The 56,187-nt window shown below is 66.4% G+C and carries 55 protein-coding genes and 1 pseudogene (2 of these 56 only partly in view); 33 read left to right on the top strand and 23 right to left on the bottom strand.

Annotated features, from left to right (window positions below; genetic code table 11):
* Together purL and CFB50_RS10640 are read left to right on the top strand one after the other, a co-directional pair.
* On the top strand, window positions 1–3,712 hold the 3' portion of the coding sequence (gene purL, locus CFB50_RS10645; protein WP_089445811.1) for a phosphoribosylformylglycinamidine synthase. It extends 353 nt beyond the left edge of the window; the window shows 3,712 of its 4,065 coding nt (coding positions 354–4,065); its start codon lies beyond the left edge, outside the window; it ends in the stop codon at window positions 3,710–3,712.
* 5 nt (window positions 3,713–3,717) lie between these two features.
* Complete coding sequence (locus CFB50_RS10640) at window positions 3,718–4,263, top strand: GNAT family N-acetyltransferase (protein ID WP_089446086.1); 546 nt, start codon at window positions 3,718–3,720, stop codon at window positions 4,261–4,263.
* 176 nt (window positions 4,264–4,439) lie between these two features.
* Here CFB50_RS10640 and CFB50_RS10635 read toward each other — a convergent pair whose 3' ends face one another.
* The 5 genes from CFB50_RS10635 to CFB50_RS10615 form a co-directional block, all read right to left on the bottom strand.
* Window positions 4,440–5,222 carry a peptidylprolyl isomerase gene (locus tag CFB50_RS10635; RefSeq protein WP_069248208.1) on the bottom strand — a complete coding sequence of 261 codons (783 nt, stop codon included), beginning with the start codon at window positions 5,220–5,222 and terminating at the stop codon, window positions 4,440–4,442.
* An 18-nt stretch (window positions 5,223–5,240) separates the two neighbouring features.
* On the bottom strand, window positions 5,241–5,549 hold the full coding sequence (locus CFB50_RS10630; protein ID WP_021163397.1) for a BolA family protein: 309 nt from the start codon (window positions 5,547–5,549) through the stop codon (window positions 5,241–5,243).
* 1 nt (window position 5,550) lies between these two features.
* Window positions 5,551–6,081 carry a septation protein A gene (locus CFB50_RS10625; RefSeq protein ID WP_069248207.1) on the bottom strand — a complete coding sequence of 177 codons (531 nt, stop codon included), beginning with the start codon at window positions 6,079–6,081 and terminating at the stop codon, window positions 5,551–5,553.
* Window positions 6,082–6,206: 125 nt separating this feature from the next.
* Window positions 6,207–6,638 (bottom strand): peptide-methionine (R)-S-oxide reductase MsrB, encoded by a 432-nt coding sequence (gene msrB, locus CFB50_RS10620; RefSeq protein WP_046545914.1) that lies wholly within the window; start codon window positions 6,636–6,638, stop codon window positions 6,207–6,209.
* A gap of 44 nt (window positions 6,639–6,682) precedes the next feature.
* Window positions 6,683–8,251 carry a protein adenylyltransferase SelO gene (locus CFB50_RS10615; protein ID WP_089445810.1) on the bottom strand — a complete coding sequence of 523 codons (1,569 nt, stop codon included), beginning with the start codon at window positions 8,249–8,251 and terminating at the stop codon, window positions 6,683–6,685.
* Between the two features lie 145 nt (window positions 8,252–8,396).
* On the opposite strand from CFB50_RS10615, the gene CFB50_RS10610 reads away from it, so the two are divergent.
* The 5 genes from CFB50_RS10610 to CFB50_RS10590 all read left to right on the top strand — a co-directional run bounded on the left by CFB50_RS10610 (window position 8,397) and on the right by CFB50_RS10590 (window position 15,876).
* Window positions 8,397–10,040: a 3-(methylthio)propionyl-CoA ligase gene (locus CFB50_RS10610; protein ID WP_069248205.1), complete on the top strand. Its 1,644-nt coding sequence runs from the start codon at window positions 8,397–8,399 to the stop codon at window positions 10,038–10,040.
* A 187-nt stretch (window positions 10,041–10,227) separates the two neighbouring features.
* Window positions 10,228–12,312 (top strand): 3-hydroxyacyl-CoA dehydrogenase NAD-binding domain-containing protein, encoded by a 2,085-nt coding sequence (locus CFB50_RS10605; protein WP_089445809.1) that lies wholly within the window; start codon window positions 10,228–10,230, stop codon window positions 12,310–12,312.
* A gap of 40 nt (window positions 12,313–12,352) precedes the next feature.
* Entirely contained in the window at window positions 12,353–12,985 is a 633-nt protein-coding gene (gene pncA / locus CFB50_RS10600; protein ID WP_089445808.1) for a bifunctional nicotinamidase/pyrazinamidase, read from the top strand.
* Window positions 12,986–13,035: 50 nt separating this feature from the next.
* Window positions 13,036–14,214, top strand: coding sequence for an acetyl-CoA C-acyltransferase (locus CFB50_RS10595; RefSeq protein WP_069248202.1), 1,179 nt, complete (start codon window positions 13,036–13,038; stop codon window positions 14,212–14,214).
* Window positions 14,215–14,475: 261 nt separating this feature from the next.
* Window positions 14,476–15,876: a sensor domain-containing diguanylate cyclase gene (locus tag CFB50_RS10590; RefSeq protein WP_069248201.1), complete on the top strand. Its 1,401-nt coding sequence runs from the start codon at window positions 14,476–14,478 to the stop codon at window positions 15,874–15,876.
* Window positions 15,877–16,039: 163 nt separating this feature from the next.
* Here CFB50_RS10590 and CFB50_RS10585 read toward each other — a convergent pair whose 3' ends face one another.
* Window positions 16,040–18,184 (bottom strand): hypothetical protein, encoded by a 2,145-nt coding sequence (locus CFB50_RS10585; RefSeq protein WP_089445807.1) that lies wholly within the window; start codon window positions 18,182–18,184, stop codon window positions 16,040–16,042.
* A gap of 821 nt (window positions 18,185–19,005) precedes the next feature.
* Here CFB50_RS10585 and CFB50_RS10580 point away from each other — a divergent pair.
* Window positions 19,006–19,536, top strand: coding sequence for an isochorismatase family protein (locus CFB50_RS10580; RefSeq protein ID WP_069248199.1), 531 nt, complete (start codon window positions 19,006–19,008; stop codon window positions 19,534–19,536).
* A gap of 183 nt (window positions 19,537–19,719) precedes the next feature.
* On the opposite strand, the gene CFB50_RS10575 is transcribed toward CFB50_RS10580, so the two are convergent.
* The 3 genes from CFB50_RS10575 to CFB50_RS10565 form a co-directional block, all read right to left on the bottom strand.
* Window positions 19,720–20,643: a recombination-associated protein RdgC gene (locus CFB50_RS10575; protein ID WP_089445806.1), complete on the bottom strand. Its 924-nt coding sequence runs from the start codon at window positions 20,641–20,643 to the stop codon at window positions 19,720–19,722.
* A 25-nt stretch (window positions 20,644–20,668) separates the two neighbouring features.
* Window positions 20,669–21,064, bottom strand: a complete 396-nt coding sequence (locus tag CFB50_RS39480) for an Arm DNA-binding domain-containing protein (protein ID WP_179254167.1) — start codon at window positions 21,062–21,064, stop codon at window positions 20,669–20,671.
* Between the two features lie 98 nt (window positions 21,065–21,162).
* Window positions 21,163–21,630: an avidin/streptavidin family protein gene (locus CFB50_RS10565; RefSeq protein WP_089445805.1), complete on the bottom strand. Its 468-nt coding sequence runs from the start codon at window positions 21,628–21,630 to the stop codon at window positions 21,163–21,165.
* Window positions 21,631–22,837: 1,207 nt separating this feature from the next.
* On the opposite strand from CFB50_RS10565, the gene CFB50_RS10555 reads away from it, so the two are divergent.
* From CFB50_RS10555 to CFB50_RS10540, 4 genes are all read left to right on the top strand, one after another.
* On the top strand, window positions 22,838–23,152 hold the full coding sequence (locus CFB50_RS10555; protein WP_027787175.1) for a Dabb family protein: 315 nt from the start codon (window positions 22,838–22,840) through the stop codon (window positions 23,150–23,152).
* Window positions 23,149–23,628, top strand: a complete 480-nt coding sequence (locus CFB50_RS10550; protein ID WP_046545900.1) for a PaaI family thioesterase — start codon at window positions 23,149–23,151, stop codon at window positions 23,626–23,628. Before CFB50_RS10555 ends, CFB50_RS10550 begins: the two co-directional genes overlap by 4 nt.
* Window positions 23,629–23,802: 174 nt before the next feature.
* Window positions 23,803–24,762, top strand: coding sequence for an alpha/beta hydrolase (locus CFB50_RS10545; RefSeq protein ID WP_089445803.1), 960 nt, complete (start codon window positions 23,803–23,805; stop codon window positions 24,760–24,762).
* Window positions 24,763–24,816: 54 nt separating this feature from the next.
* A complete protein-coding gene (locus CFB50_RS10540; RefSeq protein ID WP_069248160.1) occupies window positions 24,817–25,257 on the top strand; it encodes a GNAT family N-acetyltransferase in 441 nt (146 codons plus the stop codon).
* A gap of 20 nt (window positions 25,258–25,277) precedes the next feature.
* Here the strand turns inward: CFB50_RS10540 and CFB50_RS10535 are convergent, their stop codons facing one another.
* Both CFB50_RS10535 and ygfZ read right to left on the bottom strand, forming a co-directional pair.
* A complete protein-coding gene (locus CFB50_RS10535; RefSeq protein ID WP_089445802.1) occupies window positions 25,278–26,123 on the bottom strand; it encodes an NRDE family protein in 846 nt (281 codons plus the stop codon).
* A gap of 76 nt (window positions 26,124–26,199) precedes the next feature.
* Window positions 26,200–27,234, bottom strand: a complete 1,035-nt coding sequence (gene ygfZ, locus CFB50_RS10530; protein WP_089445801.1) for a CAF17-like 4Fe-4S cluster assembly/insertion protein YgfZ — start codon at window positions 27,232–27,234, stop codon at window positions 26,200–26,202.
* 77 nt (window positions 27,235–27,311) lie between these two features.
* Here ygfZ and mltG point away from each other — a divergent pair, with 77 nt between their 5' ends.
* The 9 genes from mltG to CFB50_RS10485 all read left to right on the top strand — a co-directional run bounded on the left by mltG (window position 27,312) and on the right by CFB50_RS10485 (window position 35,917).
* The gene (gene mltG, locus CFB50_RS10525) at window positions 27,312–28,331 is read left to right on the top strand and encodes an endolytic transglycosylase MltG (protein WP_089445800.1); all 1,020 of its coding nucleotides are present in this window, start codon (window positions 27,312–27,314) and stop codon (window positions 28,329–28,331) included.
* On the top strand, window positions 28,331–28,951 hold the full coding sequence (gene tmk, locus CFB50_RS10520) for a dTMP kinase (RefSeq protein WP_069248156.1): 621 nt from the start codon (window positions 28,331–28,333) through the stop codon (window positions 28,949–28,951). Before mltG ends, tmk begins: the two co-directional genes overlap by 1 nt.
* A 19-nt stretch (window positions 28,952–28,970) precedes the next feature.
* Complete coding sequence (locus CFB50_RS10515) at window positions 28,971–29,999, top strand: DNA polymerase III subunit delta' (RefSeq protein WP_069248155.1); 1,029 nt, start codon at window positions 28,971–28,973, stop codon at window positions 29,997–29,999.
* Window positions 30,000–30,140: 141 nt separating this feature from the next.
* Window positions 30,141–30,920 (top strand): TatD family hydrolase, encoded by a 780-nt coding sequence (locus CFB50_RS10510; protein WP_069248154.1) that lies wholly within the window; start codon window positions 30,141–30,143, stop codon window positions 30,918–30,920.
* Window positions 30,921–30,963: 43 nt separating this feature from the next.
* Complete coding sequence (locus CFB50_RS10505; RefSeq protein ID WP_011352329.1) at window positions 30,964–31,674, top strand: ankyrin repeat domain-containing protein; 711 nt, start codon at window positions 30,964–30,966, stop codon at window positions 31,672–31,674.
* A gap of 119 nt (window positions 31,675–31,793) precedes the next feature.
* Window positions 31,794–32,150 (top strand): Rap1a/Tai family immunity protein, encoded by a 357-nt coding sequence (locus tag CFB50_RS10500; RefSeq protein ID WP_059506076.1) that lies wholly within the window; start codon window positions 31,794–31,796, stop codon window positions 32,148–32,150.
* 89 nt (window positions 32,151–32,239) lie between these two features.
* Window positions 32,240–33,412: a mechanosensitive ion channel family protein gene (locus CFB50_RS10495; protein WP_089445799.1), complete on the top strand. Its 1,173-nt coding sequence runs from the start codon at window positions 32,240–32,242 to the stop codon at window positions 33,410–33,412.
* A gap of 30 nt (window positions 33,413–33,442) precedes the next feature.
* Window positions 33,443–34,618 (top strand): AAA family ATPase, encoded by a 1,176-nt coding sequence (locus CFB50_RS10490; RefSeq protein WP_089445798.1) that lies wholly within the window; start codon window positions 33,443–33,445, stop codon window positions 34,616–34,618.
* A gap of 234 nt (window positions 34,619–34,852) precedes the next feature.
* A complete protein-coding gene (locus CFB50_RS10485; RefSeq protein ID WP_089445797.1) occupies window positions 34,853–35,917 on the top strand; it encodes a glycosyltransferase family 4 protein in 1,065 nt (354 codons plus the stop codon).
* A 103-nt stretch (window positions 35,918–36,020) separates the two neighbouring features.
* Here the strand turns inward: CFB50_RS10485 and CFB50_RS10480 are convergent, their stop codons facing one another.
* The 3 genes from CFB50_RS10480 to CFB50_RS10470 all read right to left on the bottom strand — a co-directional run bounded on the left by CFB50_RS10480 (window position 36,021) and on the right by CFB50_RS10470 (window position 37,860).
* Complete coding sequence (locus CFB50_RS10480; RefSeq protein ID WP_069248150.1) at window positions 36,021–36,608, bottom strand: BPSL1445 family SYLF domain-containing lipoprotein; 588 nt, start codon at window positions 36,606–36,608, stop codon at window positions 36,021–36,023.
* Between the two features lie 230 nt (window positions 36,609–36,838).
* Window positions 36,839–37,288 carry a hypothetical protein gene (locus CFB50_RS10475; protein ID WP_069248149.1) on the bottom strand — a complete coding sequence of 150 codons (450 nt, stop codon included), beginning with the start codon at window positions 37,286–37,288 and terminating at the stop codon, window positions 36,839–36,841.
* Window positions 37,289–37,569: 281 nt separating this feature from the next.
* Window positions 37,570–37,860 (bottom strand): PsiF family protein, encoded by a 291-nt coding sequence (locus CFB50_RS10470; protein WP_043188161.1) that lies wholly within the window; start codon window positions 37,858–37,860, stop codon window positions 37,570–37,572.
* Between the two features lie 261 nt (window positions 37,861–38,121).
* Between CFB50_RS10470 and CFB50_RS10465 the strand changes: the two genes are divergently transcribed.
* Entirely contained in the window at window positions 38,122–39,144 is a 1,023-nt protein-coding gene (locus CFB50_RS10465) for an asparaginase (protein WP_089445796.1), read from the top strand.
* Between the two features lie 100 nt (window positions 39,145–39,244).
* Here the strand turns inward: CFB50_RS10465 and lysM are convergent, their stop codons facing one another.
* The 5 genes from lysM to gcl all read right to left on the bottom strand — a co-directional run bounded on the left by lysM (window position 39,245) and on the right by gcl (window position 43,737).
* Window positions 39,245–39,715 carry a peptidoglycan-binding protein LysM gene (gene lysM, locus CFB50_RS10460; protein WP_039367010.1) on the bottom strand — a complete coding sequence of 157 codons (471 nt, stop codon included), beginning with the start codon at window positions 39,713–39,715 and terminating at the stop codon, window positions 39,245–39,247.
* 11 nt (window positions 39,716–39,726) lie between these two features.
* The gene (locus CFB50_RS39950) at window positions 39,727–39,852 is read right to left on the bottom strand and encodes a hypothetical protein (RefSeq protein WP_256978885.1); all 126 of its coding nucleotides are present in this window, start codon (window positions 39,850–39,852) and stop codon (window positions 39,727–39,729) included.
* A gap of 321 nt (window positions 39,853–40,173) precedes the next feature.
* Window positions 40,174–41,067 (bottom strand): 2-hydroxy-3-oxopropionate reductase, encoded by an 894-nt coding sequence (locus CFB50_RS10450; RefSeq protein ID WP_089445795.1) that lies wholly within the window; start codon window positions 41,065–41,067, stop codon window positions 40,174–40,176.
* A 41-nt stretch (window positions 41,068–41,108) separates the two neighbouring features.
* Window positions 41,109–41,918, bottom strand: coding sequence for a hydroxypyruvate isomerase (gene hyi / locus CFB50_RS10445; RefSeq protein WP_011657073.1), 810 nt, complete (start codon window positions 41,916–41,918; stop codon window positions 41,109–41,111).
* 43 nt (window positions 41,919–41,961) lie between these two features.
* The gene (gene gcl, locus CFB50_RS10440) at window positions 41,962–43,737 is read right to left on the bottom strand and encodes a glyoxylate carboligase (protein WP_089445794.1); all 1,776 of its coding nucleotides are present in this window, start codon (window positions 43,735–43,737) and stop codon (window positions 41,962–41,964) included.
* Window positions 43,738–43,908: 171 nt separating this feature from the next.
* On the opposite strand from gcl, the gene CFB50_RS10435 reads away from it, so the two are divergent.
* The 10 genes from CFB50_RS10435 (at window position 43,909) to CFB50_RS10390 (ending at window position 51,550) form a co-directional block, all read left to right on the top strand.
* A complete protein-coding gene (locus CFB50_RS10435; protein WP_089425595.1) occupies window positions 43,909–44,820 on the top strand; it encodes a LysR family transcriptional regulator in 912 nt (303 codons plus the stop codon).
* A 177-nt stretch (window positions 44,821–44,997) separates the two neighbouring features.
* Window positions 44,998–45,639: an RNA polymerase sigma factor gene (locus CFB50_RS10430; protein ID WP_089445793.1), complete on the top strand. Its 642-nt coding sequence runs from the start codon at window positions 44,998–45,000 to the stop codon at window positions 45,637–45,639.
* Window positions 45,629–46,525: an anti-sigma factor family protein gene (locus CFB50_RS10425; RefSeq protein WP_089445792.1), complete on the top strand. Its 897-nt coding sequence runs from the start codon at window positions 45,629–45,631 to the stop codon at window positions 46,523–46,525. Before CFB50_RS10430 ends, CFB50_RS10425 begins: the two co-directional genes overlap by 11 nt.
* A 242-nt stretch (window positions 46,526–46,767) precedes the next feature.
* Window positions 46,768–47,142 (top strand): 30S ribosomal protein S6, encoded by a 375-nt coding sequence (gene rpsF / locus CFB50_RS10420; protein WP_006402295.1) that lies wholly within the window; start codon window positions 46,768–46,770, stop codon window positions 47,140–47,142.
* 40 nt (window positions 47,143–47,182) lie between these two features.
* Window positions 47,183–47,482: a primosomal replication protein N gene (gene priB / locus CFB50_RS10415; RefSeq protein WP_014896852.1), complete on the top strand. Its 300-nt coding sequence runs from the start codon at window positions 47,183–47,185 to the stop codon at window positions 47,480–47,482.
* Between the two features lie 4 nt (window positions 47,483–47,486).
* Window positions 47,487–47,762, top strand: coding sequence for a 30S ribosomal protein S18 (rpsR, locus tag CFB50_RS10410; protein WP_006486248.1), 276 nt, complete (start codon window positions 47,487–47,489; stop codon window positions 47,760–47,762).
* A gap of 27 nt (window positions 47,763–47,789) precedes the next feature.
* A complete protein-coding gene (rplI, locus tag CFB50_RS10405; RefSeq protein WP_021156519.1) occupies window positions 47,790–48,242 on the top strand; it encodes a 50S ribosomal protein L9 in 453 nt (150 codons plus the stop codon).
* A 139-nt stretch (window positions 48,243–48,381) separates the two neighbouring features.
* Window positions 48,382–49,764, top strand: a complete 1,383-nt coding sequence (locus tag CFB50_RS10400; protein ID WP_006486249.1) for a replicative DNA helicase — start codon at window positions 48,382–48,384, stop codon at window positions 49,762–49,764.
* 138 nt (window positions 49,765–49,902) lie between these two features.
* The gene (locus CFB50_RS10395; RefSeq protein ID WP_034188683.1) at window positions 49,903–50,529 is read left to right on the top strand and encodes a DUF47 domain-containing protein; all 627 of its coding nucleotides are present in this window, start codon (window positions 49,903–49,905) and stop codon (window positions 50,527–50,529) included.
* Window positions 50,530–50,539: 10 nt separating this feature from the next.
* On the top strand, window positions 50,540–51,550 hold the full coding sequence (locus CFB50_RS10390; protein WP_046543500.1) for an inorganic phosphate transporter: 1,011 nt from the start codon (window positions 50,540–50,542) through the stop codon (window positions 51,548–51,550).
* Window positions 51,551–51,699: 149 nt separating this feature from the next.
* On the opposite strand, the gene CFB50_RS10385 is transcribed toward CFB50_RS10390, so the two are convergent.
* On the bottom strand, window positions 51,700–52,782 hold the full coding sequence (locus CFB50_RS10385; protein WP_089445791.1) for a C40 family peptidase: 1,083 nt from the start codon (window positions 52,780–52,782) through the stop codon (window positions 51,700–51,702).
* 237 nt (window positions 52,783–53,019) lie between these two features.
* The gene (locus tag CFB50_RS10380; protein WP_089445790.1) at window positions 53,020–54,822 is read right to left on the bottom strand and encodes a PhoH family protein; all 1,803 of its coding nucleotides are present in this window, start codon (window positions 54,820–54,822) and stop codon (window positions 53,020–53,022) included.
* On the opposite strand from CFB50_RS10380, the pseudogene CFB50_RS40415 reads away from it, so the two are divergent.
* A pseudogene (locus tag CFB50_RS40415) lies at window positions 54,718–54,962 on the top strand (hypothetical protein); the annotation flags it as partial. The gene CFB50_RS10380 and the pseudogene CFB50_RS40415 sit on opposite strands and share 105 nt — an antisense overlap.
* Window positions 54,963–55,154: 192 nt before the next feature.
* Here the strand turns inward: CFB50_RS40415 and CFB50_RS10370 are convergent.
* Both CFB50_RS10370 and CFB50_RS10365 read right to left on the bottom strand, forming a co-directional pair.
* Entirely contained in the window at window positions 55,155–55,616 is a 462-nt protein-coding gene (locus tag CFB50_RS10370) for a peroxiredoxin (protein ID WP_006756046.1), read from the bottom strand.
* Window positions 55,617–55,723: 107 nt separating this feature from the next.
* Window positions 55,724–56,187, bottom strand: the 3' portion of a protein-coding gene (locus tag CFB50_RS10365) for a polysaccharide deacetylase family protein (RefSeq protein WP_089445789.1). 433 nt of this gene lie beyond the right edge of the window; 464 of the gene's 897 nt are visible here — the last part of the coding sequence; its start codon lies off the right edge, out of view — the gene reads right to left on this strand; the stop codon is at window positions 55,724–55,726.

The raw sequence follows: 56,187 nt of genomic DNA, 5'->3' as shown, positions 1-56,187 counted from the left end.
CACCCTGAAGTCGGGCCTGCTCGGCGGCAAGAAGGCGCTGTCGGACGACGCGCGCGCAGCCGTCGCGGCCGCACTGCATGACCGGATGACCGAAAGCGTGGTCGCGGCACGCGACGACGCGAAGCACCTGTTCGACGAACTGCCGGCCAAGCCGCTCGCGAGCGTCGACGTGCTGGGCGCCGGCCGCGGCGCGCTCGAGCGTGCGAACGTCGAGCTGGGCCTCGCGCTTGCCGACGACGAGATCGACTACCTGGTCGACGCGTTCCGCAAGCTCGAACGCAACCCGACCGACGTGGAACTGATGATGTTCGCGCAGGCGAACAGCGAACACTGCCGTCACAAGATCTTCAACGCGCAGTGGACGATCGACGGCGAAGCGCAGGACATGTCGCTGTTCGCGATGATCCGCAACACCGAGAAGCTGAACCCGCAGGGCACGATCGTCGCGTATTCGGACAACTCCTCGATCATGGTCGGCGCCGAAGCCGAGCGCTGGTTCCCGCGCAATACCGGCGGGGCCGGCGAGCCGGGTGAACGTTATGGCCGCCACACCGAGCTCACGCACACGCTGATGAAGGTCGAGACGCACAACCACCCGACGGCGATCTCGCCGTTCCCGGGGGCGGCGACCGGCGCGGGCGGCGAGATCCGCGACGAAGGCGCGACGGGTCGCGGTGCGCGCCCGAAGGCCGGCCTCACCGGTTTCACCGTGTCGAACCTCGACCTGCCCGATGCCCGCCAGCCGTGGGAAAACGACCGTGACGCCGCGCAGCCGGTGGCCGAGCGCAACCCGAACGATGTGCACGGCCCGTACGGCCGCCCCGACCGCATCGCGTCGCCGCTGCAGATCATGATCGACGGCCCGCTCGGCGGCGCCGCGTTCAACAACGAATTCGGCCGTCCGAACCTCGGCGGGTATTTCCGCGTGTACGAGCAGAACGTCGGCGGGAAGGTGCACGGCTATCACAAGCCGATCATGATCGCGGGTGGTCTCGGCAACATCGCCGACCAACATACGCACAAGCACGACGTGCCGGCCGGCTCGCTGCTGATCCAGATCGGCGGCCCCGGCATGCGGATCGGGATGGGCGGCGGCGCCGCGAGCTCGATGGCGACCGGCGCGAACACGGCCGAACTCGACTTCGACTCGGTGCAGCGCGGCAACCCGGAAATCGAGCGTCGCGCACAGGAAGTGATCAACGGCTGCTGGCAGCTCGGCGCGGAAAACCCGATCCTGAGCATCCACGACGTCGGCGCGGGCGGCCTGTCGAACGCGTTCCCCGAGATCGTCGACGGTGCGGGCAAGGGCGCGCGCTTCGAGCTGCGCAAGGTCGCGCTCGAGGAATCGGGCCTGTCGCCGCGCGAAATCTGGTCGAACGAAGCGCAGGAGCGCTACGTGCTGGCGATCGCGCCGGCCGACCTGCCGCGCTTCGAGGCGATCTGCGCCCGTGAGCGTTGCCCGTTCGCGGTGGTCGGTGTCGCGACCGACGAACGCCAGCTGAAGCTCGTCGACGACGAAGCGACGGGCGCTGACGAATACCCGGTCGACATGCCGATGGAAGTGCTGCTCGGCAAGCCGCCGCGCATGCATCGCGACGTCACGCGCGTGACGACGGAGCGTGCACCGGTCGACGTGACGGGCATCGCATTGTCGGCGGTCGCGATCGACGTGCTGAAGCACCCGACGGTCGGCAGCAAGTCGTTCCTGATCACGATCGGCGACCGCTCGGTCGGCGGCACGTCGGTGCGCGACCAGATGGTCGGTCCGTGGCAGGTGCCGGTGGCCGACTGCGCGGTCACCGCGCTCGACTACGCGGGCTTCAAGGGCGAGGCGATGACGATGGCCGAGCGCACGCCGCTCGCCGTGATCGACGCGCCGGCATCGGGCCGCATGGCGGTCGGCGAGGCGATCACGAACATCGCGAGCGCGCCGATCGCGTCGCTCGACAAGCTGAAGCTGTCGGCGAACTGGATGGCGGCATGCGGCACTGCCGGCGAGGACGCCGCGCTGTTCGACACGGTCAAGGCGATCGGCATGGAGCTGTGCCCGGCGCTCGGGATCGGCATCCCGGTCGGCAAGGATTCGCTGTCGATGAAGACGAAGTGGGACGAGCAGGGCGTCGCGAAGGAAGTGGTGTCGCCGGTGTCGCTGATCATCTCCGCGTTCGCGCCGGTCGAGGACGTGCGCCGTCACCTGACGCCGCAACTGCGTCGCATCGCCGACGCGGGCGACAGCGTGCTGATCGCGATCGATCTCGGCCGCGGCAAGAACCGGATGGGCGGCAGCATCTTCGCGCAGGTCACGCAGCAGGTCGGCGACACGACGCCGGACGTCGACGATGCGGAAGACCTGAAGCGCTTCTTCAACGCGATCCAGTCGCTCAATGCGCAAGACAAGCTGCTGGCATACCACGACCGCTCGGACGGCGGCCTGTGGGCGACGGTGTGCGAAATGGCGTTCGCGGGCCACGCGGGCGTGTCGCTGAACGTCGACATGCTGACGCTCGACCCGAATCACGAATCCGACTACGGCGACGCGAAGGACTGGGCGAAGCAGACGAGCGGCCGCCGCGAGGATCGCACGCTGCGCGCGCTGTTCTCCGAGGAACTCGGCGCCGTCGTGCAGGTGCGTGCGACCGATCGCGACGCGGTGCTCGGCGCGCTGCGCGAGTTCGGCCTGTCGGCGTGCTCGCACGTAATCGGCTCGGTCAACGATCGCGACGTGATCGAGGTGTACCGCGACGCGAAGAAGATCTTCGACGCACCGCGCATCGAACTCCATCGCGCATGGAGCGAAGTGAGCTGGCGCATTGCACGCCTGCGCGACAACCCCGCCTGCGCGGATGCCGAATACGACGCGCTGCTCGACGCGGCCGATCCGGGCATCTCGCCGGTGCTGAGCTTCGATCCGGCCGACGATATCGCCGCGCCGTTCATCGCGACGGGTGCACGGCCGCGCGTCGCGATCCTGCGCGAGCAGGGCGTGAACTCGCATCTGGAAACGGCCTACGCGTTCGACCGCGCGGGCTTCGATGCACACGACGTGCACATGAGCGATCTGCTCGCCGGCCGTGCCACGCTCGCCGATTTCGCGGGTGCGGTCGCATGCGGCGGCTTCTCGTACGGCGACGTGCTGGGCGCGGGCGAAGGCTGGGCGAAGACGATCCGCTTCAACGCGAACCTCGCCGACATGTTCTCGGCCTTCTTCGCGCGTCCCGACACGTTCGCGCTCGGCATCTGCAACGGCTGCCAGATGCTGTCGAGCCTCGCGTCGATGATCCCGGGCGCGGATGCGTGGCCGAAGTTCACACGCAACAAGTCCGAGCAGTTCGAGGCGCGCTTCTCGTTCGTCGAAGTGGAGAAGTCGCCGTCGATCTTCTTCGCGGGGATGGAAGGTTCGCGGATTCCGGTCGCGGTCGCGCACGGCGAAGGCTACGCGGACTTCTCGCAGCAGGGCGACATCGATCGCGTCGCGGTCGCGATGCGTTACGTCGACCACCGCGGCGAAGCGACCGAGCGCTATCCGTTCAACCCGAACGGCTCGCCGGCCGGCATCACGTCGGTCACGACGGCCGACGGCCGCTTCTCGGTGCTGATGCCGCACATGGAGCGCGTGCATCGCACGGTCGCAATGAGCTGGCACCCGGAAAGCTGGGGTGAAGCGAGCCCGTGGATGCGCGTGTTCCGCAACGCGCGCCGCTGGATCGGCTGATCGGGATGATGTTCGACCCGAACGCGCCGGTCGAGGTCGTCACGCTGCGCGATGAGCGTGCAAGCGAGGCCGACGCGATCGGCCGCGTGATCGTCGCCGCGTTCGCGGGCGAGCCGGAAGGCGGCCAGTTCGAACGGCGGATCGTCGATACGCTGCGTGCCGACGGTGCGTTGAGCGTCTCGCTCGTCGCGGAGCGCGACGGCCGCCTGATCGGGCACGTTGCGTTCTCGCCGGTGTCGATCGGCGGCGAGCCGTCCGGCAGCCAGGGCTGGTACGGGCTGGCGCCGCTCGCGGTGCTGCCCGGTTGCCAGCGGCAGAGCATCGGTGCGGGGCTGGTGCGCACGGGGCTCGACGCGTTGCGCCGGCTTGGCGCGCGCGGCTGCGTGCTGCTCGGCGAACCCGCGTACTACACGCGGTTCGGCTTTGCGCCATCCGGCGACATCGTGTTCCCGGGCGTGCCGCCCGAGTATTTCCTCGCGCTGTCGCTCGACGATTCGGCGCCGCGGCCGTCGGGTGACGTTCGCTATCACGACGTGTTCCATCCTGCGTAGCCTGCTGCGCTTGCGATGCGCGTGAATCCGGCACGGGTAAGGCCGCTCTTTGGAGCGGCCTTTTTCTTTTGCGGGGCTGCAAGCGCATCGTGACGCGTCCGCAGGCAGTACGCGCGGGCAATAAAAAAGCCGCTCCGAAGAGCGGCTTTTCGATGCGCGTGCGACGCGTGCCGGCGTTACTTGACAGTTGCCTGCTGGCGCAGACCTTCCTCGAACGCCTGCAGCTTCTGCTGCACGAGTTGCTGCGCGATCTGCGCCTTCACCTGCTCGAGCGGCGGCGGGGCGATGTCGCGGATGTCGTCGACACGGATGATGTGCCAGCCGAACTGGGTCTTCACCGGCGTGTCGGTCATCTGGCCTTTCTGCAGCTTCTGCGCGGCCGCCGCGAATTCCGGCACGTACGCCTTCGGGTCGGACCAGTCGAGATCGCCGCCGTTCTTGCCCGAACCCGGATCCTTCGAGTATTGCTTCGCGAGATCCTCGAACTTCGCGCCGGCCTTGATCTTCGCGATCAGGTCCTTCGCCTGCTGCTCGTCGCTGACGAGGATGTGGTGCAGGTGGTATTCGCGATTGCCGCCGGCGCCCTTGACGAGGTCGTCGTAGCGCGCCTTCACTTCGGCGTCGGTCGGCTGGTTCTTCTTCAGGAAGCTCTCGATCATCGAGCGCAGCACGACGGTCTGCTGCGCGACGGCGACCTGCGCCTTCACGTCCGGACGGTTCGGGATGCCTTCACGGATCGCTTCCTGCATCAGGATTTCGCGGTTCACGAGTTCCTGGCGCACGGCCTGCTGCAGTTGCGGGCTGTCGGTCTGGCCTTGCTGGACGAGCTGAGCAACCATCGCGTCGGCGCGCGACTTCGGAATCGGCGTGCCGTTGACGACGGCGATGTTCTGGGCAAATGCCGGTGCCGCTGCAAAAGCAGCCGCCGCGACCCACAGGCGGGGGGATTTCAGGATCATCGGGAATTCCTAATGAGACTAGATTGAAGATTCGTTGAATTCTTCGGGCGTGTAAGCCACGATCGCGAGCGCGTGAATGCCGCGCTGCATCGCATCAGCGAGCGCATCATACACCAGCCGGTGCCGCGCGACGCGCGGCTTGCCGGCGAAGGCGGCCGACACGATCGTGACCGTGAAGTGGCCGCCGGCGGACGCGCCGGCGTGGCCCGCGTGCTGCGCGCTGTCGTCGCGCACGGTGAGCGACAGCGGGGCGAGCGCCGCGGTGAGGCGCGCTTCGATCAGCGCGATGCGTTCGTCGGGCGATGCGTGGAGAAAGGCGTCCGTCATGTCACTCGTCCTTCAGGTATTTCGTGAGCCACAGGCTCTGCAGGATGATGAATACGACCATCGCGCCCGTCGTGCCGAACAGCTTGAAGTTCACCCATTGCGATTCGGTGAAGTTGTGCACCACGTACAGGTTCGCGACACCGAGCACCGCGAAGAACATCGCCCAGGCGACGTTCAGCTTGTCCCACACGGGGTGCGGCAGCGTGAGCTGCTTGCCCATCATCTTCTCGATCAGGTTGTTGCCGAACGCATAGCGCGCGGCGAGCAGCCCGATCGCAAACAGCCAGTACAGCACAGTCGGTTTCCATTGAATGAATTTCTCGTCATGCAGGACGAGGGTGGCGCCACCGAAAACGACGATCACGCCGAGGCTGACCCACAGCATCGTGTCGACCTTCCGGTGCCGGAAGGCAACCCAGGCGACCTGGGCCAGCGTCGCGACGATCGCGACGGCGGTGGCGGTAAAGATGCCCCAGACCTTGAAGGCGGCAAAAAACAGGATGATCGGAAACAGATCGAACAGGAATTTCATGGCGCTCGCAGCTGCGTGAAAGGCCGCTTGCGCGGCCTTTCACCGTTGTAGGGACCCGCCAGGCACCGCCGGAGCGGATCGGGGCGGTGGCGCGAGGGGCGCCCCGCGGATCCGCCCGGCGCCGCTCATTCGTTTTCGGGTCGGGACTCGAAGTTTAACGCAGCCGAATTGATGCAGTACCGCAAACCGGTCTTGTCGCGCGGGCCGTCCTCGAAGACGTGGCCGAGGTGCGCACCGCAGTGGTTGCAGCGCACCTCGACGCGCACCATCCCGTGCGAGTAGTCGACCTTTTCGTCGATCACCTCACCGTTGAGCGGCTTGAAGTAGCTGGGCCAGCCGCAGCCCGAGTGGAACTTGGCGCCGGACTCGAACAGCGGCGTGCTGCAGACGACGCATTTGTAGATGCCGTCGTCTTCGGTGTCGGTGTATTCGCCGGTGAATGCACGCTCGGTTGCCGCATGCTGCGTGACTTCGTACTGCATCGGCGTGAGCCGGCGGCGCAACTCGGCGTCGTCCTTCTCGTACGGGAAGGTCTTGTCGTCTGAATCGTGGGACATGTGGGGTTCTCCTGATCGGTCGGTCGATACGCGCGGGTCGGGGCTCAGGACGAGCAGCTCACTTCGAGCGACCCGGCCCAGTCGGGCGGCAACGCCGCGTACGCTTCATGCTCCGGTTGTTCGTCGAACGGGCGGCGCAGGATCTGCGCGAGCCGCTCGACTTCCGAAAAATCCTTTTCCTTCGCGCGCCGGATCGCGACTTCGGCCAGATGGTTGCGCAACACGTATTTCGGGTTCACGCGGTTCATCACGGCGGCACGTGCCGCGTCGTCGCGTGTTTCCTCGGACAGCCGCGCGCGGTAGAGGTTCGCCCACGCATCGAACGCGTCGCGGTCGATGAACAGGTCGCGCACGGGCGCGTCGCGGCTCGCGTCGTGCTTCGAGATCTGCGCGAGCCGGCGGAACGTCAGCGTGAAATCCGCGTGGCTCGCATGCATCGTCTCGAGCAGCTTGTTGGCGAGCTCGGCGTCGTTTTCGCGTTCGAGCTCGAGGCCGAGCTTCGCGCGCATCGCACGTTCGAGCGCGGGGCCGAAGCGTTCCGGGAACTTCGCGAGCACGGCCTGCGCGTCCTCCACCGCACGCTCGGCGCGCGCATCGTCGTCGGCGATGCCGTGCTGCAGCCCGATCAGCGGCAGCAGCGCCTGCGCGAGGCAATAGCAGTTCCAGTGCGCGATGCGCGGCTGCATCCGGTATGCGTAGCGGCCGCTCGTATCCGAGTGGTTGCAGATGTGGTTCGCGTCGAACGCGTCGACGAAGCCGAACGGGCCGTAGTCGATCGTCACGCCGAGGATCGACATGTTGTCGGTGTTCATCACGCCGTGGCAGAAGCCGACCGCCTGCCACTGCGCGACGAGGTCGGCCGTGCGCAGCGTCGCGGCTTCGAGGAGCGCGAGGTACGGATCGTCGGCGCGGCGGCAATCCGGATAGAAGCGGTCGATCACGTGATCGGCGAGCTGGCGCAACAGGTCGGGGCGATCGTTCGAGAAGAAGTGCTCGAAGTGGCCGAAGCGCACGAAGCTCTCCGACACGCGCGTGACGACGGCCGACGTCTCGATCTCCTCGCGCACCACCGGCTGGTCGGAACCGATCACCGTCAGTGCGCGCGTAGTCGGGATGCCGAGGTGATGCATCGCTTCCGAGCACAGGAATTCGCGGATCGACGAGCGCAGCACCGCGCGGCCGTCACCCATCCGCGAGTAAGGCGTGCGACCGCTGCCTTTCAGTTGCAGCTCGTAGCGGCGGCCGTCCGTGCCGGTGCACTCGCCGATCGTCAGCGCGCGGCCGTCGCCGAGCTGGCCGGCCCACACACCGAACTGGTGGCCGGAATACACCGATGCATACGGCATCGCGTGCGCGGGCCAGTCGCGCGTCGGGTTGCCGGCGAACAGCTCGGCGAAGCCGGGCTGCGCGGCGATCGACGGCGGCAGGTCGAGCAGTTGCGCGACTTCGTCGGAAAAGCCGACGACGTACGGCGTGGCAAGCGGCGCGGCCGGCAGCCGCGTATGAAACGCGTCGCCGAGCGAGACGAACGCGCCAGTGGCGGGCTCGCCGAGCGTGGCGGCGAGGTCGGGGAGGGTGTCAGCCGGATCGGCTGCGCTTCGGGAAAACGACATGTTGAGCGCCTCTGGGTAAGCCGATATTGTAAGACGGCGCCGCGCCGCCCGCATGGTGGCCCGCGCATCGTGCGCCAAGCCCGTCCGGGGCCGCTGACGGGCGCGCCGCAGAGGCACCGATTCGCATCCTCACGGAGAAAAGACGATGGGTAAGCCGTTGCTGGGCCAGATGATGGACATGCCGTTGCTGGTGTCCTCGCTGATTTCTCACGCCGCGCGGCACGCCGGCGATACGGAGATCGTGTCGAAGCGCGTGGAAGGCGATCTGCATCGCTACACGTACCGCGATTGCGAGCGCCGCGCGAAGCAGCTGGCGCAGGCGCTCGCGCGGCTCGGCGTCGAAACCGGCGATCGCGTCGGCACGCTGGCGTGGAACGGCTACCGGCATCTGGAAGCGTATTACGGGATCGGCGGCATGGGGGCCGTGTGCCACACGATCAACCCGCGCCTCTTTCCCGAGCAGATCGCGTACATCGTCAATCACGCGGAAGACCGCTACGTCTTCTTCGACATCAATTTCGCGCCGCTCGTCGAGGCCATCGCGCCGCAATGCCCGCACGTGAAGGGCTGGGTCGCGATGACGGACGCCGCGCACCTCCCGTCCGGCACAACGCCGTTCCTCTGCTATGAAACGCTCGTCGAAGCGGAGGACGGCCGCTACGACTGGCCGCGCCTCGACGAGCAGCAGGCGTCGGGGCTGTGCTACACGTCGGGCACGACCGGCAACCCGAAGGGCGTGCTGTATTCGCACCGCTCGACCGTGCTGCACGCATACGGCGCCGCGCTGCCCGACGCGATGAACCTGTCCGCGATGGACGCCGTGCTGCCCGTCGTGCCGATGTTCCACGTCAACGCATGGGGGCTGCCGTACGCGGTGCCGCTCACGGGCGGCAAGCTCGTGCTGCCCGGCAAGGATCTCGACGGGAAATCGCTGTACCAGTTGATGGAGGCCGAGCGCGTGACGTTTTCCGCGGGCGTGCCGACCGTGTGGCTCGGCCTGCTCAACTACATGCGCGAGGCCGGCGTGCGCTTCTCGACGCTGAACCGCACGGTGATCGGCGGCTCCGCGTGCCCGCCCGCGATGCTGCGCACCTTCGAGGACGAATACGGCGTGCGCGTGATTCACGCATGGGGCATGACCGAACTGTCGCCGCTCGGCACGCTCGCGAAGCTCAACTGGGCGCAGTCGCAGCGGCCGCTCGACGCGCAGCGCAAGCTGCTCGAGAAGCAGGGGCGCGTGATCTGCGGCGTCGACATGCGCATCGTCGGCGAGGACGGCCACGAACTGCCGTGGGACGGCGTCGCATTCGGCGAACTGCAGGTGCGCGGACCGTGGGTGATCGATCACTACTTTCGCGGCGAGTCGTCGCCGCTGTCGGACGGCTGGTTTCCGACCGGCGACGTCGCGACGATCGACCCCGACGGCTTCCTGCAGATCACCGACCGCAGCAAGGACGTGATCAAGTCGGGCGGCGAGTGGATCAGCTCGATCGACATCGAAAACGTCGCGATTGCGCACCCGGGCGTGGCCGAGGCCGCCTGCATCGCCTGTGCGCACCCGAAATGGACCGAGCGCCCGCTGCTCGTCGTGGTGCCGCGCGAAGGGGCGAACCTGAGCCGCGACGCGCTGCTCGCGTTCTACGAAGGCAAGGTCGCGAAATGGTGGATTCCCGACGACGTCGTGTTCGTCGAATCGCTGCCGCACACCGCGACCGGCAAGCTGCAGAAGCTGAAGCTGCGCGAGACGTTCCGCGACTACGTGTTGCCGACGGCGGTCTGCGAGCCGTAACCCGGGTCCGGGCCGGAAGCGGCTCGTGAGGCGGTCGCCCGATCCGTCCCCGGATCGGGAGAAAAATTCAAATTGAACGACCGTGCTTTTTCGTTGTATGCTGACTCCGTTCATCAGGACATGCGGCTGTTCGACCGCGCACAATGAAGCGCAGCCACCCCGGCGCGCGATGCATGGAGGCAGGCAGATGGCAGTGGATTACTCGACTCGCGACGGCGTGGCCGTCCTTACGCTCAACAATCCGCCCGTCAACGGGCTCGGCCTGTCGACCCGTCAGGGCGTCATGGACGCGCTCGATCGCGCCGCGCAGGATCCGTCGGTCACGGCCATCGTGCTGACCGGCGCGGGACGCGCATTCTCGGGCGGCGCCGACATCACCGAATTCAATACGCCGAAGGCGTTGCAGGAGCCGACGCTGCACACCGTGATCCGCGCGGTGGAGGCGAGCGCGAAGCCCGTCGTCGCGGCACTGCACAGCGTCGTGATGGGCGGCGGCCTCGAGCTCGCGCTCGGCGCGCACTACCGCGTCGCGGCGCCGGGCGCGCAGGTCGCGCTGCCCGAAGTGAAGCTCGGCCTGCTGCCGGGCGCGGGCGGCACGCAGCGCCTGCCGCGTGCGGTGGGGCTCGAAACCGCGCTGAACATGATCGTGTCGGGCGCGCCCGTGCCGTCGGAGCAGCTCGCGAAGAGCGGGCTGTTCGACGAAATGGCCGACGGCGACCTGCTCGACGCGGCCGTCGCGTTCGCCCGCAAGGTCGGTGCGCAGAAGGGGCCGCATCCGCGCGTGCGCGATCGCAAGATCGTCCATGAGAATGCCGCGGGCTTCATCCAGTTCGCGCGGAATTCCGCGAAGGCCGCCGCACCGAATTTCCCCGCACCGCACAAGTGCATCGACGCGATCGAGGCCGGCGTGCTGCACGGCTTCGACAAGGGCAGCGTTGCCGAGCGCGAGGGTTTCGTCGCGCTGATGATGACGCCGGAAAGCCGCGCGCTGCGGCATGCGTTCTTCGGCGAGCGCGCGGCGAGCAAGATTCCCGACGTGCCGGGCGATACGCCGCTGCGCGAGATCCGCCGTGTTGGCGTGATCGGCGCGGGCACGATGGGCGGCGGGATCGCGATGAACTTCGTCAACGCAGGGCTGCCCGTCACGCTGCTCGAGACGAAACAGGACGCGCTCGAGCGCGGCGTCGCGACGATCCGCAAGAACTACGACGCGCAGGTGAAGAAGGGCAAGCTCTCGCAGGAGAAGCTCGACGCGCGCATGGCGCTGATCACGCCCACGCTGTCCTATGACGACCTGAAGGACGCCGACCTGATCATCGAAGCCGTGTTCGAGGAACTCGGCGTGAAGGAGCAGGTGTTCAAGAAGCTCGACGAAGTCGCGAAGGCGGGCGCGATCCTCGCGTCGAACACGTCGACGCTCGACGTCGACAAGATCGCGGCGTTCACGAAGCGTCCGCAGGACGTCGTCGGCATGCACTTCTTCAGCCCGGCGAACGTGATGAAGCTGCTCGAGGTCGTGCGCGGCGCGCAGACCGCGAAGGACGTGCTCGCCACCGTGATGGCCGTCGCGAAGAAGATCCGCAAGACGGCGGTCGTGTCCGGCGTGTGCGACGGCTTCATCGGCAACCGGATGATCGAGCAGTACATCCGCCAGGCGCTCTTCATGCTCGAGGAAGGCGCGCTGCCCGCGCAGGTCGACCGTGCGATCGAGAAATTCGGTTTCGCGATGGGACCGTTCCGGATGAGCGACCTCGCCGGCAACGACATCGGCTGGGCCATCCGCAAGCGCCGCTACGTCGAGCAGCCCGAGCTCCACTACTCGAAGATCGCCGACCGCCTGTGCGAACAGGGCCGCTTCGGCCAGAAGACGGGCGCCGGCTGGTACGACTATGTGCCGGGCGATCGCAAGGCGAAGCCGTCGTCGCTCGTCGACGAGATGGTCGTCGCGTATTCGAAGGAGCGCGGTGTCGAGCGTCGGAAGATCGGCGACGACGAGATCGTCGAACGGCTCGTGTTCGCGCTCGTCAACGAAGGCGCGAAGATCCTCGAGGAGAAGATCGCGTCGAAGGCGTCCGACATCGACATGGTCTACCTGACCGGCTATGGCTTCCCGCTGTGGCGCGGCGGCCCGATGCTGTACGCGGACGTGGTCGGCCTCTACAACGTCGAGCGCGCGATTCGCCGCTACGCGGCTGCACCGAACGGCGACGCATGGCAGCTCGCGCCGTCGATCGCGGAACTCGCGAAGGCTGGCCGCGGGTTCAACGGCTGACGCGCCGGATCGCGGCGCCACGCACACCCGGAGAAACGCAATGAAACGCACTGACGACGTCCTGCTCGTGATTGACGTGCAATACGACTTCATGCCGGGCGGCGCGCTCGCGGTGCCCGACGGCGACGCGGTCGTGCCGGTGATCAACGCGCTCGCGCAACGCTTCGACCAGGTCGTGCTGACGCAGGACTGGCACCCGCGCGAGCACGTGTCGTTCGCGGCGAATCACCCGGGCCGCGAACCGTTCTCCACGCTCGCGCTGCCGTACGGCGAGCAGGTGCTGTGGCCCGTGCACTGCGTGCAGGACACCGAAGGCGCGGCGTTGCATCGCGATCTCGATATCCCGCATGCGCGGCTCGTGATCCGCAAGGGCGGCGACGCGCAGGTCGACAGCTATTCCGCGTTCGTCGAAGCCGACCGCACGACGCGCACCGGGCTCGCGGGCTATCTGCGCGAGCTCGGCGCGAAGCGTGTGTGGTGCTGCGGGCTCGCGACCGACTATTGCGTCGCGTGGTCGGCGCTCGATGCGCGCGCGGCCGGTTTTGAAGCCGCGGTGATCAACGATGCGTGTCGCGCGATCGACCTGAACGGGTCGCTCGCCCACGCATGGCAGCAGATGCAGGCAGCGGGCGTCGCGCATGTGACGTCCGCGGGCGCGCGCCCGGCGGCGTAGCGCATTCCCAATTCGATTCAGGACATGAAGCAGGACCGAAGGAGACTCGCATGACCGAAGCCGTAATCGTATCGACCGCCCGCACGCCGCTGGCGAAATCCTGGCGCGGTGCGTTCAACATGACGCACGGCGCGACGCTCGGCGGCCACGCGGTCGCGGCCGCTGTTGAACGCGCGAAGCTCGACCCCGCACGCGTCGAGGACGTGATCATGGGGTGCGCGAACCCCGAAGGCGCAACCGGCGCGAACATCGCGCGTCAGATCGCACTGCGCGCGGGGCTGCCCGTGACGGTGCCGGGGATGACGGTGAACCGTTTCTGCTCGTCCGGCCTGCAGACCATCGCGCTCGCCGCGCAGCGGATCATCGCGGGCGAAGGCGAAGTGTATGTCGCGGGCGGCGTCGAATCGATCTCGTGCGTGCAGAACGAGATGAACCACCACATGATCCAGGAAGGCTGGCTCGTCCAGCACAAGCCCGAGATCTACTGGAACATGCTGCAGACGGCCGAGAACGTTGCGAAGCGCTACGGCATCTCGAAGGAGCGGCAGGACGAGTACGGCGTGCAGTCGCAGCTGCGCGCCGCGGCTGCGCAGGAAGCCGGACGTTTCCGTGACGAGATCGTGCCGATCACCGTGCTCGCGGGCGTTGCCGACAAGGCGACGGGCCGCCTGTTCACGAAGGAAGTGACGGTCTCGGCCGACGAAGGGATTCGCCCCGACACGACGCTCGAAGGCGTGTCGAAGATCCGCTCGGCCGTGCCGGGTGGCGTGATCACCGCGGGCAACGCGAGCCAGTTCTCGGACGGTGCGTCGGCCTGCGTCGTGATGAGCGCCGACGCCGCGCAACGCGAAGGGCTGCAGCCGCTCGGCGTGTTCCGCGGTTTCGCGGTGGCCGGTTGCGAGCCGGACGAGATGGGCATCGGCCCCGTGTTCGCCGTGCCCAAGCTGCTGAAGCAGGCGGGGCTGAAGGTCGACGATATCGGCCTGTGGGAGCTGAACGAAGCGTTCGCGGTGCAGGTGCTGTACTGCCGCGACACGCTCGGGATTCCTGAGGATCGTCTGAACGTGAACGGCGGCGCGATCGCGGTCGGCCATCCCTACGGTGTGTCGGGCGCACGCCTGACGGGCCATGCGCTGATCGAAGGCAAGCGGCGCGGCGTGAAGTACGCGGTCGTCACGATGTGCATCGGCGGCGGGCAGGGCGCGGCCGGCCTGTTCGAAATCCTCTGATCTTTGGCACGGAGCGGCCGCGGTTTCGCTTCGGCGAGACAGGCGGCCGCGTCGCGAATCGGCGCGACTGATCCGCCATTCGAAACAATCGGGAAGCAAAAGGCATGCGCCCGGCAATGCCGTTTCCCCTTACTTGTCAAACGAATTGCCCCACCTATACTTGCTCTGACATTTGCCTTTCGGCACGATGGGCCGGATCGTGCGTCGTGCGATCCGTGCCGCGAAGGTTCGAACCAACGCAGCAGACCGACCGGGGACCGAATGAGTACGACCTATGCAGCCGGGGAACCGCCGCGCGTCGTCAGCGCGGCCGCAAGGCTCTACGCGAAATGCCTGCTGGTCGGATTCGCGTTGCTGCCTGCCTATCTGATCGCCTATCTGTGGTTCTTCAGCGATCCGCACGTCGTGTTCGAGAACCACGCGTTCCATGAAATCGCGATCGCGGCCGCGACCCTCGAAGGCGCGTTCGTCACCTACGTGACGTGGGTCTGCTACCGCTCGTCCGGCGAGCCGCTGCTGCGCTGGCTGACACTCGGCTTTCTCGGCTTCGCGATGATCTATGCGCTGCACGGTGCATTCACCGGGATGGCGCATCACAACATCTGGCTGTTCCTGCTGTACGGGCCCGCGTCGCGGCTCGTGATGTCGATCCTGCTGCTCACGGGCCTGCTGTCGTATTCGCGTCCGCCCGATCGCTTCGAGAAGCGCACGAGCGTGCGCACGTGGCTGCCGTGGATCGTGTTCTTCGTGATCGTCAACGTGGCCGTGGCGTACATCGCGTATTCGCCGGTCGCGGGCGCGCCGGGCACGCGGCTGTCGATGGAAGGCGGCGCGCTCCTGTTCTCGCTGCTGAACGTCGCCGTGCTGCTCGCGCGGCGGATCCGCTCGCCGCTGATGGTGATCTACGGCGTGTCGATCATGGCGTTTGCGCTGTCGTCGCTCGCATTCATTCTCGGCAAGCCGTGGAATCACATGTGGTGGCTCGCGCATGCGATTTTTGCCGGCGGCTTCTTCCTGCTCAGCTACGGCGTCGTGCAGGCGCTGCAGACGACGCGCTCGTTCTCGGCGATCTACAGTCAGGAAGACCTGATGAGCCGGCTGTCGGAATCGATGGCGCGTACCGAAAGCGCGCTGCAGGAGCTGCGGCGCACGAACCAGAAGCTCGAATACATGGCCGCGACCGATCCGATGACGGGGGCGTCGAACCGCCGGCAGTTCATCGCGCAGGTCGAGCGCGAGATGGTGCGGGCCGAACGCGACGGCACGCCGTTTTGCCTGCTCGCGCTCGATCTCGACAATTTCAAGAACATCAACGATGCGTACGGGCATCAGATCGGCGACGAGGTGCTGCGCGGCGTCGTGCGCCAGTGCCTCGACGCGATCCGGCCGGCCGGCGGGCTCGCGCGGGTCGGCGGCGAGGAGTTCATGGCGCTGCTGCCGGACATGCCGCTCGAAGGCGCACGGATGACCGCCGAGCGCGTGCGCTCGTCGATCGCGAGTTCGCCGTTCGGGCTCGATTTCAAGCGCGTGCAGGTGACGGTCAGCGTCGGCGTTGCGCAATACGGGCCCGACGGCAGCACGGTCGATGCATTGCTGCGCGTGGTCGACGAACGGTTGTACCAGGCGAAGCGGGAAGGGCGGAACCGGGTCGTGGCGCGGTGACGCGGGTTTGCGCGGCACGCGGACATCGGTGAGCGGACGCGGAACATTTGGCAACCCGGGCGTACGGAGGCTGTGTCCGGCGCCGCGATCTCCCACGAAGCCCCGGAGGCGGTAACGCCCCCGGGGCTTTTGCATGCCCGGTCGGCACGCGGCTGGCGATGCGCTACCGCGACGCCAGGGCCGCCGCGCTCTGCTTCGGCTGCACATCCTGCATCCGCTGCGACGCCTGCCACCAGTACTTGCCCGCGCGCTGCTGCGGGTCGCGGATCGCGAGATACGTCGTACTCCAGAGCTGTGCCGCGTTCGCTTCGGTGGCGTCCGCGCTGCGCGTGCCGAATGCATCGGTCTGGTACTTGCCGTTCACGTACGACCACGTCCACATCTCCGACGTGCGCATGTCGCGTCCGTTCGAGATCACCTGCCAGATCGTCTGCCGTGCCTGCGTGAGCAGCGTGCGTGTCGCAGCCGACAGGTCCTGGCGCGCGAGCTGGCGATCGAGCCCGGCCACCCACATCGCCTGCTGCCACGACCAGATCACCGTGCCGTGATACGCGGAACTGGTGAACTTCGGCCACAGGGCCTGGCTTGCATACGCCGGATTCGCGATCAGCATCCCGGCATCGGTCACGAGCCCGGTCGGGAACGGCCGCGTGACGTCGGTGACGATCCGCTGAAGTTCGTCGTCCGGCGGCGTGCCGAACAGCAGCGCGAAGCCGCCGTCCGAATTCATCACCGGAACCGGATTGCCCTGCTGATCGAGCGACAGCGCGTAGAACGCCAGCGGCGTGCCCGGCGCGGTGCCGGCCGGCACGCCGGCGGACGGCGCATAGGCCGACACGTCGGTGGCTGCCTGCGCGGCCGGTACGCTGACCTGGAACAGCGGCGGGGCGTGGGTTTCCCACGTGGCCGCCTGGTTAGCCGTGTTGGCGAGCGTCGCGCGCTGTCCGGCATCCAGATACGGATCGAGCAGGCCGCGCGCGAGGAATGCGTTCGCCGCGCGCAACGCGGCCGGCACGAGCACCGCGTTGACGTCGTACGGATAGACGCCGCCGCCGAGCCCGTCGGTGCTGTCGCGCCAGTTGCCGACGATTTCGCCGGGCCGCAGGTGGATCAGGTTCGCGACCGACGGCTGCTGCGCGAACGGCTGCGCGGTCGTCGCGACGTGCAGCAGGTTGACGACCAGGCGGCTGCCATTGGTCTGCCCGTCGCTGCCGCGCTGCGCGAGATAGGCGGCCGCGCGGGCCTGGCCGCGCGTATCGTCGATCAGCCACGCGGCCGCGATCGGCGCGAGCAGGTAGTCGCTGTCGATCATCTTGTAGTCGTAGGTCGGCGTCGGGTCGTTCGGCCGCCCGTTCTTCTGGTTGTCGACGAGGGCGAATTCGCCGATCCCTTCCTCGTGCGCGACCTTGCCGTCGGTGGACAGCCGGCTCAGCACCGACGACAGGCCGGCCTCGATCGCCGCGGGTTCGAGCACGGGCATCAGCATGCGCACCGAGATCAGCGTGTCGCGGCCGAAGTAGGTGTCGTATTGCCACGAGCCGGCCAGCAGCTTGTCGTGGAAGCTCAGGAACTCGAGCACGTTCTGGCTCACCGGGTCGGGGTTCACCGATGGCGCGAGCAGGTCGGCACGCGTGATCGGCGACAACGGCGTCTCGCCCGACAGCGCATCGACATGCAGCCGCAGCGTGTGCGAGCCCGCCGGTGCGCTCAGGACGAGCTTGCCGCCCGCTGCCGGCGCGATGCTGCCGCCGTCGCGCAGCGTGATGCGCAGTGAATAGCCGGGCGCGCCGTCGATCCGGTCGCGTTGCCATTGCGCGGCGCTGCCCTGGACCGTCGGCGCGGTGAGGATCTGCTGCGGAATCGTGGCACCGCCGTTGAAGTCGCGCAGGAAGCGCACGTTGCTGAGCACGCCCTGGCGGATCGTCAGCGTGTTGGTGTCCACCGACACGTCGGCGCCGATGCCGTACAGCGGACGGCCGTGCGTGTCGGGCGCCGATAGCGCGGACGGCGGCGTGTCGAGGCTCCAGTTCACCGGCTGCGCGGTATCGTCGAACCACAGCCCGGTGCCGCTGTTGCCGGCGGGGAAGACCACGAGCAGACGCGGCTTCGTCGACGAGCGCACCAGCAGGTGTGCGGCGACGTTGTCCTGCCGGTAGAACGCGTTGATCTGGCCGCCGGTGTCCATGCGGAACGACAGTGCGGCGTTGTTCGACGGCGGGTTGTTCGATTTGACGTCGTCGTCATTGCAGCCCGCGAGCAGGCCGGCGCAGATGAATCCGAGACACAGCGACTTCGCAAGGCGATGCATGTTGATGTCCCTCCTGATGACTGGCGATTTTTATGAGAATTATCGAATGAGCGGATGCTCGGTTTACTGCGTCCTGTATTGAAGAATTCCCGGAAACTATGGGATTAATCAGGATGTGATTTTGAGGCGAATTGAATGGAAGATAACCGGTTGGCGGCTAATGCCGGAATTGAAAACAAAAGGAGGCGCTGCCCCGGCCAGGCACGAAAGACTTCTCTGCTGACGTTCCGGCGCCGTGCCGATATGGGTGCGCGCGCGGTGTGAAAAACGAAACGTAAGCGTCGTAGGGGATTCTAAAGTTCGGATAAAGTCGAAGTCAATAATGATTTATGGCTTTCGAATAATGTTCTGGAATGAGGTCGCAATTATTGCTTGTTAGGTCGGTAAAATGTGCGAATTCACGGGGGAAATAGAGATGCCCTGATCGTCGAGTTTGGTGAAAATCGATTGGCAATCGATGTCGGTATTGGTGATTGATTCCGAGCCGGGATTGAATCGTGGCGGTTTGCCTGTCGCCGTGTCTCGGGCGGTGCAAACGAAGGAGCGGAGTGCGGTGGATTCTGCAATACGGAGCGGTGAGCAACCGACGTTCCTGCGACCGGGCTGGCGTGTGAATCTGTGAACCGGGCTCCATGCGATCACGCCAGCGGCGTCGGCAAGTTTGGTAGGCTTGGGGACCGCTTCCGTTTATCGAATTGGCGCAGTCGGTCATTGATGCGATTCGATATCCGTCTTTTGCGGGACTGACGATCTTGCGACAGAGCGACTCTCCATCAATGGCCGATGGGGGTTGACGTCGCCTTCACTCCGGAGAATGCGCCGTGCTGCACGTGTCCGACGATTCAGTGGTCGTATTGGTTGATTTTCAGACGCGGCTGATGCCGGTGATCCACGACGGGGTGTCGGTCGTCACGCAGGCTGTCCGACTTGCCCGTATTGCGCAGATACTCGGGGTGCCGGTGATGGGTACCGAGCAGAGCCCCGTCCAGTTGGGCCGGAACGTACCGGACATCAAGGATCTTTGCTCGAACACCGTCGTCAAGGACCATTTCGACGCATGCGCGGAGGGCCTGGTCGATGCATTGCCGGCCGGGCGCAACAGCGTCATCGTTGCCGGTTGCGAGGCGCACGTGTGCGTGTTGCAAACAGCGTTCGGGCTGTTGCGCAGCGGCCGCAAAGTCACGGTGGTCAGCGACGCCGTGGGGTCGCGCAGGACGATCGACCGGGACGCGGGGATCGCCCGGCTCGCGGCGGCGGGGGTGCAAATCGCAACGGTCGAGATGATCGGGTTCGAATGGCTGGGCTCCAGCCGGCATCCGCGTTTTCGCGATGTGCTCCGCCTGATCAAGTGAGTCGCGGTGCCCGTGCGCTGACGGAAACAGCGTTCCGGGAGCCGGATGCGTGAATCTGGGGATGTCGGCCGATGGAGCCGGCGGGTTTGGTGGGCTGGCCGCCGGCGGTCGTGGGCGGGATCGTCGCGCCGGCTCGAAACCTCGTCGTCGCGGCGGCCGAGGTTTCTCGGCCGCCGACGGCGTTCACGCTGCTGCCGCCTGTTGAACCGAGTCGCGCTGCTCGCCACCCAGGATATCGATGAGGCTGGTCAACATCCGCTCCAATTCACCGGTCATCAGCGTGACATCCGAGTCGAAGCGTTCATCGTCGTTCTGCGCGGTCGGATCCGCCGCTTCCTTGATCACGTCGAGCGGCGTCACGCGCTTGATCGTCAGCGACGGCGTCAGCACGAAGGAGATCCGGTTGTCCCAGGTCATCGCAAGGCGCATGCATTGCTTGCCGGCCTCGATGTGCCGGCGCATGTCGTTCGCTTCCAGCGCGTGGCCGACGTATCGCACCGTGGCGCCACCTTCGCCGCTCGAGCGCAACTCGGCGTCCTGGTCCACGGTGAATCCGCCCGGCGCCTCGCCGGACAACAGCCAATCCGTCATCGCGGCGACCGGCGAACGCACCACCTGAACACCGGCGAGCGGCAACTGATCGATCGATTTGACGAGCAGGCCGCGAACGTCGTCGGCAAGCGCCTGTGAAGCCGCATCGATGACGAGCCAGCCGTTCGCCGTATCGATCCACACGCGGGTATCGCGCTGAATGGTGAACGCGCGCGGGAGCAGTTCGTCGGTCACCTGCTCCTTGAGTTCGCGCATCTGTTTTCGCCCGACCTTGAAGCCCTGCTGCTCCTCGATTTCAAGCGCGCGGGCCTTGGTCACCTGAGTGACGACCGACGCCGGAAGCAGCTTCTTTTCGGCACGAAACGTCAGCAACATCTGCCGGTTGATCGAATACACAAGTGCGCCGTCGTCACGCGGCGACGCCCATCCATGGCTCTGCATCTCGACGCTGGTGCCCGGCTGGAACGCGTGGGGCGCCAGCCATTTTTCCATCTGATCGGGGGTAACGGCCCAAGGTGCCGGAAGACGATGAAGCTGAAGGTTCTTGAACCACATAGGAGTACGGGCAAAGCGCACCATTCTATATGACGGTGATGCGTCCCGTGCGGATTCGGTCGCGCGATGTGACGGGCCAATCGTTGACGGATGTCGTGTCGAGTAGGTGGGCATCGCTCACCCAATTCGCCACGGAACGGGGGCCACGCTCTGCTCGAAAAGTTGCTTTGCCTTCGCCGATAGCGAAGAGATTCTCCTCTCCGACAATTCGGTACTTGTACCGCCAGAGCTTGGAGCCGGACGGCTTCACCAACAGATCCGGTCCATCGAAGCCGGCAAGTTTGGTAGGCTTATCGCCTGCCTTTGCTTGTCGGATCTTGACGGCATCAAGTGGTACGGTGAAAAAGCGGGTATCGTCGTCGAAATGAATATCGAAGCCCTGAGTGCGAAAGCTCCCAGGGGTTTTTTGTGTGCAGCTCAACCAGCGCCCCGCGCCGATTCTTCGGCAGCGGGGCGCTTTCGTTTCAAGTCCTGACACTGACACGTGAGGTGGGTTCGGGAATATGGAGTGCGGCCTCCTTACTGTGAGCCGATCGGTGTGAAAACATCTTGGCCCACATTGGTGTGCTTCCACGAAAACTGGGCGAAAGCGTTTGCGTAGTAGTAGAGCGCGGTGATAGTCGGCGTGCCGTTCGTTACTCGGCAAAGTCCCGACCACGTTGTAATGCTGTTGTAGCTGGCCGAGCTATTGTTCCAGTTTACGGAAAAAGTAAGCAACGTAACTTGATCAAGCCCGTTATTTGAAGGCGGTGCGGCATAGTACCAACCAGAAAGCGAAAAGGTTTGTCCTGTTGTTCCGGAGGGAGAAATATAAGTGCCTTGAATGGCGCCCGATCCGGAAACGGAGCCGATTTTCATCGTTGAACCCAGCTCATTACGCCATGAGCCGATTGGGCTCTGGCAAGTTGGGGTGGTGGGAGCTGTTTCGGCCCATGAGGGTGATGTGAGCGTCGCCAAGATAGCGAGAGATGCGAGAGTCTTCTTCATTTTGGCTTCCTTTCGTGTGATTGTGCGGATCCCGCATATGGGCCCGACCACGCTGTGGTGAGCCTTACCCCCAATCCGACACGCAATTGCGCGAGCTCGACTGATGATTCCTGGTGGCAGCAATCATCCTTTTAAGAGATTTGGTCGAGTGGGTGATTTATTCGCGCGATCGTTTCCATTAACAATGGTGGGAAAAGTTGACCGGGCGAGAACGGTCTTGGTTGCTTTGTTATTCAATAGGCGGTTTTCTCTGGGTGCTTATTGGAAATTCAGAATAGGTTGATCGGGGGTGATTTGCAAGAATGCGAATTGGATTATGGTGAATTTGCGGGGTCAATAAATGCTGACTTTGTGGTGATGTGGGGCTGAATTTTGTGGTCGTCATGGGATGGGTGAATTAAATGAAATTGTTGTCGATTATTTTCAATTATGTGCATCATGATTGATGTCACGTAGATGCGGTGCACCTCCCCATATTGGAGATGTGCCAATAGAAGGTGAAACCCGTTAGGCGAAGGCCTTACGGGTTTTTTGCTTTGGGAGGTAGAAATGCGAGTCGAGTCGACGAGCGTCGAACCGCGTGACGTTTGGTCGGCGTGGGATGAAGATCGAAGCATGGGGTGCGTTACAGCGCGGTGTTTCGTGTTTGACGACGCGATGGACCGTGTCGTGTGGGCGATGGGCCGCGCGGGTGACGATGCGAGCGCCGATGTCGCGACCGAGGCAGGTCTGCCCACCTTTTGAGCAGGCGGGGACCCTCCGAGCATCGCCATACGCGGGGGCTCGCACCCGCGTTTTTTCTCTACTGGCGAGTTTCCATAGGGGGTCATATTCATGCCGACTCAGCAGCAGATCGCCGACCCTTCGCCGATCGCGAAGAGATTCTCCTTCCCGGTAATCCTGTACTTGTATCGCTAGCGCTTGGAGCCGGGCGGATTCACCAAACAGATCCTGTCCATCGAAGTCGGCAAGTTTGGTAGGCTTGTCGTCTGCCTTCGCTTGTCGGATCTTGGCGTCGTCAACTTACAGGGCGAAAAAGCCGGTATCGTCTTCGGGTGATCGAAACGATACCCGCTTTATTACCCGCATCTTTCTCGGCCGGACGCAACTTCCAGCGAACGCGAGCTAACGGTGAAAGGGCGTAAGATGCCCGACTGGCAAGGGTGACAGGCAAGTCGCCGAACCGGAACGAACAGGAGCAAACGAAGTGATCCGACATATCGTCATGTGGAAGTTGAAAGAATCGGCCGAAGGCGCGACGCGCGCACAGAACGCGCTGAAGCTGAAGGAAAAGCTCGAAGGCTGCCGCGATCTCGTGCCGGGCACGCTGCAGATCGACGTCGGCGTGGCGACGCCGGGCCTCGACGCGACCGCCGACATCGTGCTGGTATCCGATTTCGCGGACAAGGCCGCACTCGATGCATACCAGGTGCACCCGGTTCATCAGGAAGTGAAGAAATTCGTCGTCGCGGTGGCCGAATCGCGCGAATGCGTCGACTACATCGTCGACAGCGCACGATGAGCGACGCGGCAACCCCGACGGACGGCCCGTCGATCGAAAGCCCGTTCGTCGACATGCTCGGCGTGCAACTCGTGTCCGCGAAGGACGGCGCAAGCGAGATCGTGCTGCCGCTCGAAGAGCGGCACATGAACACATGGAGCATCGCGCACGGCGGCGTGACGATGACGCTCGCGGACATCGCGCTCGCGATGGCGGCGCGCAGCCTGACCGACGACGGTATCGGCGTCGTCACGGTCGAGATGAAGGTGAACTTCATGCAGCCGGGGCGCGGTGAACTGCGCGCTTACGGACGCGTGATGCATCGCTCGACGACGATGGCCTACTGCGAAGGCGAAGTGCGCGACAGCGACGGCAATTTCGTCGCGAAGGCGCTCGGCACGTTCAAGTACATGCGGCGGCTCGCGGTGGGCCGCGACATCAAGCGGCAACGCTCGCGCACCGCGCCGGACGCCCAGCCCGGCCCGAGCGACGCGTAAGCGCCCGGACGCACGGCGGCCCTGCCTCTTCACCGGCAGGGCCGTTTTGTTTTGCGGCGTGCATCGGTTCACCGCGGAATGTTGCAACACACGGCGCATCACGCCCGCCTGACGCGCGCATGGCATCATGCACGCTTGTCCGTTCACGGTGCCCCGCCGGCGCCGTCCTCACCGATGCCGCTGAATCCGAAGATCGCCCAGGTGCTCGACATGATCGAGCGTGCGAAACGTCCGTCCTATCACCACCAGACGCCGCAGCAGGCGCGCGCCGCGTATGAGAAGAGCGCGCCGATCCTCGACGTCGCACCGGCGCCGATGCATTCGGTCGAGGAATGCGTCGTGCCGACGCGCGACGGCCGCACGATCGGTGCGAGGCTGTACCTGCCGGTCGCGCCGAGCCTCGCGGAGCCGCTGCCCGCGCTCGTCTACTACCACGGTGGTGGCTTCACGGTTGGCAGCGTCGATACGCACGACGCGCTGTGCCGGATGTTCGCGCACGATGCGCAATGTGCGGTGCTGTCGGTCGGCTACCGGCTCGCGCCCGAACACCGGTTTCCGACCGCGGTGAACGACGCCGACGATGCGTTGCAATGGCTGCATCGCGAAGCGGCCACGTTCGGCATCGATGCCGAGCGATTGGCCGTCGGCGGCGACAGCGCGGGCGGCACGCTCGCGACCGTCTGCGCGGTGCTTGCACGCGACGCAGGCATTCGTCTTGCGCTGCAGATGCTGATCTACCCGGGCGTGACGGGCTTCCAGGACACCGAATCGCACGCACGGCTCGCGAACGGCTACCTGTTGACGCAGGACACGATCCAGTGGTTCTTCACGCAATACGTGCGCGATCGGGCGGACCGCGACGACTGGCGTTTCGCACCGCTCGACGGCACGCGCGGTGCGCCGTCGTTCGCGGGCGTCGCGCCGGCGTGGATCGCGACGGCCGAATACGATCCGCTGAGCGACGAAGGCGCCGCGTATGCCGAGAAGTTGCGCGCGGCGGGCAATGCGGTCACGCTGGTCTGCTATCCGGGGATGATCCACGAATTCTTCAAGATGGGCGGCTACGTGCCCGAGGTGCGGGCCGCGCATGCCGACGCGGTCGCGGCGTTGAAGGCCGCATTCGATGACGTTTGACAACGTTTGACGGCGGTTGTTCAGCGGCGTTTGCGCCGCATGGGGGGGGCTGCGATGACGAACGGCGTGGTGGAAACGGGCGACTGGACGGTCCTGGGCGGCGACGCCGCGCGGATCCGCGACGCGGTGTTCGTGCGCGAGCAGCAGATTCCGCCGGAATGGGAGCTCGATGACGACGATCCGCTGTCGCTCCATGCGGTGGCGTACCGCGTCGATGCGGCGACCGGCGCACGCCGCGCGGTCGCGACGGGGCGGCTGCTGCCGTCCGGCACGATCGGCCGCGTCGCGGTGCTGGCCGACGCGCGCGGGCAGGGCGTCGGGTCAGCCGTGCTGAACGCGCTGCTGGAGGCCGCGCGGCGTCGCGGCGAAATCGTCGTACGGCTCTACGCGCAGGATTCGGCCGTGTCGTTCTACCTGCGGCACGGCTTCGCGGCGGTCGGTGAACCGTTCGTCGAAGCCGGCGTGCCGCACGTCGAGATGGCGCGCGCGCCGTAGCGCGGCGCCTGCTTGCGTGCTCAGCGCGGCGGCGCCGCGTCGAGGTCGAACGTGAGCGCGCGCTCGAACGTGCCCGGGCGAACGGTGCGGTGCGAGCCGTCGTCGTCGCAGCGTTCCTTGATCTCGACCGTCAGCCGCACGCCTTCCTTCATCGTGACGCGCAGCGCGGTCGTGCCGCGCGTACCGTATTCGGGTGTCTCGATGAACGCCGCCGACAGCGCACGCTCGCGCTCGATCGGAATGCCGGTGTGCGGCAGTGCATCGTCGTCCGCGACATGCGGGTCGCGCATCAACTCGATCAGTTCGTCGAGCGACGGGGTCGGATTGTCGGTGAGCAGCGTGCCGAGCTCCGCGCGCTTGCGCACCACTTTCGGCCAAGGCGTATCGAGCCGCGCATTCGACAGCGCATGGACGCCGGGCGCGATCGCGACGGGCGCGGCGACCGCGCTTTCACCTTCGGGCGCGCGATTGCAGAACCACGCGAGCTCGCGCCGTCGCCAGTCCCCGACGAGCAGGTTGAAGCCGTTGTAGACGGCCGCATGCTCCGCGAGCTGCCCGAGGTAGTCGAGCGGCGCGACGGACGGGCCGCCGAGGAAGTCGGACACGAGCTTGCCGCGGCTCGGTGCACCCGCGCGGATGTCGAACGGCGCGCGGTAGTTCGTCAGCGCGGCGAAACGGCCGTCGCGCGATACGCCGAGCCACGTGCCGCCCGCTTCGAGATCGCGGCCGGCCAGCACGCCCGGTACATCTTCCCACCACGAGAGCGGCGCGCTCGTCCGACGAAAGAACTCGTCGCGGTTGGCGGCGAGGGTAAAGACGGGACCGGCGGCAACATCAGGCTGCCAGTCGAAGGCAATCAGACACATCGGGCGAATCTCTCGCAGGAAACATCGGGCGCCGGCTGCGACTCGCGAGCCGGCGCGCGAACGGGTTGTCAGTGCATCACGCTTCCGTCGGCCACGCGTACGGCAGCGTATCGAACGCGAGCACCGGGCCGTCGGCTGCACCGAGGTGCACCGTGCCGTTGTCGAGCGCGGCGAGCTTGATCTCGACGAGCGCGTCGACACCGCCCGCGGGCGCGGCCGCCGCGTTGACGATCATCCCGCAGGGCTGGCCGGGATCGTCGCTGTGGAACAGCTCGACGCCGGCACGCACGGTATCGGTCTCGCCGGCGATGTGCGCGAGCGCCGTGCGGCGCTTGATCGTGCCGCGGTACTGGCTGCGCGCGACGATTTCCTGGCCCGGGTAGCACCCCTTGCGAAAGTTAACGGCGCCGATCACGTCGAAGTTGACCATCTGCGGCACGAACTGTTCGACGGCAGGCTGCGTGATGCGCGGTTCGCCCGCGCGGATGTCGAGCCAGTCCCAGACGGCCGGCGACACGACCGGCAGCGACCCGCCGAGCGCGGCGATGCGCGCGTCGACTTCGGCGCGCGGGCCGATCCACAGATAACGCTTGCGGCCGGCTGCATCGGGCACGCGGATCAGCGTGCCGGCGGGGCCGTCGACCTTCACGTGCACGCCGTCCGGCAGCGCATCGAAGATGCCCGACAGCGCATCGCGCACGTCGCCCGCGAAACCGACCACCGCGAGCGTGTCGCTCGCATCCGTCAGCTTCGCTTTGGCACGCAGCACGAACATCGACAGCCGCTTCTGCACGGCCGCCTGCACGTCCTTCGATACCAGCAGGCGCACGCCGTGGCCGGCGCGCCACGTGAGGAACGAGCCGAGGAGGCGCCCCTTCGGCGAGCAATAGCCGGACAGCCGCGCGCTCGCGGCGTCGAGATGTTCGATGTCGTTGGTGAGCTGGCTGTGCAGGAACGTCGCGGCATCGTCGCCGGCCACGTCGATCACGCCGAACTGCGGCAACGGCATGCAGGCGCCCGGCGCATCGAAATCGGCGGCGGACGGGCGGGGGAAAACGGGGAGCGAGGCGGGTGCGGCCTGGACTGCCGGTGAAGCGAACGGTGTGCTCATGGAATGAGGGAACAGTCAACCCTGACTTTGACGGAGGCGAGCAAGTATTATATGGGTCTTACCTGAGTCACGTTTCCATGTCCCTACTGAAGAAATGCGCCGCGACGATCGTGGCGCTGGCCGTCGTTGTGGCCGCTGCCGGCGCGGGCGGCGGGTATTACTGGGCAACCCGGCCACTGCTGCTGGGTTCGCCATCGCTCGACGTCACGATCAAGCCGCGCAGCAGCGTGAAGAGCGTCGCGCTGCAGTTGAAGCGCGGCGGCGTGCCGGTCGCGCCGCTCGGCTTCGTCGCGATGACGCGCGTGCTCGGGCTGTCGAGCCGGCTCAAGTCCGGCAACTACGAATTCAAGTCCGGCATCACGCCTTACGAGGTACTGCAGAAGATCGCGCGCGGCGACGTGAACGAGTATGTCGCGACGGTCATCGAAGGCTGGACCTTCAAGCGGATGCGCGCGGAACTCGACTCGAACCCCGATCTTGCGCACTCGACGGCCAGCATGAGCGACGCCGAGCTGCTGCGCGCGATCGGCGCGTCGGACAGCGCGGTGCAGCGCGGCAGCGGCGAGGGGCTGTTCTTCCCCGACACCTATCTGTTCGACAAGGGCACGAGCGACCTGAACATCTACCGGCGCGCGTACCATCTGATGCAGACGCGTCTCGACGAGGCCTGGGCCGCGCGCGTGCCGGGCGTGCCGTACAAGACGCCTTACGAAGCGCTGACGATCGCGTCGATCGTCGAAAAGGAAACGGGCCATGCGGCCGACCGCGCGTTCGTCGCGGCCGTGTTCGCGAACCGGCTGCGCATCGGCATGCCGCTGCAGACCGATCCGTCGGTGATCTACGGGCTCGGCGACGCGTACGACGGCCGCCTGCGCAAGCGCGACCTGCAGGCCGACACTCCTTACAATACCTACACCCGACGCGGGCTGCCGCCCACGCCGATCGCGTTGCCGGGCGTGGCCGCGCTGCAGGCGGCGATCAACCCGGCACCGACGAGCGCGCTCTATTTCGTCGCGAAAGGCGATGGCACGAGCGTGTTCTCGGACACGCTCGGCGACCACAACAAGGCCGTGGACAAGTACATACGAGGTCAATAATGGCGAGCGGTAAATTCATCACGTTCGAAGGCATCGACGGGGCGGGGAAGACCACCCACCTGCAATGGTTCTGCGAACGCCTCCAGGGCAAGCTGGCCGCGGCCGGCCGGCAAGTCGTCGTCACCCGCGAGCCGGGCGGCACGCAGCTCGGCGAGAAACTGCGCGAGATCCTGCTGAACCAGCCGATGGATCTCGAGACGGAAGCGCTGCTGATGTTCGCCGCGCGCCGCGAGCATCTCGCGCTCGTGATCGAGCCGGCGCTCGCGCGCGGCGACTGGGTCGTGTCCGATCGCTTCACCGATGCGACGTTCGCGTACCAGGGCGGCGGCCGCGGGCTGCCGCGCGACAAGCTCGAGACGCTCGAGCGCTGGGTGCAGGGCGGTTTCCAGCCCGACCTGACGGTGCTGTTCGACGTCGCGCCGCAGGTGGCGAGCGAGCGCCGCGGCGCCGCACGCATGCCCGACAAGTTCGAAAGCGAGTCCGACGCGTTCTTCTCGCGCACGCGTGGCGAGTACCTGCGGCGCGCGGAAGAGGCGCCGCACCGCTTCGCGATCGTCGATGCGACGCAGACGATTCCCGAGATCCGCCAGCAGCTCGAACGCGTGCTCGCCGCGCTGTAATTCGCAAGGAACGCACCCCATGATCTATCCGTGGCAGACCGACGACTGGAACCGCCTGCAGCAACTGCGTGCGCAATGGCCGCACGCGCTGCTGCTGCATGGCCAGGCCGGGATCGGCAAGCTGCAGTTCGCGCAGCATCTCGCGCAGGGCTTCCTGTGCGAATCGCCACAGCCGAACGGCGAGCCGTGCGGCACCTGCGCGGCCTGCACCTGGTTTTCTCAGGGCAACCATCCGGATTACCGGATCGTGCTGCCCGAGGCGCTGGCGGGTGAGGCGCCGGGCGCCGCGGACGACGCGAAGGCAGCCGACGCGGACGAAGGCGGCAAGAAGACGCGGGCGCCGAGCAAGGAAATCAAGATCGAGCAGGTGCGCGCGCTGCTCGACTTCTGCGGGGTCGGTTCGCACCGCGGCGGCGCGCGCGTCGTCGTGCTGTATCCGGCCGAAGCGCTCAACGTCGCCGCGTCGAACGCGCTGCTGAAAACGCTGGAGGAACCGCCGTCCGGCGTCGTGTTCCTGCTCGTGTCGGCGCGCATCGACCGCCTGCTGCCGACGATCATCAGCCGCTGCCGGCAGTGGCCGATGGCGGTGCCGGCGCCCGACGCGGCCGCGGCGTGGCTCGCCGCGCAGGGCGTCGATCATGCGCCGGCGCTGCTCGCCGAGGCCGGCGGTGCGCCGCTCGCCGCGCTGGCGCTTGCGAGCGACGAGAACCGCCCGCTGCGCGACTACACGCTCGGACAGCTCGCGGCCGGTGCGGCCTGCGACCCGTTCGCGTGCGGCGAGACGCTGCAGAAACTGCCGGTGCCGCTGGTGCTCGGCTGGCTGCAGCGCTGGCTGTACGACCTGCTCGCGCAGCGGATGGCGGGCGCACCGCGCTACTTCCCGATGCACGCGGCGGCGCTCGCGCGCTGCGCGGAAGCGGTCGATGCGAACGCGTTCGCCCGCTTCATGAAGGCCGTGACGCGGCAGCGGACGGTCGAGAACCATCCGCTCAACGCGCGGCTCGTATTCGAGGAATTGTTTCTCGGATATCGGGAAATGTTCGCGTGATCCGGCATTGTTTCTCGCGGGTTGCGAAACGATGACGGGCCCACGCCGCGACGCGACCGTGGCCGTCCGGCCCGCGAACGCCGCCCGTTGCCGCATGCCGGCGAGCGCATGAGCGCCCGCCTTACGTATTCAGGAAACACGATGTTCGTCGACTCTCACTGCCATATCAATTTCAAGGGCCTGGCCGACCGCCTGCCGGCCGTTCTCGAGAACATGCGCGAGCACGACGTCACGCACGCGCTGTGCGTGTCGGTCGATTTCGAGACGCTGCCGGAAGTCCTGGCGATCGCGGACGCGCACGACAACGTCTATGCGTCGGTCGGCGTGCATCCCGATCACGAGGACATGCACGAGCCGACGCTCGCGGAACTCGTCGAGCTGGCCGCGCACCCGAAGGTCGTCGCGATCGGCGAAACGGGCCTCGACTACTACCGCCTCGAAGGCCGCTCGATCGACGACATGGAATGGCAGCGCGAACGCTTTCGCACGCATATCCGCGCGGCGACCGCGACGATGAAGCCGCTGATCATCCACACGCGCTCGTCGTCGGAAGACACGCTGCGGATCATGGCCGAGGAGCGTGCGGACGTGCCGGGCGGCGTGATGCACTGCTTCACCGAGCCGTGGCCGGTGGCCGAGCAGGCGCTCGCGCAGAATTTCCATATCTCGCTGTCGGGCATCGTCACGTTCAAGAACGCGACCGACGTGCAGGACGTCGCGCGGCGCGTGCCGCTCGACCGGCTGCTGATCGAGACCGACTCGCCGTACCTCGCGCCGGTGCCGTATCGCGGCAAGCCGAATGAACCTGCGTACGTCAGCCATGTCGGACGCTTTATCGCATCCGAGCGCGGGATCGCCGTCGAGGCGCTCGCCGATGCGACGACACAGAACTTTTTCCGGCTGTTCAAGATCGCCCGCTAACGACGTGCGCGCAGCCGACAACCCAGGGAAGGAGCCCACAACAATGACGAAGCCGACCAACCATCTGCCGAAACGCGCACTCGTTGCCGCCGCACTCGTCGCGAGCGGCCTGTTCGCGGCAGCCGGCGCGCATGCCGAATCGCTCGATGCGATCGTCAAGGCCGTCAAGTTCGACGACATCGCCGACATCGGTAAGCAACTCAAGAGCGGCAAGCTCGACCCGAACACGATCGCGCCGAACGGCGACCCGCTGATCGTGATCGCCGCGCGCGAGAAGTCCGACAAGGTCGCGGCAGCGCTCGCCACGACGCCGAACGTCGACCTCGAGAAGGAAGACAAGGCCGGCGAAACGGCGCTGATGCTCGCGTCGCTGAACGGCGATGTCGGCCTCGCCAAGCTGCTGATCGACAAGGGCGCGGAAGTCAGCAAGAAGGGCTGGGCGCCGCTGCACTACGCGGCCACCAACGGCCAGGACGCAGTGGTGAAGCTGCTGCTCGACCACGACGCGTACATCGATACCGCATCGCCGAACGGCACGACGCCGCTGATGATGGCCGCACGCGGCAACCATCCGTCGACGGTCACGCTGCTGCTCGACCAGGGCGCCGATCCGCAGGTGAAGAACCAGCTCGGCATCACCGCGCTCGAATTCGCGAAGCACTACAACGCACCGGACGCGATCGAGATCCTGAGCAAGCGGACGACCCGCATCGGGGCATCGACGCCGGCAGATGCACAAAAGAGTGCAAAATGACGGTTTTCGGTGCGGCAGACGGTGCCCGCCCGGCCGGATTCCGGCCGGAGCAGGGCGTTCCGGCGCCGCGCCGGCCAAGGCAGCAGGCGGTCTCGGGCCGCATTGACATAAGGAACACCATGTTGCGCGCAATGTTTTGTGCCGCGGCGTTTGCCGTGCCGTTGTCGGCGGCGGCTTTCACGGGCGCTGATCTCGACCGGCTGTGCGCGAAGACGGACGTCAAGTCGCGGGCGTCGTGCGCGGCCTACATCGAAGGCGCCGCCGACGGCGTCTACAACACCATCGATGCGATCGGCGGCACGACGGGGCCGCGGGTCGGCCAGTATTTCTGCCTGCCGCCCGACATCCGGGCGCAGCAGATGACCGACGCGGTGCGCAAGTACATCGCGGAAAATCCGAAGCTGGCCGACTACAACGCAAGCACCGCGGTGTCGCTCGGTCTCGGCAAGGCGTTTCCCTGCAGGAGCGGCAGCTGACCTGACGCCGTGTCCGGGCCCGCGCGCGGCCCGGGCGTCGCCGACGCATCCAGGACGAGGCGTGCGCGCCTCATAACCCACGGGCGCCGATGATTTCAATCGAGGAACTTCAGCGCATCACCGATGCGCCGCTGCATTCATGGCTCGGCACGCTGGCCGTGTCCGTCATCGTCTTGCTGGTCGTCACGGTCGTGCACCGTCTCGGCGCACGCATCGTCAAGCGCATCGCGCAGCCGTATCCGTTGATGAGCGCGATCCTGCGCTACATCGACAGGCCTTCGCTCGTCGTGCTCGCGCTGCTGGCGCTCGAATTCCTGTGGGTCCAGGCGGACGACGGCATGGCGTTCGTGCGCGGCATGCGCACGGCGGCGGCGGTCGGCTCCATCATTTCGCTGACGTGGCTGCTGGTGCGGCTTGCGGCCGGCGTCGGCGACGCCATCATCCAGGCGCATCCGATCGATACGGCCGACAACCTCCAGGCCCGGCGCGTCCATACGCAGGCCAAGGTACTCGTGCGGACCGTGATGGTGCTGATCGTGATCATCGGCACCGGCGCCGCGCTGATGACGTTCCCGAACGTGCGCCAGGTCGGCGCGAGCCTGCTGGCGTCGGCCGGCGTCGCAGGCCTGGTCGCCGGTATTGCCGCACGGCCGGTGCTCGGCAACCTGATCGCCGGGCTGCAGATCGCACTCACGCAGCCGATCCGGCTCGACGACGTGGTCGTGATCCAGGGCGAGTGGGGGCGCATCGAGGAAATCACCGGTTCGTTCGTGTCGGTGCGGCTGTGGGACCAGCGGCGCCTCGTCGTGCCGCTGCAGTGGATCATCGAGAACCCGTTCACGAACTGGACGCGCAGCAGCTCGGAAATCATCGGCACGGTCTATCTGTCGGTCGATTACCGCACGCCGCTCGCGCCGCTGCGCGAGGAGCTCGCACGGCTCGTCCACGCGGCACCGGAGTGGGACGGCCGCGTGCAGGTGCTGCAGGTGACCGACGCGACGGAACGCACGATGCAGTTGCGTGCGCTCGTCAGTGCGGCCGATTCATCGTCGTGCTGGGACCTGCGCTGCCGCGTGCGCGAAGGGCTGATCGCCTATCTGCAGGACCGCTATCCGCAATGCCTGCCGCGCAGCCGGATGGAGCTGTATCCGCACAATGCCGCGCCGAACGCGCCGAATCCCGAACGGCCGCACGCGCGCTCGCCTGCCGCCAGCACGGCGGCCAATACCGCGGCCGACCCGCAGACCGCCGAAGGCCGCTGACAGCGGTCCGCATGCTCATCCTCCATCGTCATGACCGCGCTGAACACGCTCGCCATCGCCAATTACCGCTCGCTGCGCGAGCTGATCGTGCCGCTCGCGGCGCTCAACGTCGTCACGGGGCCGAACGGCAGCGGCAAGTCGAGCGTGTACCGCGCACTGCGGCTGCTCGCCGATACCGCGCAGGGGCGCGTGATCCCGTCGCTCGCCCGCGAAGGCGGGTTGCCGTCGACGCTGTGGGCCGGCCCCGAGCGTTTCTCGCGGGCGATGCTGGACGGCGATGCACCGGTCACCGGCACGGTGCGCAAGGGGCCGGTGAGCCTGAAGCTCGGCTTCGCCTGCGACGATTTCGGCTATGCGATCGATCTCGGCATGCCGATCCCGAGCCGCTCGCAGTTCTCGCTCGACCCGGTGGTGAAGCGCGAGTGCATCTGGGGCGGCGCGATGTTGCGCCCGTCGACGCTACTGGTCGACCGGCAGGGCGCGCAGATCCGCGCGCGCACCGCATCGGGCGACTGGCAGACGATTCCGCAGCCGGTGGCCAGCTTCGACAGCATGATGACCGAGTTCGCCGATCCGACCGGCGCCCCCGAGATGATCGCGGTGCGCGAACGGATCCGCTCGTGGCGCTTCTACGACCATTTCCGGACCGACGCGCAGGCGCCGGCGCGGCAGTCGCACATCGGCACCCACACGCCGGTGCTCGCGGACGACGGTGCCGACCTGGCCGCCGCGCTGCAGACGATCCGCGAGATCGGCGACGGCGCGGCGCTCGATGCGGCGCTCGACGACGCGTTTCCCGGCGCGTCAGTCGAGATCGACAATCCGGGCGGCCGTGGCCGCTTCGACGTGCTGATGCGCCAGCCGGGGCTGCTGCGGCCGCTCGCGGCGGCCGAGCTGTCGGACGGCACGCTGCGCTACCTGCTGCTCGCGGCCGCGCTGCTGACCCCGCGGCCGCCGGCGCTGATGGTTCTGAACGAACCGGAGACGAGCCTGCACCCCGATCTGCTGCCGGCGCTCGGCCGCCTGATCGCGCAGGCGGCGCAGCGTTCGCAGGTGCTCGTCGTGTCGCACGCGGCACGGCTCATCGCGACGCTCGAGCGCGAGGCCGGCTGTGAATCGCTGGTGCTCGACAAGCAGCTCGGCGCGACGGGGCTCGTCGATGCCGACACGCGCGACCTGCCGGCATGGAAGTGGCCGTCGCGCTGACGGGCCGTGATCGTCGCGTAGGGGGCCGGATTGGCCCGGCAGGCGGAATGTATCCTGCCTGTAACAACACCCATAAAATGCAAGACGGGCGGTCCCGGGCAGCGGGATCGCGAATAATAATGAGATATCCGGCTGGCGCCGTGCCGGCCGGTGCCGTATGGGGGCGAGCGGGTTGCGCAAGCGCACACGTCCGCCGGCCGTGCCGCAACGGACAGGACACAGGAGACGTGGACCATGAGAATTGCCCAGATCGCGCCGCTGACCGAATCGGTGCCGCCGAAGCTGTACGGCGGCACGGAGCGCGTCGTGTCCTACATCACCGAGGCGCTCGTCGAGCTCGGCCATGATGTGACGCTGTTCGCCAGTGGCGATTCGACGACGCGGGCGAAGCTCGAGGCGGTCTGGCCGCGCGCGCTGCGGCTCGATTCGTCGATCCGCGACCGGGTCGCGCCGCACATGCTGCTGATGGAGACGGTCGCGCGCCGAGCGAAGGATTTCGACGTGCTCCATTTCCACATGGACTACTACTCGTTCTCGGTCTTCAACCGGCAGGAAACGCCCTACGTGACGACGCTGCACGGCCGGCTCGACCTGCCCGAGCAGCAGCCGGTGTTCGACACGTTCAACACGGCGCCGGTGATCTCGATCTCGAACTCGCAGCGCCAGCCGTTGCCGCAGGCGAAATGGCTGACGACGGTCTACCACGGGCTGCCCGATACGCTGTACATGCCGCAGCCCGTCGAGCCGCGCTATCTGGCGTTCCTCGGCCGCATCTCGCCGGAGAAGCGCGTCGACACGGCGATCCGCATCGCCCGCCAGTGCGGGCTGCCGATCAAGATCGCCGCGAAGATCGACGCGGCCGACGAGGAATACTTCGAGCGCGAGATCAAGCCGCTCTTCGCGTTGCCGCACGTCGAATTCATCGGCGAGATCGCCGATCACCAGAAGGCCGAGTTCCTGTCGGGCGCGCATGCGCTGCTGTTTCCGATCGACTGGCCGGAGCCGTTCGGCCTGGTGATGATCGAGGCGATGTCGTGTGGCACGCCGGTGATCGCGTTCAATCGCGGCGCGGTGCCCGAAGTGCTGGACGAGGGCGTGTCGGGTTTCATCGTCGAGGACGAAATCAGCGCGGTGGCCGCCGTGAACCGGCTGCACCTGCTGCCGCGTGCGCGCGTGCGGCAGCGCTTCGAGGAACGCTTCACGTCGCGCCGCATGGCGCAGCAGTATGTCGACGTCTACCAGTCGGTGATCCGTGCGCAGAAGCGCTCGCGCTTCAAGGTGATCGACTCGACGACCTGACGCGAGGCGCACGACGCGCGCGGATGAAAAAACGGCGATGCCCGCAAGGACATCGCCGTTTGTGCATGGCCCGCGCGCGGTGCGCACGGGCGGTGCGCGAGCGTCAGATCTTCAGCTTCGTGACCTTCGTGCCGTTGATCGACACGTCGCCCATCAGGCCCGCGTTCGTCAGCACGACGACCTGGACCGGCGCGGTGGCCGTGTTGGAATCGACCGCGCCGTTCGCGCCCATCTTCACGAGCGCGACCGACGCGCCGGCGCCGGCTGCCCAGCCGTCCGAGCCGCGGAATTCGTCGAGCGCTTCCTGCGTCATGAACAGGAACACGATCGCCTTCGACTGCGCACCGGCCTGCAGGCCGACCGACAGCGACGACGTGTTGTAGTAGCCGACCGTGCTGCCGCCGACGCGCAGTGCGCCGTTGCCGGACTGGCCGCCGACGATGAAGCCGGCCTGGATGACGTCCGGGAAGACGAGCACGCCGCGCGACTTCGCGACGAGCTCGCGCGAGCCCTTGACCGTGGAGTACATGCGCGACAGCGTGGCGTCGACGCTCGAGTCGATTGCCTGGCGCTTCGACGCGTTCGTTGCGGCGTTGTCCGGCTTGTCCGGGGTGGTGGTGCAACCGGTGAGCGCGAGGCTACCGACGATGAGCGCAGCGGCGGCTTTGAGCACAAGATTCCGTTTTTGCATCGTTCTTCTCCATCGGATGATGTTCGGAGTGAGTCTCGCTCAGGGAGCGGATCACGTCGGCAGTTATATCACAGCGGATTACAGCCTCTTTTCGTTGCGGCGTGAAAAAGCGTCAAATCGGCTGGAGATGTCGCGGCGCGCCAACGGACGAACCGGCACCCGCGCGCCGACGTGGGGTCGGCATGCGGGAAACACGGTGGTCGATCGGACGGCGGCGCCTGCCGCGCGCATCAGTGCGTGACGGGCGGAACAGGCGGCTTGATCGGGGGGCGGCGCAGCGCGCGGCGGATCAGCGCGATCACGACGCCGCAGGCGAACAGGAACGCGGCCGGCACGACCCAGTAGCCGACGAACGCGTGCCACAGGTAGCCGGCGAGCGTGCTGCGTCGCACCACGTATTCGTCGCGGGCCGCCTGCTGGCGCGGCGCATTGGCGGCGAGCACGTCGGCCGGGCAGCCGGCCGCGCGCGCCTCGTCAGGATCCCCGTGGCACTTCGCGGCGGCGCCGGCGGCCTGCTGCGCATCGGTGAGCTGCCAGGTGGTCAGCGCGAGTTGCAGGTCCGCTTTGTTGTACGCCATTTCCTCGCGGATCTCGCGCACGGCGACGATCGCGACGGGCACGGCCCAGAATACGATCACGATCAGCCAGCGGCGGAACCAGCGGTGTTGTCTCCATGCCATCCATGCCTCCGTTTGACGCGCGTGCGCGTCCATCTCGAGGGCGGCCCGATGGCGCTTCTTGTACTTGGATGGGCCGCGTTGCAGCCATCATAGAAGAAAACGCGGCGAATTGCCGCACCATATGGCGGCGCCGGTACGGCAGGCCGGAAAAGCGGGGCGGGAGGCGTTGCAACAGCCCGGCAGCGGCGCGGGAGCGGGGCGCGTCGATGCGCGTGCAACGAAAACAAAAATGCCGCGCCCGCCGAAGCGGTGCGCGGCATTCGATACGGGAGCGCCGGAACTCAGGCGGCCGGCTGGCTGCTCAGGCAGCTCTTCATGAACGCCTTGCGGTCGTCGCCTTTCTTGCCGGTGGCCTGCGTGTTGCACGCCTTCATCTTTTCCTGCTGCGACATGGCCTTCGCGGGCTTCGCCGACAGGCAGTCCTTCATGAACGCTTTGCGTTCGTCGCCCGTCTTGCCGGCTGCCTGGGTGTTACAGGCCTTCATCTTGTCCTGCTGGCTGTTCGCCGCGAACGCGGGGGAAGCCAGCATGCCGCCGAGAAGCACTGCGGCTACGAGCGATTGGATTTTCATTTCGACACTCCCATGGGGTGAATTGCGTGTTATCGACGCCGTCACGAAGCGCCGTGCAATGAGGATAGGGTCGCATCGCACAGCGCGCTCCGATTATGGCAAATCAATGTGAAAACACCAAAACGGCACTTTCTATAACGTTGCGGACACCGTGGCCGTTGACGGCACGTGTTGCCGGACGATCGGGACAAACCATGATGCGCGGCGGCCGGCCTCGGTCGCCGCGCCGGATCCCGGCCGCAAGCCTTTACAATCGCGGCCATGAATACTCCGAATTCCGCATCCCCTTCGTCCGCGGCGGCCCTGCCGCGCATCGCCGTGCTCGCCACCGGCGGCACGATCGCCGGCGCCGCGCCCGACGCGGCCAGCACGGCCGGCTACCAGGCCGGTGCGCTCGGCGTCAATTTCCTGGTCGACGCGGTGCCGGCGCTCGCGTCCGTCGCGCGCATCGACGCCGAGCAGATCGCCAGCATCGACAGCAAGGATCTCGCGCTGCCGCTGTGGAATACGCTCGCCGCGCGGATCGACGCGCTGGTGGCCGATCCGGCGGTCGACGGCATCGTGATCACCCACGGCACCGACACGCTCGAGGAAACCGCGTATGCGCTGCACCTGGTCGTCAACGGCGACAAGCCGGTCGTGCTGACGGCCGCGATGCGGCCGGCGACCGCGCTGTCGTCCGACGGCCCGCTGAACCTGCTGAACGCGGTGACGGTGGCCGCGCATCCGTCCGCGCGCGGGCAGGGCGTGCTGGTCGCATTCAACAACCGGATCCACGGCGCGCGCGACGTCGTGAAGACGAGTACCTATGCGGTCGATGCATTCCAGTCGCCGGAGCTCGGCGCGCTCGGCTGGGTGCAGGACGGCCGGGTCGAATTCGCCCGCCGCGTCACGCGTTCGCGCGACTCGCAACTGGCGATCGCCGCCGCGTGGCCGCCCGTCGAAGTCGTTGCGAGCTACGCGGGCGTGACGCGCACGGCCGTCGATGCGCTCGTCGCGGCCGGCGTGCGCGGTCTCGTCGTCGCGGGCACGGGCAACGGCTCGATCCATGCGACGCTGCAGGCGGCGCTGGCCGATGCGGTGAACGCAGGCGTCGTGGTGGTTCGCGCGTCGCGCGTCGGGTCGGGCCACGTGATGCGCAACGGCGCCGCGAGCGACGATGCGCTCGGCTTCGTGAGCGCAGGGTCGCTGAACCCGTTCAAGGCGCGCGTGCTGCTGATGCTCGCGCTCGCGAACGGCATTCACGGCCGCGACGCGCTGCAGCGCGTGTTCGATACGCTGTGACCGGCTGACCGATACGCGCGGCGCGGGCCGCGCGCGTCACCATGAAAAAAGGCAGGCCATCGGCCTGCCTTTTTAGCGTCCGTCAGTCCGGCAACGATGCTCAGGACTGCGGCGGAATCACGAGCTTCTGGCCCGGATAGATCCGGTCCGGGCTCGACAGCATCGGCTTGTTCGCCTCGAAGATCACCGGGTACTTGTTCGCGTCGCCGTAGACTTCCTTGGCGATCGCCGACAGCGTGTCGCCCGGCTTCACGTCGTGGTACTGCACTTCCGGATCGTCCGGCTGCAGATCGTCGTCGTTGACACCCGCGACGCCTTGCACGTTGCCGGCCGCGACCTTGACCTTGGCCTTCGTGTCGAGGTCGGCGACGCTGCCCGACAGCGTCACGGTGCGCGATGCGCCGTCGAACGCCACGGTCAGGTTCGACGTATCGAGACCCTGCGTGTTGATGTAGTTCTTGATGGCATCGGCCGCGGTCTGGTTTGCGGCATTCGGATCTTCCGCGGCTTGCGCATCGGCATGACCCAGCAGTTTTTCGCCCGCCTCTTTGATAAACGAAAGAAGACCCATCGTTGCACTCCTTAGGTGGTTGAAAAGAAAACGCGCCGTGAAGTGGCGAAAAAAACACCGCGCTGGGCGCGGTCACCGGAGGGGAACGCTAGCGCGGCGGTTTTCTCGAAAGGCGTGGCGAAAGTGTAGGCGTTCATGACGACGATTGCATGAAAAATCGCACGCTTGAACGTAAAGAAATGTAATACGCGAAATCCGACAGGCGGACACCCGACGACGACGTCTGACCGACCAAGGCTTCCCCGGCGTCGCCGGGTGCCGCTGCGGACCCCACCACGCCGCTCTCAGCCCAGAGCGGCGTTTTTCGCCCCGTCCCGCATGCCGTCGGCAGTGCAGGGCGGGGCGCCCCACCGTGATGCGCGAGCGTGTCGCGCACCGATGCGACCGGCCGTGCCGGTCACGTGTGTCTGTCGCGCGTCTCCGCCATCGCAGCGAAAACGCGCATCGTTGCAGCCGTGCTACGCGGACGGCGTCTGGCCGATCTCGAAGTTCGACATGATCTCGAGCGCGCGCACGAGTGCCGAGTGATCCCAGGCCTTGCCGCCGTGCGACGCACACACGCTGAACAGCTGCTGCGCGCTGGCCGTGTGCGGCAGCGCGAGGCCGAGCTTGCGTGCGCCGTCGAGCGCGAGGTTCAGGTCCTTCTGGTGCAGCTCGATGCGGAAGCCCGGATCGAACGTGCGCTTCGTCATCCGCGCGCCGTGCACTTCGAGGATGCGCGAGGCGGCGAAGCCGCCCATCAGCGCCTGGCGCACACGCTCCGGATCGGCGCCCGAGCGTGCGGCGAACAGCAGCGCTTCGCCGACGGCTTCGATGTTCAGCGCGACGATGATCTGGTTCGCGACCTTGCAGGTCTGGCCCGCGCCGTTGTCGCCGACGAGCGTGATGTTCTTGCCCATCTTCTCGAACAGCGGCCTGGCGCGCTCGAACGCTGCCTCCGGGCCGCCGACCATGATCGTCAGCGTCGCTTCGCGTGCGCCGACTTCGCCGCCGGACACGGGCGCGTCGAGGTAGTCGCAGCCGAGTGCGTTGATCTGCTTCGCGAATGCCTGCGTGTCGAGCGGCGAGATCGAGCTCATGTCGATCACGAGCTTGCCGGCCGTCAGGCCCTTCGCGACGCCGTCGTCGGCGAACAGCACGTTACGCACGTCCGGCGTGTCCGGCACCATCGAGATGATGATGTCGGCGTTCCGTGCGACTTCGGTCGAGTTCGCGACGACCTTCGCGCTCGTGCGCAGGTCGTCCGGGATCGGGAACGCGCCGTTCACGACGAGCTGGTGGTCGCCCTTGAGCAGGTTGCGCGCCATGTGCGCGCCCATGATGCCGAGGCCGATGAAACCGATGGTTGCCATGTGAAAGTCTCCTATAGGGCTGAAAACGGAAAGGGCGGATCTCAGGCGGCGCGACGCGCCGAGCCCGGTGCGCAGCCGGCGACGCTTTGCAGCCAGCCGAGGCCTTCCGTCGTGGTGGTGCGGGGCTTGTACTCGCAGCCGACGTAGCCGGCATAGCCGAGCCGGTCGAGCAGCGCGAACAGGAACGCGTAGTTGATCTCGCCCGTGCCCGGCTCGTTGCGGCCCGGGTTGTCCGCGAGCTGGACGTGGCCGATCGATGCGAGGTTGCGTTCGATCGTCGCGGCCAGTTCGCCTTCCATGCGCTGCATGTGATAGATGTCGTACTGCAGGAACAGGTTGTCCGAGCCGACCGCGCGGATCACGTCGAGCCCTTCCGACGAGCGGTTCAGCGCGAAGCCCGGGATGTCGAAGCTGTTGCACGGCTCGACGAGCAGGCGGATGCCTTCGCGCTTCAACGCATCGGCGGCAAAGCGCAGGTTGTCGACGATCGTGACGAACGTCTTGTCGCGCGCCGTGCTGGCCGACGGGATGCCGACGAGGCAGTTCAGCTGCGGCACCTTCAGCGCCTTCGCGTACTCGATCGCACGGCCGACCCCTTCCTGGAACTCGCCGACGCGATCGGGCAGGCACGCGATGCCGCGCTCGCCCTGGTCCCAGTTGCCGGCGGGCAGGTTGTGCAGCACGAGGCGCAGGCGGTGCGTCTCGAGCCGCTCGGCGAGTTCCTCTTTCGCGTACGGATACGGGAACAGGAACTCGACGGCGTCGAAGCCCGCGTCCGCGGCCGCCTTGAAGCGGTCGAGGAACGGCACTTCGTTGAACAGCATGGTCAGGTTTGCAGCAAACTTCGGCATGAGCTAAGCCTCTTCGGTCGGTCAGTCAAAAATGTCGTGCGGTTCAGTCGAGCATCGAGATCGCGGTCGGTGCGTGCTCGGCCTTTTCGGCGAGATCCTCGAATTCGTTGATCGCGTCGATTTCGGTGCCCATCGAGATGTTCGTCACGCGCTCGAGGATCACTTCCACGACCACCGGCACGCTGAACTCTTCCGCGAGCGTTTGCGCCTGGCGCAGCGCCGGCTCGATCTCTTCCGGCTTGAACACGCGCAGCGCCTTGCAGCCGAGGCCTTCCGCGACGGCCACGTGGTCGACGCCATAACCGTTCAGTTCCGGTGCGTTCACGTTGTCGAACGCGAGCTGCACGCAGTAGTCCATGTCGAACGCACGCTGCGCCTGACGGATCAGCCCGAGGTACGAGTTGTTCACGACGACGTGCACGTACGGCAGCTTGAATTGCGCGCCGGCTGCCAGTTCCTCGATCATGAACTGGAAGTCGTAGTCGCCGGACAGCGCGACGATCGGGCGGCTCGGGTCCGCTGCACGCACGCCGAGCGCGGCGGGAATCGTCCAGCCGAGCGGGCCGGCCTGGCCGCAGTTGATCCAGTTGCGCGCCTTGAACACGTGCAGGAACTGCGCGGCGGCGATCTGCGACAGGCCGATCGTGCTGACGTAGCATGTATCGCGGCCGAACACCTTGTTCATCTCTTCGTACACGCGCTGCGGCTTGACCGGCACGTTGTCGAAGTGCGTCTTGCGCTGCAGCGTGCGCTTGCGCGCCTGGCATTCCGAGACCCATGCGCTGCGGTCCTTCAGCTTGCCGGCGGCCTTCCATTCCCGTGCAACGGCGACGAACAGTTCCAGCGCGGCCTTCGCGTCCGACACGATGCCGAGATCCGGGCCGAACACGCGGCCGATCTGCGTCGGCTCGATGTCGACGTGCACGAACTTGCGGCCCTTCGTATAGACCTCGACGCTGCCCGTGTGGCGGTTCGCCCAGCGGTTGCCGATGCCGAGCACGAAGTCGGACGCGAGCATCGTGGCGTTGCCGTAGCGGTGCGACGTCTGCAGGCCGACCATGCCGGCCATCAGCGGGTGGTCGTCCGGAATCGCGCCCCACGACATCAGCGTCGGGATCACCGGCACGCCGATCGTTTCGGCGAACTGCACGAGCAGGTCTTCCGCCGCTGCGTTGAGCACGCCGCCGCCCGACACGATCAGCGGCTTGTCCGCGTCGTTGAGCATCGCGAGCGCCTTCTCGATCTGCGCGCGGGTGGCCGCGGGCTTGTAGACCGGCAGCGGTTCATACGTGTCGATGTCGAATTCGATTTCGGCGAGCTGCACGTCGATCGGCAGGTCGACCAGCACCGGGCCCGGACGGCCCGAGCGCATCAGGTGGAATGCCTGCTGGAACACGCGCGGCACGAGCGCCGGCTCGCGCACGGTGACGGCCCACTTCGTGACGGGCTTCGCGATCGATTCGATGTCGACGGCCTGGAAGTCTTCCTTGTACAGGCGGGCACGCGGTGCCTGGCCCGTGATCGCGAGGATCGGAATCGAGTCGGCCGAGGCGGAGTAGAGGCCCGTGATCATGTCGGTGCCGGCGGGGCCCGACGTGCCGATGCACACGCCGATGTTGCCCGGGGCCGCACGCGTGAAGCCTTCGGCCATGTGCGACGCGCCTTCGACGTGGCGTGCCAGCACGTGGCTGATGCCACCCGACTTGCGCATGGCCGAGTAGAACGGGTTGATCGCTGCGCCCGGCACGCCGAACGCGGTCTGGATGCCTTCCTTCTCGAGCACGAGCACAGCTGCGTCGACGGCTCTCATCTTGGCCATGAATGTCTCCTTGAATGGGGTGGATCTTGCAAATGGGTCTGTTGGGGACACTTTAGGGATGCAGGAAAGGTTTGATAAGATCAGCCGAAGTCGCTTTTTTCGAAACTAAAAGTATGGAATGACGGCTGGGCGGGGCTTTCCGCCGGGCCGGAACAGAGACGGAGACGGGAGATGGATCGCTTCAAGCAGATCGAGACGTTCGTGCGGGTGGCCGATGCCGGCAGCCTCGCGGCGGCGGCGCTCGAGGAGGGCGTGTCGCCGGTGGTGCTCGGGCGGCGCATCGACGCGCTCGAAAAGCGTCTCGGCGTGAAGCTGATGTACCGCTCGACGCGACGGCTGGTGGTCAGCGAGGAGGGCGCCGCCTTCCTCGAGCGCTGCCGCGGCCTCCTGTCCGAATGGGACCAGGCCGAGAACGAGCTGGCCGCCGGGCGGCGCGCGGTCAGCGGGCACCTGATCGTGTCCGCGCCGGCCGCATTCGGGCGCAAGCACGTCGCGCCGCACGCCCCCGGCTTTCTGGCGGACAAGCCCGAGATGCAGCTGTCGTTCAACCTGACCGACCGCGTCGTCGATCTCGTGCGCGAAGGCTACGACCTGTCGATCCGGATCGGCGGGGCCGTCGATCCGAACTTCGTCGCGGTGAAGCTCGCATCGAACCGGCGTGTCGTGTGCGGCACGCCCGAGTATTTCCGCCAGCACGGCCGGCCGAAGTCGCTCGACGACCTGCTCAAGCACAACTGCCTGGCGTTCAACCTGCAGGGCGGGCAGAACCGCGGCTGGTATTTCCAGCGCCACGGCAAGATCGCGACGATGCGCGTGGCGGGTAATCTCGACTGCAACGACGGCGAACTGCTGCACCGCTGGGTGGCCGAAGGTCTCGGGCTCGGCTGGCGCTCGACGTGGGAAATCGCCGCCCAGCTCGAGACGGGCGAGCTTGAGACCGTGCTCGACGAATATGCGTTGCCCGACTACGACATCCTCGCGGTCTACCCGCAGCAGCGCTACGTGCCGGCGCGCGTGCGCTACTTCATCGACTACCTGCGCGCCGCTTACGCGAGCCCGGGCTACTGGAGCACCACGCCATGACCGGCGCGGACGGCCCGGCCACGGGGCCGTCCGGCGATTTTTTACGCTTCGGGCGCGCGGCGCGGGAATAAACTCGACGCAACGACGGTAAGGTCATCGAGCGTGCACGTTGCCGGTCTGTCCGGGCGCCGTGCTCGGAACGGGCGCGGCTTGGGCCGCCGGGACCAGGGAGGCCATGTGGGGCAAGCCGGACAGGCGGTCGAAGACCGGTCGGCGGACGACGCGGTTGCGCGCGGCGAGCGGTTTCGCGCGCTCGTGCTGCCGCATCTCGACGCCGCGTACAACCTCGCGCGCTGGCTGAGCGGCAACGCCGGCGACGCGGACGACGTCGTCCAGGACGCGTGCATGCGCGCATTGCGCTTCGTCGATTCGTGTCGCGGCGACAACGCCCGGCCGTGGCTGCTGACGATCGTGCGCCACACCTGGTACACGGAATGGCGGCGCCGCACGCATGCGCATGAGGTTGCGCTGCCCGACACGCTCGACGACACCGACGTGCCCGACGACTGGCAACCGGCGACCGACGATCCGCTCGCGCACCTGTTGCGCGGCGAGAACGTGCGGCTCGTGAACGAAGCGCTCGCGAAGCTGCCGCCCGAATACCGCGAGGTGCTCGTGCTGCGCGAGATGGAGGACTTGAGCTACCGCGAGATTGCGGCGATCGCGGACGTGCCGGTCGGCACGGTGATGTCGCGGCTCGCACGGGGCCGGCGCAAGCTCGCCGCGCTGCTGGGCGGCCCGTCGGCATCGGCGGCCGAAGGCAGGCCGGGCCGTACGCCGGCTGGCGGAACCGCATCGGAGGCTATCGATGGACTGTAACGAAGCGCGAGCGTTGCTGGACGCGGACGTCGACCGCGAGCTGTCGGCGCCCGATGCGTTGCGGGTCCAGCAGCATGTCGACGGGTGCGAAGCGTGCCGCCGTGAACGCGCGCGGATCGTCACGCTGGTGCAGGCCGTGCGCCAGGCCGACTATCACCGTGCGCCGGATGCGTTGCGGGCCAGCATTCTCGCGAGCCTGCCGGCAGCGGCCGATGCGCCCGTGCGCGAGCAGACGCGGGCGGAGCCGCGGCCCGAACCGCGGTCAGGGCCGCAGCCGCGTCCGCGTGGCCGCCGCTGGTTTTCGTGGCTGACGGATCAAGGCGGGGCGGCACGCCCGGCGTCGGCCGGCATGGGGCCGCGCGTTGCCGCGCTGCCCGGCCTCGGCTGGGGTGTCGCGCTGCTGGTGGCGCTTGCCGCGGCGGGCGGGATGGCGTTGTCCGCCCGCCACGCCGACACCGACCGCACGGTCGACGAACTCGTGTCGAGCCACGTGCGGGCCGACCTGTCGGCGCGCGACATCGACGTGATCTCGACCGACCGGCACACGGTCAAGCCGTGGTTCAACGGCCGGATCGACTATGCGCCGCCGGTCGAGGATCTCGCGGCGGAAGGTTTCGCGCTGGTCGGCGGCCGGCTCGACTATGTCGGGCGGCGCCGCGTCGCGGTGCTCGTCTACCGTTACCGGCAGCACGTGATCGACGTCTACGTGCGGCCGGCCGGCGAACGGCCGGGGGCGCCGTACACGACCGTGTCGCAAGGCTACGCGCTCGACCGCTGGGAGGCGGCCGGAATGACCTGGTGGGCCGTGACCGACGCCGAACCGTCGGCGCTCGCGGCGTTCAGGACCGCGCTCGATGCGCGACTCGGCGTCACACGCACCGAGTGACGGCGCCGCGGCGGACTGCGGCCCGGCCGCGCGCTTCTGTTCCGACCCTGATCGGGAAATGCGCCCAAGGGCAGCCGGCCTGCCCGGGTTCGCCCCTTCAAGTCTTTGAAAACATGGCCGAATCCGCGTGCGAATCGTCGATTGGTCTTGCATGCGCCCTGTATCCGGGTTAGAATCTTCGGCTTCTCACTTGCCACACCGGTTCAGACGCCCGGGTGGCTTTAATCCACAAGGAGTGTGTAATGCGTCATTACGAAATCGTATTCATCGTGCACCCCGATCAGAGCGAGCAAGTGCCCGCGATGATCGAGCGTTACAAGACCACGATCACGTCGCACGGCGGTCAGATCCACCGTGTCGAGGACTGGGGCCGTCGCCAACTGGCCTACATGATCGAGAAACTCGCGAAGGCTCACTACGTCTGCATGAACATCGAGTGCGACCAGACGACGCTCGACGAACTCGAACACGCGTTCAAGTTCAACGACGCCGTGCTGCGTCACCTCATCGTCAAGATGAAGAAGGCCGAAACCGGCCCGTCGCCGATGATGAAGGAAGTTCAGCGCGAAGAAGCCAAGAAGGCGGCTGCAGCTCAGCCGACCGAAGCGCAGGCTTAAGTTCGTCATTCATTAAGCCATCAAGGAGCGCGTCACTCACGTGAACAGGTTGCAATTGAAGGCAAGCGTCGTCGAACGCGCACCGGTGCGATATACGCCGGCAGGTGTTCCGATCGCAAGCGCCACATTGCATCACCGCACGGAAGTCGTCGAAGCAGGCATTCCCCGTCAGGTCGAAATGACGATCGAGGCGGTGGCGGCCGGTGAGGCGAGCGGCAGGCTGGAGAGTCGTGAAATGGGCGTCGAAACGCTGTTCACGGGCTTCCTGGCAAAGAAAAGCCGCAACGCGAGAACCTTGGTGTTTCACATCACAGCATTGCAGGACATTGGAAAGGACTGAAATCATGCCCCGCCCGACTGGTAAGAAATTCGACAAGCGTCGTCAGCAACAAAACCCGCTCTTCAAGCGCAAGAAGTTCTGCCGTTTCACGGCTGCAGGCGTCGAGCAGATCGACTACAAGGACACGGAAACGCTGAAGGACTTCATCGGCGAAAACGGCAAGATCACGCCGGCTCGTCTGACGGGTACGAAGGCGCACTATCAGCGTCAGCTGGATACGGCCATCAAGCGTGCGCGTTTCCTCGCGCTGCTGCCGTACACCGATCAGCACAAGGCGTAATCAGGCGACGCAATAAGGAGAATTCGAATGCAAATCATTCTGTTGGAAAAAGTCGCCAATCTGGGTAACCTCGGCGACATCGTCAAGGTCAAGGACGGTTACGCTCGCAACTTCCTGATCCCGAACCGCAAGGCTCGCCGTGCAACGAAGGAAGCGATCGCCGAATTCGAAGTTCGCCGCGCTGAACTCGAAAAGATCGCCGCTGAAAAGCTGGCGGCATCGCAGGCAGTCGGCGAGAAGCTGAACGGCCAGTCGTTCGAAATCACGCAGAAGTCGGGCGTTGACGGCCGTCTGTTCGGTTCGGTCACGAACGGCGACGTCGCGGAACTGCTGAAGAAGGCAGGTTTCGAAGTCGAGAAGCTGCAAGTTCGCATGCCGGAAGGCCCGCTGAAGATGATCGGCGAGCACAACGTCCAGGTCGCGCTGCATACGGACGTCGTCGTCGACGTCACGATCAACGTGATCGGCGACCACGCGTAAGCGTACGCAAGCTTGCCGGGCGGCTTCCGCCGTCCGGACAAGGGCAGGCGCCCGGGCAACCGGGGCCTGCCTTTTTTATTGCCGCATCGCCGGGGCTCTCTCTGGCGTCGTCGTAGGTTATTCGCGATAATCCCAACCCATGAACGCGCCGCAAGATCCTCAAATTGAATCGCTGAAAGTCCCGCCGCACTCGGTCGAAGCCGAACAATCCGTGCTCGGCGGCCTGTTGCTCGACAACGCGGCCTGGGACCGGATTGCCGACTTCCTGTCGCAGGGCGATTTCTACCGCTACGACCACCGGATCATCTACGAGCACATCGGCCGCCTGATCGCGTCGACGCGCCCGGCCGACGTCGTGACCGTGTACGAAGCGCTGACCACGTCCGGCAAGGCCGACGACGTCGGCGGGCTTGCCTACCTGAACGCGCTCGCACAGAACACGCCGAGCGCGGCGAACATCCGCCGTTATGCGGAAATCGTGCGCGACCGCGCGGTGCTGCGCCGGCTCGTGTCGGTCGCCGACGAAATCTCGGCCGATGCGTTCAACCCGCAGGGCAAGGAAGTCCGCCAGCTGCTCGACGAGGCCGAGTCGAAGGTGTTCTCGATCGCCGAAGAGGGTGCGCGCGGCAACCAGGGCTTCCTCGAGATCGGCCCGCTGCTCACGCAGGTCGTCGAGCGCATCGATACGCTGTACCACACGGCGAACCCGAGCGACGTCACGGGCACGCCGACGGGCTTCGTCGACCTCGACCGGATGACATCCGGGATGCACGGCGGCGAACTGATCATCGTCGCAGGGCGTCCGTCGATGGGTAAGACCGCGTTCTCGATGAACATCGGCGAATACGTCGCGGTCGAGTACGGGCTGCCGGTCGCGGTGTTCTCAATGGAAATGCCGGGCACCCAGCTCGTGATGCGGATGCTCGGCTCGATCGGCCGGCTCGACCAGCACCGGATGCGCACGGGCCGCCTGACGGACGAGGATTGGCCGAAACTGACGCACGCGGTGCAGAAGATGAGCGAGGCGCAACTCTTCATCGACGAAACGGGCGGCCTGAACCCGATGGAGTTACGCTCGCGCGCGCGGCGTCTGGCGCGGCAATGCGGCAAGCTCGGCCTGATCATCGTCGACTACCTGCAGCTGATGTCGGGTTCGTCGCAGGGCGAGAACCGCGCGACCGAAATCTCGGAAATCTCGCGATCGCTGAAGAGCCTCGCGAAGGAACTCGACGTGCCGGTGATCGCGCTGTCGCAGCTGAACCGCGGCCTCGAACAGCGCCCGAACAAGCGTCCGGTGATGTCGGATTTGCGCGAATCAGGCGCAATCGAACAGGACGCGGACGTGATCCTGTTCATCTACCGTGACGAAGTCTACAACCCGGACAGCCCCGACAAGGGCACGGCCGAAATCATCATCGGCAAGCAGCGTAACGGTCCGATCGGCCCCGTTCGGCTCACGTTCCTGGGGCAATACACGAAGTTCGACAACTTTGCAGGGGCGCAGACGTTCTACGGCGAGTAACGCCGGTTGTAAAGCCCTAAATCGCCAAACGTTGTATCCAATCCCGGCGCGCGCATGTGCGCGCGTCGCGGCGCGACCGAAAACGGTACAATGTCGCCCGTTTTCGTGACAGTAGTTTGACAATCTCTCAGGAATCCCATGTTCGGTCGATTCATGCCCACCGAGGGCAAGTTCTTTGAACTCTTCAACGCGCACGCGAAGCACATCGTTTCCGGTGGCCGCGAGCTCGAACTGCTGATCGACAATCTCGCCGACGCCGAGATTCACAAGCAAAACGTGCAAACCGCCGAGAAGGCCGCCGACAAGCTCACGCACGAGGCGATCGATCTGCTGCACAAGACTTTCATCACGCCGCTCGATCGCGACGAGATCCACAAGCTGATCACGACGATGGACGACATCCTCGACCTGATGGAAGACGTCGCGACCGCCGTGTCGCTGTACGACGTACGTTCCGTCACGTCCGAAGCGAGCCAGCTCGCGCACATCGTCACGCAGTCGGCCCAGCACGTGCAGCAGGCGGTCGGGCTGCTGTCCGACATGAAGCAGTCGGCGCAGATCCTCAAGCAGTGCGAGGAGATCGACCGCTGGGAGTCGGAGGCCGATCGCGTGCTGCGCGCGGCCATGTCGAAGCTGTTCCGCGAGGAAGACGACGTGAAGACGCTCATCAAGCTGAAGGCGATCTACGAGCTGCTCGAAGAGATCACCGACAAGTGCGAGGACGTCGCGAACATCATCGAAGGCATCGTGCTGGAAAACGCCTGAGCGGACCACGATGCATTCGATACAACTCGCCCTATGGATGGTCGCGGCGCTCGTGCTCGTCGCGCTCGTATTCGACTTCATGAACGGCTTTCACGACGCGGCGAACTCGATCGCCACCGTCGTGTCGACCGGGGTGCTGAAGCCCCAGCAGGCCGTCGTGTTCGCCGCCGCGTTCAACGTGATCGCGTACTTCATCTTCCACCTGAAAGTCGCGCAGACCGTCGGTAAAGGCACGATCGACCCCGAGATCGTCGACCATTACGTCATATTCGGCGCGCTGGTCGGCGCGATCGGCTGGAACGTGATCACGTGGTACTACGGGATTCCGTCGAGCTCGTCGCACGCGCTGATCGGCGGCCTCGTCGGCGCGGCGCTCGCGAAGTCGGGCTGGAGCTCGCTGAACATCGACGGGCTGCTGAAGACCATCGCGTTCATCTTCATCTCGCCGCTGCTCGGCTTCATCCTCGGCTCGCTGTTCATGCTCGGCGTGTCGTGGCTGTATTTCCGCACCGCGCCCAGCAAGGTGGACCGGCGGTTCCGCCGGCTGCAGCTGCTGTCGGCCGGGCTGTACAGCCTCGGCCACGGCGGCAACGACGCGCAGAAGACGATCGGTATCATCTGGATGCTGCTGATCGCGTCGGGCTATGCGTCGGCGACCGCCGATGCGCCGCCGGCGTGGGTGATCGGCGCGTGCTACCTGTCGATGGGCCTCGGCACGCTGTTCGGCGGCTGGCGCATCGTGCGCACGATGGGCCAGAAGATCACGAAGCTCAAACCGGTCGGTGGCTTCTGTGCGGAAACCGGTGGCGCGATGACGCTGTTCCTCGCATCCTTCCTCGGCATTCCGGTGTCGACCACCCACACCATCACCGGCGCGATCGTCGGTGTCGGCGCGACGCAGAAGCTGTCGGCCGTGCGCTGGGGGGTGGCCGGCAACATCGTGTGGGCCTGGGTGCTGACGCTGCCCGCGGCCGCGCTGTTCGCGGCCGGCGGATGGTGGCTTGGTCACCAGATCTTCTGATTGCCGACGTAGCCGGATCGACATCCGATGCGCCGCAAGCCGAAAGGCTGCGGCGCATTTTCTTTTGGAGCGGGGGAGTTTGCGACGGAACGGGCGGGGCGGCGGCAGATACCGCCAACGTTATCGACTGTCGAGGTTCGGGCAACCGGTCAGTAGCTTCCGTTCGCAAACCGCGCGATCGGATCGTCTGCCGTACTGGTGCGCGGGCTGACGGGCGCGGATTGCGTCGACGCGCGCAATACCTGCACAGGTGCGGGCTCGAGACTGCGCGGAGACGCCGGCGCGGCGGCAGGCGGCGGTTCGGCATCGAACGCGGCGGCCTGGGCGGCCGTGAGCGCCGTCGTCGGAATCTGCGTGCCGGACTCAACCGGGGCGGCAGGCGCTGCATTGGCCGTCATCGCGGTCATGCCGTCATTCACTGACGTTGCCTGTTGCTGCGCGGCCTGCATACGCGGGGGCGGCGGTTCGTACGGATCGGCGGCCGGGGCCGCGGGTGCGGCTGCGGCGGTCGTTACGACCGGCGCGGCAGCGATGACCGGCGCGGGCGCAGGCGCCTGCGCCGGTTTCGCTTGCGACGAGGCATAGGCAGGCGGCCGCGGCGCAGCGGCAGTCACGACCACCGGGGCCGGTGCGCTGCGCGGCTCGTCGCGCTTCGCCTCGTAGGTCGGCGCATCGAACGGCGTTGGCGCCCCGCGCGGCGGCGCGACGCGGCGAATGCCGTCGAAACGCTTGGCCCAGTACGGGTTCGTCAGGTAGTCGAGCCGCACGGTGCCGCCCGTCGACGGTGCGTTGACGAAGCGCAGCTTGCCGACGTAGATGCCGACGTGCGAATGCGGCCGTCCGGTCGTATTGAAGAAGATCAGGTCGCCCGGCGCGATCTGGTCGGGGTCGATCGATACGCCGCGGCTGCTCATGTCGGCGGTCGTGCGCGGCAGGCTCACGTCGGCCGCCCGGCCGATCACGTAGCGCACGAGCCCGCTGCAGTCGAAGCCGCTCGTCGGCGTGTTGCCGCCCCAGCGATACGGGACGCCGACGAGGCTCATCGCCTGGATCGAGATTTCTTCCTGGCCGACGCTGTGATCGACGAATTTCGAGAAATTGGCGGGGGCGGGGAACGCGCGCGGCGTCGTGATCCTCATGCCCGAATCGGAGCGTGATGCCGACTGCGGCGGCACGCTGGAGCAGGCCGCAAGCAGGGAAACGACGGCGACGGGGACCCAAATTCGAAGCATGGCGAGGCGGGCGAGCGCGGCGCGCTCGCGAATCGTATGACAACAGACAGACCCGATGGTAGACGCTCCGGCGGGGCTTAAGCAACCATTCCTGAGAATTAACTTGAAGTTTCGCGCGTAAACTGCGTTGTTGCGTGACGATGCGTTACTTACGTCTTCGACCCCAAATAAAAACGGCGCTCCGTTTCCGGAGCGCCGCGAGGCGTCGACCGCCGGCCAATCGGCCGGCTGGCCGCGTTACAGGATGTCCGACGCGTAGTCGGCGAGCCGCGAGCGTTCGCCGCGCGCGAGCGTCACGTGGCCGCTGTGGCCCCAGCCCTTGAAGCGGTCGACGACGTACGTGAGGCCCGAGCTGCCTTCGGTCAGGTAAGGCGTGTCGATCTGCGCGATGTTGCCGAGGCACACGATCTTCGTGCCCGGGCCTGCGCGCGTGACGAGCGTCTTCATCTGCTTCGGCGTCAGGTTCTGCGCCTCGTCGATGATCAGGTACTTGTCGACGAACGTACGGCCGCGCATGAAGTTCATGCTCTTCACCTTCAGGCGCGAACGGATCAGTTCCTGCGTCGCGGCACGGCCCCATTCGCCGGCAGCGTCGTCGGTCTTCTGCAGCACTTCGAGGTTGTCGTCGAATGCGCCCATCCACGGCTGCATCTTCTCTTCCTCGGTGCCCGGCAGGAAACCGATGTCCTCGCCGACGGGCACGGTCGCGCGCGTCACGATGATCTCGTTGTAGCGCTTGTCGTCGAGCACCTGCGCGAGGCCGGCCGCGAGCGCGACGAGCGTCTTGCCGGTGCCGGCCTGGCCGAGCAGCGTGACGAAGTCGATCTCGGGGTTCATCAGCAGGTTCAGCGCGAAATTCTGCTCGCGGTTGCGCGCGGTGATGCCCCACACGTTGTTCTTGTGGTGGCTGTAGTCGCGCAGCGTCTGCAGCAGCGCCGTCTTGCCGTTCAGTTCGCGGACGATCGCATGGAACGTCGGCTCGCCGTTCTGCGGCTCGAGATAGACGAACTCGTTGACGAGCATCGACGCGACGAGCGGGCCGGTCACGCGGTAGTACGTGGTGCCCGTCTTCGTGTCCTGCCAGCTCTCCATGCCCTTCGCATGCTTGGTCCAGAAGTCCTGCGGCAGTTCGCGCACGCCGTTGTACAGGAGGTCTTTATCCTCGAGCACCTGGTCGTTGAAGTAGTCTTCCGCGGGCAGGCTGAGCGCGTGCGCCTTGATCCGCATGTTGATGTCTTTCGACACCAGCACGACCTGGCGATCGGGCCGGTCGCGCTGCAGCGCGCGCACGACGCCGAGGATCTGGTTGTCGGCCTTGCCTTCGGGCAAGCCTTCGACGGGCGCGATGTCCGCAAGCTTCGTCTGGAAGTACAGGCGGCCGAGCGCCTCGCGGCTACCGAGGCGCGACAGCGGGATGCCGGCCGTGATCGGGCCGGCATCGGCGACGAGCGCGTCGAGCGTGCGGCTGACCTGGCGTGCGTTGCGCGCGACTTCGGACATCCCCTTCTTGTGGTTGTCGAGTTCCTCGAGCGTCATCATCGGCAGATAGACGTCGTGTTCCTCGAAGCGGAAGAGGCTGCTCGGGTCGTGCATCAGCACGTTGGTGTCGAGCACGAACAGTTTCTGCAGTTCGGCTTCGGCGGGCTTGCGGCTGCGCGACTTCGTCGCGGCGCCGGTATCGCGCGCGGGTGCGGCGGCCGGTTTGTCGGCAGCCGGTTTGTCGTTGCGTGCAACGACGGGTGCCGCGGGTTCGGCGGGCACCGGCATCGGCTGCAGCAGGGCAGCCGTCTGTCTGGTCTTGCGGCCGCGTGCGGGTGCGCTCGCGGCATCTTGCACCGAAGACGCGACGGCGCGCAAAGGCGCGGCCGTGTTCGCGGCTTCGGTCATCGGTTGGGCCACGCTCGCCGGACCAAAGTCACCGGCTGTGGATGCGTCCCCTTCGGCGGATTTCTTCGCGGCTTTCGCGGGCCGCGCTTTCGCCTTGTATTCGTCGGGCGGCAGCAGGCTGCCGAGCTTGCTGGGGGGAGTAGGCAAAGGCATGGTGTCCCTCGGGAGGAATCGTGTCGCATGGGGTGCGCCGCTGATCGCATCCTGCGTGACGTAGACGCATGCAGTTTGCGCGCGGTGGCGCACAGGAAGTTCGTCTAGCCGGTTCGCCTAAGTGTCGATCAGCTCCTTGACGGGGTGAGGGCCGGACCGAGGGCCGGCGCGCAATCCATAAAAAAAGCCGCTGCCCCGTCGACAGGAGCATGCGGCTTGGCTGATACCGTCGTAATGCGCGTCAGGTGCCGGCAAGCATCGCAACGAGCACCGGCGCAGCTACGAGAAATATGGGGCGAACTGGCATTCATTGCGGCCCAATATAACGCGCCTCAAAGCGCTTGTACAGCACTTAGCACGTCGTCCACATGACCCGGTACCTTGATGCCGCGCCATGCCTGGCGAAGCACGCCGTCGGCGTCGATCAGGAACGTGGAGCGCTCGATTCCGCGCACTTCCTTGCCATACATTTTCTTCATCTTGATGACATCGAACAGCGCGCACAGCGCTTCGTCGGCATCGGAAATCAGCGGGAACGGCAGTTCGAGCTTTGCCTTGAAATTGTCATGCGAGCGCAGGCTGTCGCGCGACACGCCGATGACTTCCGCACCGGCTTTCTTGAACTTCGGATAGAGATCGCGGAACTGCAGCCCTTCGGTCGTGCAGCCCGGCGTGTTGTCCTTCGGATAGAAGTACAGCACGAGTTTCTTGCCCTTCAGGTCGGACAGCGAAATGTCGCCGCCCGTGGCCGGTGCGGTGAAATCGGGAACTTGACGGTCAACTTCGACGGACACGTGTTTCTCCTGTTGTTATGGAAAGGCGCCGCTGCGGCGGCGCGGTACGGCGGGGCGTCGCGGCAGCGCGCCGCAAGGGCGGAGCGGCGACGCCGGCTCGTGCGAACTCAGTCGGGCTGGACGATCAGTTCGCCGGAGCGGCCGGGGATTTCGCCCCACGTGACAGGGTACGATGGCAGCGAGTCGCGGTCCAGCGTCGCGTGGTAGTCGCCCATCGTCGCGAACGTGTGGCCTTGCGCGCGCCAGCCAGCGAGCAGTTGCTCGAACACGGGCGCAAGCTTCTGGCCTTCCAGTTCCGCATGCAGCGTGAACACCTGGTCGTGCGGATTGGTTTCGGTGAACTTGAGGATGTGCGCGGCGACGTTGTGCGTGTCGACGCCGTCGATGCCGAGCACTTCGTCGAGCGTCGGCAACGTGGTGGGCATCTGCACGTGCGACAGCGTGCGGCCGTTGACGACGGGCAGGTACGGCGAATGGCCGCGGCCGTCGGATGCGTAGCGCATCCCCCATGCGTCGATCTGCTCGAACGCGGAATCGTTCATCTGCCAGCCAGCCGCGCCGTGCGTGACGG

The organism is Burkholderia sp. AU33423 (assembly GCF_002223135.1).
Classification (GTDB): domain Bacteria; phylum Pseudomonadota; class Gammaproteobacteria; order Burkholderiales; family Burkholderiaceae; genus Burkholderia; species Burkholderia lata_D.
This window is presented reverse-complemented; position numbering and strand designations above follow the sequence as displayed.

Coding starts and splice junctions, on each gene's coding strand:
- CFB50_RS10640 (WP_089446086.1), top strand. CDS start 3,718: ATGATGTTCGACCCGAACGCGCCGGTCGAGGTCGTCACGCTGCGCGAT.
- CFB50_RS10635 (WP_069248208.1), bottom strand. CDS start 5,222: ATGATCCTGAAATCCCCCCGCCTGTGGGTCGCGGCGGCTGCTTTTGCA.
- CFB50_RS10630 (WP_021163397.1), bottom strand. CDS start 5,549: ATGACGGACGCCTTTCTCCACGCATCGCCCGACGAACGCATCGCGCTG.
- CFB50_RS10625 (WP_069248207.1), bottom strand. CDS start 6,081: ATGAAATTCCTGTTCGATCTGTTTCCGATCATCCTGTTTTTTGCCGCC.
- msrB (WP_046545914.1), bottom strand. CDS start 6,638: ATGTCCCACGATTCAGACGACAAGACCTTCCCGTACGAGAAGGACGAC.
- CFB50_RS10615 (WP_089445810.1), bottom strand. CDS start 8,251: ATGTCGTTTTCCCGAAGCGCAGCCGATCCGGCTGACACCCTCCCCGAC.
- CFB50_RS10610 (WP_069248205.1), top strand. CDS start 8,397: ATGGGTAAGCCGTTGCTGGGCCAGATGATGGACATGCCGTTGCTGGTG.
- CFB50_RS10605 (WP_089445809.1), top strand. CDS start 10,228: ATGGCAGTGGATTACTCGACTCGCGACGGCGTGGCCGTCCTTACGCTC.
- pncA (WP_089445808.1), top strand. CDS start 12,353: ATGAAACGCACTGACGACGTCCTGCTCGTGATTGACGTGCAATACGAC.
- CFB50_RS10595 (WP_069248202.1), top strand. CDS start 13,036: ATGACCGAAGCCGTAATCGTATCGACCGCCCGCACGCCGCTGGCGAAA.
- CFB50_RS10590 (WP_069248201.1), top strand. CDS start 14,476: ATGAGTACGACCTATGCAGCCGGGGAACCGCCGCGCGTCGTCAGCGCG.
- CFB50_RS10585 (WP_089445807.1), bottom strand. CDS start 18,184: ATGCATCGCCTTGCGAAGTCGCTGTGTCTCGGATTCATCTGCGCCGGC.
- CFB50_RS10575 (WP_089445806.1), bottom strand. CDS start 20,643: ATGTGGTTCAAGAACCTTCAGCTTCATCGTCTTCCGGCACCTTGGGCC.
- CFB50_RS10565 (WP_089445805.1), bottom strand. CDS start 21,630: ATGAAGAAGACTCTCGCATCTCTCGCTATCTTGGCGACGCTCACATCA.
- CFB50_RS10550 (WP_046545900.1), top strand. CDS start 23,149: ATGAGCGACGCGGCAACCCCGACGGACGGCCCGTCGATCGAAAGCCCG.
- CFB50_RS10545 (WP_089445803.1), top strand. CDS start 23,803: ATGCCGCTGAATCCGAAGATCGCCCAGGTGCTCGACATGATCGAGCGT.
- CFB50_RS10540 (WP_069248160.1), top strand. CDS start 24,817: ATGACGAACGGCGTGGTGGAAACGGGCGACTGGACGGTCCTGGGCGGC.
- CFB50_RS10535 (WP_089445802.1), bottom strand. CDS start 26,123: ATGTGTCTGATTGCCTTCGACTGGCAGCCTGATGTTGCCGCCGGTCCC.
- ygfZ (WP_089445801.1), bottom strand. CDS start 27,234: ATGAGCACACCGTTCGCTTCACCGGCAGTCCAGGCCGCACCCGCCTCG.
- mltG (WP_089445800.1), top strand. CDS start 27,312: ATGTCCCTACTGAAGAAATGCGCCGCGACGATCGTGGCGCTGGCCGTC.
- tmk (WP_069248156.1), top strand. CDS start 28,331: ATGGCGAGCGGTAAATTCATCACGTTCGAAGGCATCGACGGGGCGGGG.
- CFB50_RS10515 (WP_069248155.1), top strand. CDS start 28,971: ATGATCTATCCGTGGCAGACCGACGACTGGAACCGCCTGCAGCAACTG.
- CFB50_RS10510 (WP_069248154.1), top strand. CDS start 30,141: ATGTTCGTCGACTCTCACTGCCATATCAATTTCAAGGGCCTGGCCGAC.
- CFB50_RS10505 (WP_011352329.1), top strand. CDS start 30,964: ATGACGAAGCCGACCAACCATCTGCCGAAACGCGCACTCGTTGCCGCC.
- CFB50_RS10500 (WP_059506076.1), top strand. CDS start 31,794: ATGTTGCGCGCAATGTTTTGTGCCGCGGCGTTTGCCGTGCCGTTGTCG.
- CFB50_RS10495 (WP_089445799.1), top strand. CDS start 32,240: ATGATTTCAATCGAGGAACTTCAGCGCATCACCGATGCGCCGCTGCAT.
- CFB50_RS10490 (WP_089445798.1), top strand. CDS start 33,443: ATGACCGCGCTGAACACGCTCGCCATCGCCAATTACCGCTCGCTGCGC.
- CFB50_RS10485 (WP_089445797.1), top strand. CDS start 34,853: ATGAGAATTGCCCAGATCGCGCCGCTGACCGAATCGGTGCCGCCGAAG.
- CFB50_RS10480 (WP_069248150.1), bottom strand. CDS start 36,608: ATGCAAAAACGGAATCTTGTGCTCAAAGCCGCCGCTGCGCTCATCGTC.
- CFB50_RS10475 (WP_069248149.1), bottom strand. CDS start 37,288: ATGGCATGGAGACAACACCGCTGGTTCCGCCGCTGGCTGATCGTGATC.
- CFB50_RS10470 (WP_043188161.1), bottom strand. CDS start 37,860: ATGAAAATCCAATCGCTCGTAGCCGCAGTGCTTCTCGGCGGCATGCTG.
- CFB50_RS10465 (WP_089445796.1), top strand. CDS start 38,122: ATGAATACTCCGAATTCCGCATCCCCTTCGTCCGCGGCGGCCCTGCCG.
- lysM (WP_039367010.1), bottom strand. CDS start 39,715: ATGGGTCTTCTTTCGTTTATCAAAGAGGCGGGCGAAAAACTGCTGGGT.
- CFB50_RS39950 (WP_256978885.1), bottom strand. CDS start 39,852: ATGAACGCCTACACTTTCGCCACGCCTTTCGAGAAAACCGCCGCGCTA.
- CFB50_RS10450 (WP_089445795.1), bottom strand. CDS start 41,067: ATGGCAACCATCGGTTTCATCGGCCTCGGCATCATGGGCGCGCACATG.
- hyi (WP_011657073.1), bottom strand. CDS start 41,918: ATGCCGAAGTTTGCTGCAAACCTGACCATGCTGTTCAACGAAGTGCCG.
- gcl (WP_089445794.1), bottom strand. CDS start 43,737: ATGGCCAAGATGAGAGCCGTCGACGCAGCTGTGCTCGTGCTCGAGAAG.
- CFB50_RS10435 (WP_089425595.1), top strand. CDS start 43,909: ATGGATCGCTTCAAGCAGATCGAGACGTTCGTGCGGGTGGCCGATGCC.
- CFB50_RS10425 (WP_089445792.1), top strand. CDS start 45,629: ATGGACTGTAACGAAGCGCGAGCGTTGCTGGACGCGGACGTCGACCGC.
- rpsF (WP_006402295.1), top strand. CDS start 46,768: ATGCGTCATTACGAAATCGTATTCATCGTGCACCCCGATCAGAGCGAG.
- rpsR (WP_006486248.1), top strand. CDS start 47,487: ATGCCCCGCCCGACTGGTAAGAAATTCGACAAGCGTCGTCAGCAACAA.
- rplI (WP_021156519.1), top strand. CDS start 47,790: ATGCAAATCATTCTGTTGGAAAAAGTCGCCAATCTGGGTAACCTCGGC.
- CFB50_RS10400 (WP_006486249.1), top strand. CDS start 48,382: ATGAACGCGCCGCAAGATCCTCAAATTGAATCGCTGAAAGTCCCGCCG.
- CFB50_RS10395 (WP_034188683.1), top strand. CDS start 49,903: ATGTTCGGTCGATTCATGCCCACCGAGGGCAAGTTCTTTGAACTCTTC.
- CFB50_RS10390 (WP_046543500.1), top strand. CDS start 50,540: ATGCATTCGATACAACTCGCCCTATGGATGGTCGCGGCGCTCGTGCTC.
- CFB50_RS10385 (WP_089445791.1), bottom strand. CDS start 52,782: ATGCTTCGAATTTGGGTCCCCGTCGCCGTCGTTTCCCTGCTTGCGGCC.
- CFB50_RS10380 (WP_089445790.1), bottom strand. CDS start 54,822: ATGCCTTTGCCTACTCCCCCCAGCAAGCTCGGCAGCCTGCTGCCGCCC.